At 73.8% G+C, this 56,591-nt stretch carries 49 protein-coding genes and 1 tRNA gene (1 of these 50 cut by a window edge); 36 read left to right on the forward strand and 14 right to left on the reverse strand.

What is annotated here, in order from left to right; translation table 11 throughout:
- Positions 1–45: 45 nt before the first annotated feature.
- The gene (locus ACFC1T_RS00915) at positions 46–693 is read right to left on the reverse strand and encodes a TetR family transcriptional regulator (RefSeq protein ID WP_188307623.1); all 648 of its coding nucleotides are present in this window, start codon (positions 691–693) and stop codon (positions 46–48) included.
- 424 nt (positions 694–1,117) lie between these two features.
- Here ACFC1T_RS00915 and ACFC1T_RS00920 point away from each other — a divergent pair, with 424 nt between their 5' ends.
- Positions 1,118–3,517: a PQQ-binding-like beta-propeller repeat protein gene (locus ACFC1T_RS00920; RefSeq protein ID WP_375881873.1), complete on the forward strand. Its 2,400-nt coding sequence runs from the start codon at positions 1,118–1,120 to the stop codon at positions 3,515–3,517.
- Between the two features lie 42 nt (positions 3,518–3,559).
- Here the strand turns inward: ACFC1T_RS00920 and galE are convergent, their stop codons facing one another.
- On the reverse strand, positions 3,560–4,546 hold the full coding sequence (gene galE / locus ACFC1T_RS00925; RefSeq protein ID WP_375881875.1) for a UDP-glucose 4-epimerase GalE: 987 nt from the start codon (positions 4,544–4,546) through the stop codon (positions 3,560–3,562).
- 219 nt (positions 4,547–4,765) lie between these two features.
- Between galE and ACFC1T_RS00930 the strand changes: the two genes are divergently transcribed.
- Positions 4,766–5,863: a S1C family serine protease gene (locus ACFC1T_RS00930; RefSeq protein ID WP_375882342.1), complete on the forward strand. Its 1,098-nt coding sequence runs from the start codon at positions 4,766–4,768 to the stop codon at positions 5,861–5,863.
- A gap of 153 nt (positions 5,864–6,016) precedes the next feature.
- Here ACFC1T_RS00930 and ACFC1T_RS00935 read toward each other — a convergent pair whose 3' ends face one another.
- Complete coding sequence (locus ACFC1T_RS00935; RefSeq protein WP_375882344.1) at positions 6,017–7,186, reverse strand: sensor histidine kinase; 1,170 nt, start codon at positions 7,184–7,186, stop codon at positions 6,017–6,019.
- Positions 7,187–7,522: 336 nt separating this feature from the next.
- On the opposite strand from ACFC1T_RS00935, the gene ACFC1T_RS00940 reads away from it, so the two are divergent.
- The 11 genes from ACFC1T_RS00940 to htpX all read left to right on the forward strand — a co-directional run bounded on the left by ACFC1T_RS00940 (position 7,523) and on the right by htpX (position 18,551).
- On the forward strand, positions 7,523–7,939 hold the full coding sequence (locus ACFC1T_RS00940; RefSeq protein ID WP_375881878.1) for an NADH-quinone oxidoreductase subunit A: 417 nt from the start codon (positions 7,523–7,525) through the stop codon (positions 7,937–7,939).
- Positions 7,930–8,565: an NADH-quinone oxidoreductase subunit B gene (locus tag ACFC1T_RS00945; protein WP_375881881.1), complete on the forward strand. Its 636-nt coding sequence runs from the start codon at positions 7,930–7,932 to the stop codon at positions 8,563–8,565. The genes ACFC1T_RS00940 and ACFC1T_RS00945 overlap by 10 nt, the downstream gene beginning before the upstream one ends.
- Entirely contained in the window at positions 8,562–9,668 is a 1,107-nt protein-coding gene (locus ACFC1T_RS00950) for an NADH-quinone oxidoreductase subunit C (protein WP_375881884.1), read from the forward strand. The genes ACFC1T_RS00945 and ACFC1T_RS00950 overlap by 4 nt, the downstream gene beginning before the upstream one ends.
- Positions 9,665–10,624 (forward strand): NADH-quinone oxidoreductase subunit NuoH, encoded by a 960-nt coding sequence (gene nuoH / locus ACFC1T_RS00955; protein WP_375881885.1) that lies wholly within the window; start codon positions 9,665–9,667, stop codon positions 10,622–10,624. The genes ACFC1T_RS00950 and nuoH overlap by 4 nt, the downstream gene beginning before the upstream one ends.
- Positions 10,621–11,226, forward strand: a complete 606-nt coding sequence (locus ACFC1T_RS00960) for a NuoI/complex I 23 kDa subunit family protein (protein ID WP_375881887.1) — start codon at positions 10,621–10,623, stop codon at positions 11,224–11,226. The genes nuoH and ACFC1T_RS00960 overlap by 4 nt, the downstream gene beginning before the upstream one ends.
- On the forward strand, positions 11,223–11,927 hold the full coding sequence (locus ACFC1T_RS00965; protein WP_375881889.1) for an NADH-quinone oxidoreductase subunit J: 705 nt from the start codon (positions 11,223–11,225) through the stop codon (positions 11,925–11,927). Before ACFC1T_RS00960 ends, ACFC1T_RS00965 begins: the two co-directional genes overlap by 4 nt.
- Entirely contained in the window at positions 11,927–12,304 is a 378-nt protein-coding gene (gene nuoK, locus ACFC1T_RS00970; protein WP_350503678.1) for an NADH-quinone oxidoreductase subunit NuoK, read from the forward strand. Before ACFC1T_RS00965 ends, nuoK begins: the two co-directional genes overlap by 1 nt.
- Entirely contained in the window at positions 12,301–14,343 is a 2,043-nt protein-coding gene (locus ACFC1T_RS00975; protein ID WP_375881892.1) for an NADH-quinone oxidoreductase subunit L, read from the forward strand. The genes nuoK and ACFC1T_RS00975 overlap by 4 nt, the downstream gene beginning before the upstream one ends.
- A gap of 65 nt (positions 14,344–14,408) precedes the next feature.
- Complete coding sequence (locus ACFC1T_RS00980; protein ID WP_375881894.1) at positions 14,409–15,965, forward strand: NuoM family protein; 1,557 nt, start codon at positions 14,409–14,411, stop codon at positions 15,963–15,965.
- 56 nt (positions 15,966–16,021) lie between these two features.
- Entirely contained in the window at positions 16,022–17,569 is a 1,548-nt protein-coding gene (locus ACFC1T_RS00985; protein WP_375881896.1) for an NADH-quinone oxidoreductase subunit N, read from the forward strand.
- A 118-nt stretch (positions 17,570–17,687) separates the two neighbouring features.
- Positions 17,688–18,551 (forward strand): zinc metalloprotease HtpX, encoded by an 864-nt coding sequence (gene htpX / locus ACFC1T_RS00990; RefSeq protein ID WP_375881899.1) that lies wholly within the window; start codon positions 17,688–17,690, stop codon positions 18,549–18,551.
- 51 nt (positions 18,552–18,602) lie between these two features.
- Here htpX and ACFC1T_RS00995 read toward each other — a convergent pair whose 3' ends face one another.
- A complete protein-coding gene (locus tag ACFC1T_RS00995) occupies positions 18,603–20,057 on the reverse strand; it encodes a PLP-dependent aminotransferase family protein (RefSeq protein WP_375881901.1) in 1,455 nt (484 codons plus the stop codon).
- On the opposite strand from ACFC1T_RS00995, the gene ACFC1T_RS01000 reads away from it, so the two are divergent.
- The 3 genes from ACFC1T_RS01000 to ACFC1T_RS01010 all read left to right on the forward strand — a co-directional run bounded on the left by ACFC1T_RS01000 (position 20,056) and on the right by ACFC1T_RS01010 (position 22,519).
- The gene (locus tag ACFC1T_RS01000; RefSeq protein WP_375881903.1) at positions 20,056–20,973 is read left to right on the forward strand and encodes a DMT family transporter; all 918 of its coding nucleotides are present in this window, start codon (positions 20,056–20,058) and stop codon (positions 20,971–20,973) included. The genes ACFC1T_RS00995 and ACFC1T_RS01000 overlap by 2 nt on opposite strands.
- Before the next feature lie 160 nt (positions 20,974–21,133).
- Positions 21,134–21,559, forward strand: a complete 426-nt coding sequence (locus ACFC1T_RS01005) for a BlaI/MecI/CopY family transcriptional regulator (RefSeq protein WP_375881905.1) — start codon at positions 21,134–21,136, stop codon at positions 21,557–21,559.
- A 3-nt stretch (positions 21,560–21,562) separates the two neighbouring features.
- Complete coding sequence (locus tag ACFC1T_RS01010) at positions 21,563–22,519, forward strand: M48 family metalloprotease (RefSeq protein ID WP_375881907.1); 957 nt, start codon at positions 21,563–21,565, stop codon at positions 22,517–22,519.
- Positions 22,520–22,544: 25 nt separating this feature from the next.
- Here ACFC1T_RS01010 and ACFC1T_RS01015 read toward each other — a convergent pair whose 3' ends face one another.
- Positions 22,545–23,543, reverse strand: a complete 999-nt coding sequence (locus ACFC1T_RS01015; protein ID WP_375881910.1) for an NADP-dependent oxidoreductase — start codon at positions 23,541–23,543, stop codon at positions 22,545–22,547.
- A 134-nt stretch (positions 23,544–23,677) separates the two neighbouring features.
- On the opposite strand from ACFC1T_RS01015, the gene ACFC1T_RS01020 reads away from it, so the two are divergent.
- A complete protein-coding gene (locus tag ACFC1T_RS01020) occupies positions 23,678–24,580 on the forward strand; it encodes a LysR family transcriptional regulator (protein ID WP_375881912.1) in 903 nt (300 codons plus the stop codon).
- Between the two features lie 57 nt (positions 24,581–24,637).
- Here ACFC1T_RS01020 and mug read toward each other — a convergent pair whose 3' ends face one another.
- From mug to ACFC1T_RS01055, 7 genes are all read right to left on the reverse strand, one after another.
- On the reverse strand, positions 24,638–25,180 hold the full coding sequence (mug, locus tag ACFC1T_RS01025) for a G/U mismatch-specific DNA glycosylase (protein WP_375881914.1): 543 nt from the start codon (positions 25,178–25,180) through the stop codon (positions 24,638–24,640).
- A gap of 17 nt (positions 25,181–25,197) precedes the next feature.
- Positions 25,198–26,211 (reverse strand): phosphatase PAP2 family protein, encoded by a 1,014-nt coding sequence (locus ACFC1T_RS01030; protein WP_375881916.1) that lies wholly within the window; start codon positions 26,209–26,211, stop codon positions 25,198–25,200.
- 148 nt (positions 26,212–26,359) lie between these two features.
- Complete coding sequence (locus ACFC1T_RS01035) at positions 26,360–27,439, reverse strand: aminopeptidase P family protein (protein WP_375882347.1); 1,080 nt, start codon at positions 27,437–27,439, stop codon at positions 26,360–26,362.
- A gap of 141 nt (positions 27,440–27,580) precedes the next feature.
- Entirely contained in the window at positions 27,581–28,927 is a 1,347-nt protein-coding gene (locus ACFC1T_RS01040) for a dipeptidase (protein WP_375881919.1), read from the reverse strand.
- A gap of 9 nt (positions 28,928–28,936) precedes the next feature.
- Positions 28,937–29,374, reverse strand: coding sequence for a hypothetical protein (locus tag ACFC1T_RS01045; RefSeq protein WP_375881922.1), 438 nt, complete (start codon positions 29,372–29,374; stop codon positions 28,937–28,939).
- Complete coding sequence (locus ACFC1T_RS01050) at positions 29,371–30,942, reverse strand: APC family permease (RefSeq protein WP_375881925.1); 1,572 nt, start codon at positions 30,940–30,942, stop codon at positions 29,371–29,373. Before ACFC1T_RS01050 ends, ACFC1T_RS01045 begins: the two co-directional genes overlap by 4 nt.
- Before the next feature lie 157 nt (positions 30,943–31,099).
- Positions 31,100–32,419, reverse strand: coding sequence for an MFS transporter (locus ACFC1T_RS01055; RefSeq protein WP_375881927.1), 1,320 nt, complete (start codon positions 32,417–32,419; stop codon positions 31,100–31,102).
- A 140-nt stretch (positions 32,420–32,559) separates the two neighbouring features.
- Between ACFC1T_RS01055 and ACFC1T_RS01060 the strand changes: the two genes are divergently transcribed.
- From ACFC1T_RS01060 to ACFC1T_RS01110, 11 genes are all read left to right on the forward strand, one after another.
- Positions 32,560–33,219 carry an ArsR/SmtB family transcription factor gene (locus tag ACFC1T_RS01060; protein WP_375881929.1) on the forward strand — a complete coding sequence of 220 codons (660 nt, stop codon included), beginning with the start codon at positions 32,560–32,562 and terminating at the stop codon, positions 33,217–33,219.
- A 42-nt stretch (positions 33,220–33,261) separates the two neighbouring features.
- Positions 33,262–33,765 (forward strand): hypothetical protein, encoded by a 504-nt coding sequence (locus ACFC1T_RS01065; protein WP_375881932.1) that lies wholly within the window; start codon positions 33,262–33,264, stop codon positions 33,763–33,765.
- Between the two features lie 115 nt (positions 33,766–33,880).
- Positions 33,881–34,561 (forward strand): hypothetical protein, encoded by a 681-nt coding sequence (locus ACFC1T_RS01070; protein ID WP_375881935.1) that lies wholly within the window; start codon positions 33,881–33,883, stop codon positions 34,559–34,561.
- Between the two features lie 263 nt (positions 34,562–34,824).
- Positions 34,825–36,099: an MFS transporter gene (locus ACFC1T_RS01075; protein WP_375881938.1), complete on the forward strand. Its 1,275-nt coding sequence runs from the start codon at positions 34,825–34,827 to the stop codon at positions 36,097–36,099.
- Positions 36,096–37,367 carry an ATP-grasp domain-containing protein gene (locus tag ACFC1T_RS01080; protein ID WP_375881940.1) on the forward strand — a complete coding sequence of 424 codons (1,272 nt, stop codon included), beginning with the start codon at positions 36,096–36,098 and terminating at the stop codon, positions 37,365–37,367. The genes ACFC1T_RS01075 and ACFC1T_RS01080 overlap by 4 nt, the downstream gene beginning before the upstream one ends.
- Positions 37,364–38,584 (forward strand): lysine N(6)-hydroxylase/L-ornithine N(5)-oxygenase family protein, encoded by a 1,221-nt coding sequence (locus ACFC1T_RS01085; RefSeq protein ID WP_375881942.1) that lies wholly within the window; start codon positions 37,364–37,366, stop codon positions 38,582–38,584. Before ACFC1T_RS01080 ends, ACFC1T_RS01085 begins: the two co-directional genes overlap by 4 nt.
- Entirely contained in the window at positions 38,581–38,982 is a 402-nt protein-coding gene (locus ACFC1T_RS01090) for a cupin domain-containing protein (RefSeq protein ID WP_375881944.1), read from the forward strand. The genes ACFC1T_RS01085 and ACFC1T_RS01090 overlap by 4 nt, the downstream gene beginning before the upstream one ends.
- Positions 38,979–40,133 carry an FAD-dependent oxidoreductase gene (locus ACFC1T_RS01095; RefSeq protein WP_375881946.1) on the forward strand — a complete coding sequence of 385 codons (1,155 nt, stop codon included), beginning with the start codon at positions 38,979–38,981 and terminating at the stop codon, positions 40,131–40,133. The genes ACFC1T_RS01090 and ACFC1T_RS01095 overlap by 4 nt, the downstream gene beginning before the upstream one ends.
- 26 nt (positions 40,134–40,159) lie before the next feature.
- A complete protein-coding gene (locus ACFC1T_RS01100) occupies positions 40,160–41,773 on the forward strand; it encodes a class I tRNA ligase family protein (protein ID WP_375881948.1) in 1,614 nt (537 codons plus the stop codon).
- 27 nt (positions 41,774–41,800) lie between these two features.
- Positions 41,801–43,018 carry an acetyl-CoA carboxylase biotin carboxylase subunit family protein gene (locus ACFC1T_RS01105; protein WP_375881950.1) on the forward strand — a complete coding sequence of 406 codons (1,218 nt, stop codon included), beginning with the start codon at positions 41,801–41,803 and terminating at the stop codon, positions 43,016–43,018.
- 98 nt (positions 43,019–43,116) lie between these two features.
- Positions 43,117–44,178 carry a threonine aldolase family protein gene (locus tag ACFC1T_RS01110; RefSeq protein WP_375881952.1) on the forward strand — a complete coding sequence of 354 codons (1,062 nt, stop codon included), beginning with the start codon at positions 43,117–43,119 and terminating at the stop codon, positions 44,176–44,178.
- A 113-nt stretch (positions 44,179–44,291) separates the two neighbouring features.
- Here the strand turns inward: ACFC1T_RS01110 and ACFC1T_RS01115 are convergent, their stop codons facing one another.
- Positions 44,292–44,780, reverse strand: a complete 489-nt coding sequence (locus tag ACFC1T_RS01115) for a YajQ family cyclic di-GMP-binding protein (RefSeq protein ID WP_375881954.1) — start codon at positions 44,778–44,780, stop codon at positions 44,292–44,294.
- Between the two features lie 218 nt (positions 44,781–44,998).
- Between ACFC1T_RS01115 and ACFC1T_RS01120 the strand changes: the two genes are divergently transcribed.
- The 8 genes from ACFC1T_RS01120 to ACFC1T_RS01155 all read left to right on the forward strand — a co-directional run bounded on the left by ACFC1T_RS01120 (position 44,999) and on the right by ACFC1T_RS01155 (position 55,786).
- Positions 44,999–45,079: transfer RNA gene (locus tag ACFC1T_RS01120), tRNA-Tyr, on the forward strand.
- A 384-nt stretch (positions 45,080–45,463) separates the two neighbouring features.
- Positions 45,464–47,293, forward strand: coding sequence for an APC family permease (locus tag ACFC1T_RS01125; protein ID WP_375881957.1), 1,830 nt, complete (start codon positions 45,464–45,466; stop codon positions 47,291–47,293).
- Between the two features lie 389 nt (positions 47,294–47,682).
- Entirely contained in the window at positions 47,683–47,772 is a 90-nt protein-coding gene (gene kdpF / locus ACFC1T_RS01130; protein WP_045693083.1) for a K(+)-transporting ATPase subunit F, read from the forward strand.
- A 1-nt stretch (position 47,773) separates the two neighbouring features.
- Entirely contained in the window at positions 47,774–49,435 is a 1,662-nt protein-coding gene (gene kdpA, locus ACFC1T_RS01135) for a potassium-transporting ATPase subunit KdpA (RefSeq protein ID WP_375881959.1), read from the forward strand.
- Positions 49,435–51,552 carry a potassium-transporting ATPase subunit KdpB gene (kdpB, locus tag ACFC1T_RS01140; RefSeq protein WP_375881961.1) on the forward strand — a complete coding sequence of 706 codons (2,118 nt, stop codon included), beginning with the start codon at positions 49,435–49,437 and terminating at the stop codon, positions 51,550–51,552. Before kdpA ends, kdpB begins: the two co-directional genes overlap by 1 nt.
- Positions 51,553–51,573: 21 nt before the next feature.
- Entirely contained in the window at positions 51,574–52,203 is a 630-nt protein-coding gene (kdpC, locus tag ACFC1T_RS01145) for a K(+)-transporting ATPase subunit C (RefSeq protein ID WP_375881963.1), read from the forward strand.
- Positions 52,204–52,419: 216 nt separating this feature from the next.
- Complete coding sequence (locus ACFC1T_RS01150) at positions 52,420–55,098, forward strand: ATP-binding protein (RefSeq protein WP_375881965.1); 2,679 nt, start codon at positions 52,420–52,422, stop codon at positions 55,096–55,098.
- Positions 55,091–55,786, forward strand: a complete 696-nt coding sequence (locus ACFC1T_RS01155; RefSeq protein WP_375881967.1) for a response regulator — start codon at positions 55,091–55,093, stop codon at positions 55,784–55,786. The genes ACFC1T_RS01150 and ACFC1T_RS01155 overlap by 8 nt, the downstream gene beginning before the upstream one ends.
- A 301-nt stretch (positions 55,787–56,087) precedes the next feature.
- On the opposite strand, the gene ACFC1T_RS01160 is transcribed toward ACFC1T_RS01155, so the two are convergent.
- Positions 56,088–56,591, reverse strand: the final stretch of a protein-coding gene (locus tag ACFC1T_RS01160) for a hydrolase (protein WP_375881970.1). Its footprint extends 765 nt past the window's final position; the window shows 504 of its 1,269 coding nt (coding positions 766–1,269); its start codon lies off the right edge, out of view — the gene reads right to left on this strand; the stop codon is at positions 56,088–56,090.

A 56,591-nucleotide genomic window follows, 5' to 3' on the forward strand; every position in this document is an offset into this window, starting at 1 on the left:
AGGCCGGGGCTGCGCGCGGAGCGGATGGTGGGTCGGAGGAGGGTCCTACTTGGGCGCCTTCTTGCCGGTGACGCCCAGGTACACCAGGGGAGCGAGGTTGGGCTTGAGGTCCTTGACCTTGACGCCCCAGGAGGTGAAGGCCTTCTGGTGCTCGGCCGCCGAGGCGAGCAGCGAGACCAGGGCCCCGGCGACGGCGTTCGGGTCGAGTGACTTGTCGGCCTGACCCTTCGCCTGGAGTTCCTTGACGGCCTCCGCGAGCGGCTTGGCGACCGAGTTGAGGACGGTCATGCGGATCTTGAAGAACCGCTTGTCCCCTTCTGCGGCACCGAGCGTGACCACTCGGAGAATGGCGTCGTTCTTGCGCCAGAAGGCGAGGAATCCGTCGACCAGTTCTTCCGAAGTGGTCGGTCCGGACTTCCCTGCCCAGGACTTTCCGGCCACCAGCTCTTTGAGGGTGTCGGAGTCCTTGGCCATTTCCTCGGCGATTTCGAGGACTGCGCCCTCGACATCCGGGAAGTACTGGTAGAAGGTCGCGGGGGAGGTACCCGCCATACGGGCGACGTCGATGACCTTGACGTCCCGATAGGGCGACGTGCTGAGCATCTCGCGGAGGCAGTCGAGCAGCTTCTGCCGCGTCTCCTGTCCGCGTCGCCCGGCGACGCGACCGTCGACGGTGCGAACTTGTCCTGTCATGCCGTCAGCTTACCGTGGCACGATCTTGGCGCGATTCGGTGATGCGACTATTACTCCGCACGGGGGTCGCTATAGCGGCCTGAACCACTTCGGACGGATATTCACCGGGGTCCGAAGGCGCTCTTGAAGCCCCCCCGTGTGCTTTTGACCCCATAGCGTGACGGCGAGTCCGCTGAGGGGTGGTCGGGTGACAGAGCGTGACCGGTGAGGGGGGTCGGAACGTGGACGGTCCGGGCCCCGGGGCGCAAGCCAGGGCCGGATCGGGCGTCAGGATCCGGCCGTTCCGTCACCGCTGACCAGCGGACTGTCCGTCCGGGGCGGTGGCCGTCTCCCGGTGGGGGAGGTTGGAGTTGCGCGGGGCGGCATTGGAGAATCGGGTCCGGCACCACGCGGCGGGTGCGGACGACGGGGAGGTGGCTGCGGAGTGGACCAGCTGACGGCGCACGATCCGAGGAGGATCGGGCCCTTCGAGGTGCTGGGGCGGCTCGGCGCGGGTGGGATGGGGCTGGTCTACCTGGCGCGCTCCGCCTCCGGGCGCCGGGTGGCCATCAAGACCGTCCGGGGGGAGCTGGCCGAGGACGAGCTGTTCCGGGTCCGCTTCGCCCGGGAGATCGCGGCGGCCAAGACGGTCGGCGGTTTCTACACCGCGGCCGTGGTGGACGCCGACGCGGACGCCCGGGTGCCCTGGCTGGCCACCGCGTACATCCCGGCGCCCTCCCTGGAGGACCTGGTCGAGGAGTGCGGCCCGCTGCCGGTCGACGCCACCCGCTGGCTGGTCGCGGGCATCGCCGAGGCGCTGCAGTCCATCCACGCGGCCGGACTGATCCACCGCGACCTCAAGCCCTCCAACGTGCTGGTGGTCGAGGACGGCCCGAAGGTGATCGACTTCGGCATCGCGGCCGGGGTCTCCAGCACCCGGCTGACCATGACCAACGTCGCGGTCGGCACCCCCGCCTACATGTCCCCGGAGCAGGCCCGGGACAGCCGGACCGTCCGGGGCGCCAGCGACGTCTTCTCGCTCGGCTCGCTGATGGTCTTCTGCGCCACCGGGCACCCCCCGTTCCGCGGCTCCAACCCGGTCGAGACGGTGTTCCAGCTGCTGCGGGAGGAGCCGGACCTCACCGGGATGGCGCCCGAGCTGATGGACCTGGTCCGGGCCTGCATGCAGCAGGCGCCCGAGCGCCGGCCCACCCCCGCGCAGATCCAGGCCGAGCTGGCCCCGCACCTGTTCTCCCGGGACGACGCCGCCGGGGAGGTCGGCGACTGGCTGCCGCCCCACGCGCTGGAGCTGATCGAGCGCAAGCGCGGCCGCCGCCCGAGCGCCCAGCCCCGCTCGTACCCCGGCCCGGCCGAGCCGCCGCGGCCGCCGCACACCCAGGGCCCGCCGCAGCAGCCGCACGTGCCGCCGCCGCACCCCGGCCCGGACGACCCGCGCACCTACCCCGGGGCCGGGCACGCCCCGCCGACCGGGCCGGTGCACGCCGGGCCGCGCCCCGGGGGCCAGGACGACGGGATCCCGACCGCGAAGATCCCCTCCAAGAACAAGCACCGCGCGCCCACCGGCGGCATGGCCGTCGAGGTGCAGCTGTCCGGCGCCTCGGTGCGGATAGGCCCGGGGCCGCGGGCCGAGCACGAGCAGCCCGGTCCGAGCACCGCCCCGGCCACCACCGACTGGGTCCGCCGGGCGGCGCCGACCCCGCCGCCCGTTCCGACCCCGCCGCCCGCCGCGGCGGCCCGCTGGCGCCCCTGGCGGTTCCGGATGTCCAACGACGTCTGGGGCACCCCGGTGGTCGCCGACGGCACGCTCTTCGTCTCCAGCTTCGAGGTGCACGCGCTGGACATCGGCTCCGGCGAGCGCCGCTACAAGACCCGGGACGTCGCCTGGGCGCTCGCGGTGGACGCCGGCCGGGTGCACGCCGCGGACGGCCCGCACCTGTACACCGTGGACGTCGCGGACGGCACCGAGCGCTGGCGCACCTCGCTGGACGGCTGGGTCTACTCGCTCTCCGCCGCCGACGGCGTGCTCTGCTGCGGGGTGCGCGGCGGCGGCGTCCAGCTGCGCGCGGCCGCCACCGGCGCCGAGCTGTGGCGCGCCGACGACGCCCAGCAGGACTACGAGAACCCGCAGTCCGGCCCGGTCCTGGTGGGCGGCGCCGCCTACTACTTCGGCGCCGGACGGCTGCGCTGCGTGGATCCGCGCGGGGCCGGCCTGCGCTGGTCCTTCCAGGTCGGCGAGGACGTGCCCGCGCACCCGGTCGAGCGCGGCGGCGTGCTGTACGTGACGGCGGGCACCCGGGTGTACGCGCTGGACGCGGCCAGCGGCGCCGAGCGCTGGCGCTTCGACGCCCCGGTGGTGCTGTTCACCCCGCCGGCGCTGGACGGCGACGCGGTCTACGTGGCCGACTACCTGGGCACCGTCTACGCGCTGGACGCGGCCACCGGCCTGGACCGCTGGCGCGGGGTCACCGGCAGCCGCCAGGGCGCCGAGCCGGTGGTGGTCGGGGACGGCATGGTGCTGGTCGGCAGCGGCGAGGTGCTGTACGCCTTCGAGGCGGCGACCGGCCGGGAGCGCTGGCGCTACACCACGCGCGGCGAGATCGTCGGCTCCCCGGCGGTGGCCGACGGCCTGGTGCACCTGGGCAGCCGGGACCACTCGCTGCACACCCTGGACCTGGCGACCGGTCAGCTGCGCTGGGAGCTCGGCACCAAGGGCGAGCTCACCGGCTCCCCGGTGGCGGTCGGCGGGCGGGTCTTCGTCGGCTCCAAGGACCGCTGCGTGTACGCGCTGGACGCCTACTACGGCACGGCGGTGCCCGCCCGCTGAGCGGGGCGGACACCGCCGTCCGGTGGTCCGGTCACCGACCGGTCAGGCCTTGCGGGCCCCGGGGTGGCGGCTGCACCAGCCCTCCCACGCGGAGGAGACCATGGCCTCGACGTCGTGGCCGGCGCTCCAGCCCAGCTCGCGGTGGATCAGGTCGGCGGCGGCCACCACCCGGGCCGGGTCGCCGGGGCGGCGCGGGGTCACGTCGGCGGTGGTGTCGTAGCCGGTCACCTTGCCGATGACCTCGATCATCTCCTTGACGCTGACGCCCTCGCCGCGGCCGATGTTCAGCACCAGCGCGGTCTCGCCGGCCGGGTCGGCGGCCAGCCGCTTGGCGGCCGCGACGTGGGCCGAGGCGATGTCGGAGACGTGGATGAAGTCGCGGACGCAGCTGCCGTCCGGGGTCGCGTAGTCGTCGCCGAAGACCCGCGGGGCCTCGCCGGCGGTCAGCCGCTCGAAGACCATCGGGATCAGGTTGAACACCCCGGTGTCGGAGAGCTCGGGCGAGGCGGCGCCGGCCACGTTGAAGTAGCGCAGGGCCACGGTGGACATCCCGTGGGCCTTGCCCGCGGCGGCGACCAGCCACTCGCCGGCCAGCTTGGTCTCGCCGTACGGGCTCATCGGGGCGCACGGGGTCGACTCGGTGACCAGGTCGACGTCCGGCATGCCGTAGACGGCGGCGGAGGAGGAGAACAGGAAGCGCTTGACGCCGCCCTCGGCCGCGGCCTCCAGGACCGTCTGCAGGCCGATCATGTTCTCCCGGTAGTACAGGAACGGCTGCTCGACCGACTCGCCGACCTGCTTCTTGGCGGCGAAGTGCAGGATGCCCTCGATGCCGTGCTCGCGGATCGCGGTGTCCAGGACGGCGCGGTCCAGGGTGGAGCCCTCGATCAGCGGGACGCCGGCCGGCACCCGGGAGGCGTCGCCGGTGCTCAGGTCGTCCAGGACGGCGACGCGCTCACCGGCGTCGAGCAGCTGGCGGACGACGTGTCCGCCGATGTATCCGGCACCGCCGGTGATCAACCAAGTCATGCGGCAATCCTAGGCGTTCGGTTTCGGTCGCCGGTGTTCGGGCGAGTCGGGACGGCAAAACGGACAAATCGGTGAAATGCTGACAAAGATTTCCGTGCTCTCATGCCCGCGCCCGCGCGGTGACGAATCGGAGGCAGCCAGGTGAGCCGAAAGAAGGAACACAACCGACCGCTGCCGGCCGGCCCCCGGCCGACCGGTCCCAAGGCGGCGCACCGGCGGCTGCTCGCGTCCGGCGGGGTCGCGGCGGTCACGGCGCTCGCCCTGGCGCTGGCCGGGTGCAGCAGCTCGTCCTCCTCCTCGGCCTCTTCCTCCTCGGCCTCGGCCTCCTCCCCCGGCGCGAGCAAGCAGGCCTCCGCCGCGCCCGCCGCCCAGCCGGGCGGCGCCAACCAGCTGCAGGACGCGTACCAGAAGGTGATCGCCGACGTGCTGCCCTCGGTGGTCCAGATCACCACCGGCGACAGCCTCGGCTCCGGGATCGTCTACGACGACAAGGGCGACATCGTCACCAACGCCCACGTGGTCGGCTCGGCGACCACCTTCACCGTGACGCTGGCCAACTCCACCAAGTCGCTGGACGCCACCCTGGTCGCCAGCTACCCGGACTCCGACCTCGCGGTGATCAAGCTCAGCAGCCCGCCCGGCGGCCTCAAGCCGGCCTCCTTCGGCGATTCGAGCAAGGTCCAGCTCGGCCAGATCACCCTGGCCATGGGCAGCCCGCTCGGGCTCTCCAGCAGCGTCACCCAGGGGATCGTCTCGGCCACCGGGCGGACCGTCTCCGAGCCCCGCGGCGGCGGCTCGCCGGGCGCCACCATCGGCAACATGGTGCAGACCTCGGCCGCGATCAACCCGGGCAACAGCGGCGGCGCGCTGGTCAACCTGGACAGCCAGGTGATCGGCATCAACACCCTCGCCGCGACCGAGCCGCAGACCAACGGCGCGGCGGCCCCCGGCATCGGCTTCGCCATCCCGGCGTCCACCATCACCAACATCACCGACCAGCTGATCAAGCAGGGCAAGGTCACCAACTCCGGGCGGGCCGCGCTCGGCGTCACCGCCCGGACCAGCTTCAACCAGCAGTTCCAGCCGGCCGGCGCGGTCATCGTGGCGGTCAGCCAGGGCGGCCCGGCCGCCTCGGCGGGGCTCCAGGCCGGCGACGTCATCACCAAGCTCGGCGACACCCCGGTCGACTCGCTGAACGCGCTCACCACCGCGCTCGCCTCGCTCACCCCGGGCAACAAGGTCACCGTCGGCTACACCAGGGACGGCAACGCCGCGACCGCCGACGTCACCCTCGGCACGCTGGAGAGCAGCTCCTAGCGCACCCGCCCCCCGACCCCGGTACGCCGGCCGGCCCGTCCACCGCGCAAGGGTTCCGCGGGGCGGCCGCCGCACCGGACCGGCGCCGGGACCCGTCCACTGCCTCGACGGGTCCCGGCGCCCCTTCGCGTTCCCGGGCGTCCGGGACGCCTCCTAGCGGCGGGCGGTGCGGGTGCGCCAGGGCAGCTCGACGGTGACGGTGGTCGGGCCGCCCTCCGGGCTCTCCACCAGGAACACCCCGTCCACCGCCCGGATCCGCTCGGCCAGCCCGGCCAGGCCGCTGCCCGGGTAGGGGGCCGCCCCGCCCCGGCCGTCGTCCTGGACCAGCACCATCAGCTGGTCGTCCGAGCGCCAGACGTCGACCGAGGCGCTGGTGGCGCCGGCGTGCTTGGAGACGTTGGTCAGCAGCTCGCTGACGGTGAAGTACGCGATGCCCTCGACCGCCGAGTCCGGGCGCTCGGGCTCGCCGTCCGGCCCGGCCAGGTCGACGTTCACCTTCACCCCGCCCGGGACGGTGCAGCGGGCCGACACCGCGGACAGCGCCGCGTCCAGGCCGCGGTCGGTGAGCACCGCCGGGTGGATGCCGCGGGCCAGGTCGCGCAGCTCCTGGAGGGCCAGCTTCACCTCGCCGTGCGCGTTGTCGACCATCCGGGCGGCGACCGCCATGTCCTCCTGGGTCTCCACCTCCCGCAGCCGCTCCTTGGCCATGCCGAGGTCCATCGCCAGCGCGACCAGCCGGGCCTGGGCGCCGTCGTGCAGGTCCCGCTCGATCCGGCGCAGGTCGGCGGCGGCGGTCTCGACCACGGTGCCGCGGTCGTCCTCCAGCTCGCGCACCCGCTCGGCCAGCGCGCCGGGGAAGAGCAGCGACTCGATCAGGATCCGGTCGACCGCGGCCATCGCGCGCACGATGAAGGGCAGCACCGGCCACAGCGTGATCACCGAGACCAGGGTCAGGGTGAAGCTCAGGATGCCCCAGGGCAGCATCAGCACGTTGTAGAGCGCCGAGCGCCAGTTCAACAGGTCGGTGAGGTGGGCGATGGTGTAGCCGACCAGGCCCGGGCGGCGCTGCTTCACCGGCTGCGGGTCGTCGATCGCGGAGCCGTACGCCGAGCGGGCCCGGCTGCGGCCCAGGGCGCCCAGGGCACGGGACCCGGCCAGGCCGGCGGCCAGCACCGGCAGGCCGATCACCGTCACCGACAGGCCCAGGCCGACCGACAGCGCGGTCACCGAGAGCACGAAGCCGGCGATGCCCAGCGGGAAGTTGAGCATCAGGTGTCCGACCTGGCGCCACATCCGCGCGCCGTACAGCGGCGGGCGCTCCATCCGAGCGTCCTGCTCCTTGATGGCGTCCACGGCGCGGTTCAGCGACTTCATCGGATCATCCGTCCCCTCGTTCGAGCTGGCGGCCCCCAGCATCCCGAACGGGGGAGGGGATGTGCCATGGGGGTGATACATCTTCCGGGGCGGGGGTTATCCCCACCCCGGAGGGCCTCCGGGCGTTCACCGGGTTGTCCACGGGACGTCTTGCGGAGCGGGCAGGTTTCGGGGGGAGTGGAGCCCTCCCCTTAGACTCACGCATTGGCCATGGTTAAGACCGTGTGAGGAAAAGTCGTAGAACTGTCTTGAGGGCGGGTTCGCGGCCGAGGTGGAGGCGAAGGCATGGAGGGGCAGCAGGTGGCTGCCGTCGCGGCCGACCCGTCGGTCGGCGGCGGCTACTTCGACGCGTACGCCGCGATGGGCCTGCTGGCCGTCATCGGGGTGCTCTTCGTGACCGTGGCGTTCACCGCCAACCGGCTGCTCCGGCCGGTGGTGTACTCGCCCGAGAAGCTCCTCGCCTACGAGTGCGGGGTGGACCCGGTGGGCGAGGACTGGGCGCACACCCAGATCCGCTACTACGTGTACGCCTTCCTCTACGTGATCTTCGCGGTCGACGCGATCTACCTGTTCCCGTGGGCGACCGTCTTCGCCACCGCCGGGTACGGCGCCGGAACGCTGATCGAGATGTTCCTCTTCATCGGCTTCCTCGCGGTCGGACTGCTCTACGCCTGGAAGAAGGGCGTTCTGGAATGGACGTGACGCACACCCACTCGCACGGTGGCCAGGGCGGTCCCGTCCCGCTCGGACTGCCCGACCCGGCCGCCCCCGGCGCCGTCGGGCGCCGCAGCATCGGCCCGCTGGCCCGGCTCGCGCCGGACCCGGTCAAGGTCGTGCTCAACTGGGGCCGCCGCTACAGCCTCTGGTGCTTCAACTTCGGCCTGGCCTGCTGTGCGATCGAGTTCATCGCCGCGTCCATGGCCAAGCACGACTTCATCCGGATGGGTGTGATCCCGTTCGCGCCCGGCCCCCGGCAGGCGGACCTGATGATCGTCTCCGGGACGGTCACCGACAAGATGGCGCCCGCCGTCAAGCGGCTCTACGAGCAGATGCCCGAGCCGAAGTACGTCATCTCCTTCGGGGCCTGCTCCAACTCCGGCGGCCCGTACTGGGACTCCTACTCCGTCACCAAGGGCGTGGACCAGATCATCCCGGTCGACGTCTACGTGCCCGGCTGCCCGCCGCGGCCGGAGGCGCTGCTCCAGGGCATCCTCAAGCTCCAGGAGAAGATCGCCGCCGAGTCCCTGCCCGACCGCTACACCGCGCCCGCGGCGGCACTGCGCCGGCCCCTGGTGGCGGGGCCCCCGAACGATGGAGGAGTGTCGTGAGCGAGCGCGGCGAGCGACCTGTCGAGACGCTCACGGCGGAGCAGTACGCGGCGTCGGTCGGGGAGTGGGCGACCGGCGCCGAGGCGTACGGCCTGATCACCGTCGACGTGCCGGCCGAGCGCTGGATCGAGGCGCTCACCACCGCCCGCGACGTGCTGGGCCTGGGCTTCTTCGACTGGCTGAGTGCCGTCGACGAGCTCGCCGAGGGCTTCTCCGTGGTCGCCCACCTGGCCGCCGTCGAGGCGCCGGGCGTGCGGCACCTCGCGCTGCGCACCCGGGTGCCGCGGGACGGCGCCGCACTGCCGAGCGCCGTCGCGGTGTACGCCGGGGCCGCCTGGCACGAGCGCGAGACCCACGAGATGTTCGGCATCGACTTCCCCGGGCACCCCCACCTGGCCACCCTGCTGCTGCCGGACGGCTTCGAGGGGCACCCGCTGCGCAAGGAGTTCGTGCTCGCGGCCCGGGTCGCCAAGGACTGGCCGGGCGCCAAGGAGCCGGGCGAGTCGGACCACGGCGCGGGACCGGCCCGGCGCAAGATGCAGCCGGCCGGCGTGCCGGACCCGAACGAGTGGGGGCCGCTCAAGGGCACCCTGCCGCCGGTGGCCGAGCGGCCCGCGCGCGGTGCGCGGGCGGCCGGCGCGGCGGCGCGTACGCCTCGGGTGGGCGCGGCTGGGGCTGCGGCCGGCGCGGGCGTACCTGCCGCCGAGGGCGCTCCGGCGGTGCGGGCGGACCGGCCGCGGCGGACCAGGTCGGTCTCCGAGGGCTCGGCGAGCCAGGCGGGCGGCGAGGAGGCGGCGGCTCCGGAGGCCTCGGCTGCTCCCGGCGTGCCCGCTGCCGAAGGCGCTCCGCCGGTGCGGACCGACCGGCCGCGGCGGACCCGGTCGGTGTCCGCCGGCTCGGTCAGCCAGGCGGCCGAGCCGACGGCCGAGCCGACGGCCGAGCCCCAGGCCCCGGCCCGGCCCCGGTCCTCCGACGCGCCCTGGCACCACCCGGTGCCCGCCCACGAGGAGAAGCCCTCGGGCGGGCCCGGCGAGCAGGAGCCCGGCGGGGCGAAGGACGAGAACTCGGCCGGAGCGGCCGACCAGGACGGAGACGGCGCGTGAACCTGCTCGACACGGTGCTCCGCTGCGTCGCCACCCTGGTCGTCTTCCTGGTCTTCCCACTGCTCATCGGCCAGACCGAGCACAAGGTGATGGCGCACATGCAGGGCCGGCTCGGCCCGATGTACGCGGGCGGCTTCCACGGCTGGGCCCAGCTCGTCGCGGACGGGGTGAAGTTCGCCCAGAAGGAGGACATCGTCCCGGCCGACGCGGACCGCCGGGTCTTCCAGCTGGCGCCCGCCGTCTCGCTGCTGCCGTACCTCTTCGTGCTGCTGGCGATCCCGGTCGGCCCGAACGGCTTCGTCGGGCAGGCGATCGACGCCGGGCTGTTCTTCGTGCTGGCCGTGATGGGCGTCGGCGTGATCGGCAAGCTGATGGCCGGCTGGGCCTCGGCGAACAAGTTCTCGCTGCTCGGCGGCCTGCGCACGGCCGCCCAGCTGATGTCCTACGAGCTGCCGATGGTGCTCGCGGCGGCCTCGGTGGCGATGGCCGCCGGCACCCTGTCGCTGCCCGGGATCCTGGACGCCTGGCAGTGGTACTGGCTGCCCTGGCAGATCATCGGCGCCTTCGTGTTCTTCACGGCCGGTCTGGCCGAGCTCCAGCGGCCGCCGTTCGACATGCCGGTCGCCGACTCGGAGATCATCTTCGGCGCGTACACCGAGTACACCGGGCTGCGTTTCGCGCTGTTCCTGCTGTCCGAGTACGTGGGCATCCTGGTGGTGTCGGCGCTGACGGCGGTGCTGTTCCTCGGCGGGTGGCACGGGCCGATGGCGGACCAGCTCGGCTGGCTCTGGATGCTCCTCAAGACCTTCGCGCTGGCCTTCGTGGTCATCTGGCTGCGGGTCACCTACCCGCGTCTGCGCGAGGACCAGCTGATGCGCTTCGCCTGGATCGTGCTGATCCCGCTCGCGCTCGTCCAGCTGGCCCTCACCGGCATCATCAAGGTGGCGATCGCATGAGTTTCCCCGGTGCCGGCCTCGCCAAGGGCCTGGCCGTGACGCTGCGGACGATGACGAGGAAGACCGTCACCGCGCAGTACCCCGAGGTCCAACCGGTGCTGCCGCCGCGTTCGCGCGGCGTCATCGCGCTGCTGGAGGAGAACTGCACGGTGTGCATGCTCTGCGCGCGCGAGTGCCCGGACTGGTGCATCTACATCGACTCCCACAAGGAGACGCTGCCGGCCGCCGAGCCGAACGCCCGGGCCCGCACCCGCAACGTGCTGGACCGCTTCGCCATCGACTTCTCGCTCTGCATGTACTGCGGGATCTGCATCGAGGTGTGCCCCTTCGACGCGCTGTTCTGGTCGCCGGAGTTCGAGTACGCGGAGACCGACATCCACGAGCTGACCCACGAGCGGGAGAAGCTCCGCGAGTGGATGTGGACCGTCCCGGCGCCGCCGGCGCTGGACCCGGCGGCCGAGGAGCCCAAGGAGATCGCCACCGCGCGCAAGGCGGCGGACAAGCTGGCCGCCGCGGCCGTCGCGGCGATCGAGGCCGCCGCTGAGGCCGCTGAGGTCATCGACGCTGCCGAGGCCACCGAGGAGAAGGGTGACGACGCGTGAACGCCGCTGCCACGCTCCTCGCGGCGACCGGTTCCCTGGAGCCGGCCGCCCGTTCGTTCCTGTCCCCGACCGGGCAGGAGGTCGTCTTCCTGCTGGTCGGCATCGCGGTGCTCGGCTCGGCGGTGGTCTCGGTGACCACCAAGCAGCTGGTGCACGCCGCGCTCTGGCTGGTGGTCGCGCTCGGCGGGCTGGCGGTGGAGTTCCTGCTGCTCACGGCCGAGTTCATCGCCTGGGTGCAGGTGCTGATCTACCTGGGCTCGGTGGTCGTCCTGGTGCTGTTCGGGCTGATGCTCACCAGGGCGCCGATCGGGCGCTCGCCGGACGCCGACTCCGAGAACCGCTGGGTCGCCCTGGTGGTGGCGCTGGCCGCGGCCGGGACGCTGGTGACCCTGGTGGTCGACGCCTTCCGGACCTCCTGGATCGACCTCGGCGCGGGCGGCGGTTCGGCCGCCGTGACCGGCGCCAGCCTGTTCCGCAACTGGGTGCTGCCCTTCGAGGCGCTGTCCGTGCTGCTGCTGGCGGCGCTGGTCGGCGCGATCGTGCTGTCGCGCGGGTCCGGGCGCCGGGTGCCGGCGCCGCGGGCGGGCAAGCTGCGGGCCGGACGGCCGGTCGGCTCGAACGGGACCGTGGCCGCGACCACCCCCAAGCCCGAGCCCTCGGCACCCGCGTCGTCCTCGTCGTCCGCGTCGGAGGAGAGCTGATGCACCTCGCCTACCCCGTCGTCCTCGCCGCGCTGCTGTTCAGTGTCGGCGTGTACGGCGTGCTCGCCCGGCGCAACGCCGTCCTGGTGCTGATGTCCGTCGAGCTGATGCTCAACGCCGTCAACCTCGACCTGGTCGCCTTCGACGCCTGGCTGCGCGACTCGCTGCACGCCGGGCAGGCGCTCACCCTGTTCACCATCACCGTCGCCGCCGCCGAGATCGGGCTGGGGCTCGCCATCGTCCTGCTGCTGTTCCGGGCCCGGGGCACGGCGGACATCGACCGGGCCACCGCGCTCGGCGACCCGGCCGAGCCGCACACCCCGGCCGAGGACGAGCCGGTCGCAGCCGAGGCACTGAAGGGCCGGGCCACCGCATGAACCTCGCCCTGCCCGTCCTCGTCCCCGCGCTGCCCGCGCTCGGCGCCGCCGCGACCCTGGCCGTCGGCAAGAAGGCGCCCGGGCTGGCCCGGCCGCTGGCGATCGTCCCGGTCGCCGTCTCGGCCGTGCTCGCCTTGGTGGTCGCCCTCCAGCTCGGCACCGGCCGGACCCTGGACGCCGCCACCCGGCTCACCCCGACCGGCGGCCCGGACATCGCGCTCTCCGTCCACCTGGACGGCTTCACCTCGCTGATCTCGGTGCTGGTCGGCCTGGTCGCCACCTGCGTCCAGGTCTACTCGACCGCGTACCTCAAGGAGGACCGGCGCTACCCCTCGTACGCGGCGCTGGTCTCGCTGTTCACCGCGGCGATGTTCCTGGTGGTCTACTCGGGCGACCTCGTCGTGCTGCTGGTCGGCTGGGAGGTCATGGGCGTCTGCTCGTACTTCCTGATCGGCCACCACTGGGAGAGCGCCGACGCCCGGTCGGCCTCGCTCAAGGCCTTCCTGGTCACCAAGCTCGGTGACGTGCCGTTCCTGTTCGGGATCTTCCTGCTCGCCGCGGACGCCGGCAGCTTCCGGATCACCGACGTGCTGTCGGCCGCGACCGAGGGCCGGCTCGGCCACCCGACGCTGGTCGCGCTGCTGCTGCTCGCCGGTGTGGCCGGCAAGAGCGCCCAGTTCCCGCTGCACACCTGGCTCCCGGACGCGATGGCCGGTCCGACGCCGGTCTCCGCCCTGATCCACGCCGCCACCATGGTCGCGGCCGGCATCTACCTGGTGGCCCGGCTGCTGCCGGTGTTCCTCCAGTCGGGGGCGGCCCTGGTGGTGCTCGCGGTGATGGCCGCCGTGACGATGATCGGCTCGGCGCTCTGCGCGCTCGCCCAGGACGACCTCAAACGGGTCCTCGCCTACTCCACCGTCGGCCAGCTGGGCTACATGGCCGGCGCGCTGGCCAGCGGGGACCGCGAGGCCTCGGTGTTCCACCTGGTCAGCCACGGTGCGTTCAAGGCGCTGCTGTTCCTGGCCGCCGGCGTGGTGATCCACGCCGCGCACACCAACTCGATCTCGGCGATGTCCCGGATCCCGGGCCTGCGCAGGACCGTCCCGGACGCCCACTGGACGATGGGCATCGCGCTGTTCGCGCTGGCCGGGCTGCCGCCGTTCTCCGGCTTCTTCAGCAAGGAGGCGGTGCTCACCGCCGCCGAGCACGCCGCCAACGGCGAGGCGCTGACCAACGGCCTCGGCCCGGCCTCGGCGGTGCCGCAGGCGGCCGGCTGGATCGTGCTGATCTCGGCCGCGCTCACCGCGCTGCTCACCGGCGCCTACGCGGCCAGGCTGTTCCTGGTCACCTTCCACAGCCCGGCCGGCGCGGCCGCACCGGCTCGGGCGGCCCAGGCCGCCCCGGCCGCCCCCGAGGCCGACGCGCCGTACTCGCCCGAGCCGGACGAGGCCGACCCGGCCACCGCCGAGCCGCCCGCGATGCGCTGGCCGCTGTGGGTGCTGGCCGTCCCGACCATCGGCTTCGGCGTCGCCGGGCTGCGCTCGGACTGGCTGCCCGCGCTGCTGGACGGCGGCTCGCTGCGACCCACCGGCGTCACCGCCGTCACCGGTACCGGGCTCGCCGTGGTCGGCGTGCTCGCCGCGTACGGCGCCTGGCGCTCGGCCACCGCACGGCTGACCACCGGCCGACCGGCCCCGGCCGCCGCCGGGAGGGTGCCCGAGCAGGCCGGAGCCCCGGCCGCCGAGGTGGTCGTCGCCGACCCCGGGCGCACCCTGCTCGGCCCGCTGTTCGGCCCGGCCCGGCACGGCTTCGGCGTCGACCGGCTCTACCACCTGCTGTTCGTCCGGCCGGTGGTCGCGGCGGCCCGGCTGGTCCGCTTCCTCGACCGCGAGGTCGTCGAGGGCTACGTGCAGGGCAGCGGGATCGGCGCCAACCTGCTGGGCCGGGCCGTCCGGCTCGCGCAGACCGGCAACGCCCAGACCTACCTCAGCGCCCTGCTGGCCGGGGTCGTCCTGCTGGCCGTCCTGGTGGCGGTGTAGCCGGTGCTGTCGTTCCCCACCCCCGTCCCCTCCGTCCCGTCCGCCGCCGAAGCTGGGAGCCCCCGATGAACGCGGTCCTCATCGCCCTCCTGGTGCTGCCACTGCTCGGCGCCGCGCTCACCCTGGCGCCGGTGTTCGGCCCGGACCGGGCCGTCGCCGGCCGCCGGGCGCTGCGGCTGAACTCCGTCCTCACCGGCGCGGTGCTGCTGCTCTCCGTCGTCCTCGCGGCCGGCTTCGACCACGACGCGCCGGCCCGGATGCAGGCCACCACCGACCTGGACTGGATCCCGGCCCTGCACGTGCGCTTCCACCTCGGCGTGGACGGCGTCTCGCTGCCGCTGGTCGTGCTGACCGCGCTGCTCACCTTCCTCTGCGCGCTGTACTCGGAGAAGCGGCTGCCGGAGGGGGACGGCGTCCCCTCGCCGCAGGCCTTCGTCGGGCTGTTCCTGCTCCTGGAGGTCGGCATGCTCGCCACCTTCGCGGTGCTGGACCTGATCCTCTTCTTCCTGTCCTTCGAGATCGTGCTGATCCCGATGTACTTCCTGATCGCCCGCTGGGGCAGCGGCGCGAGGACCCCGGCGGCCAACCGGTTCATCCTCTACACGCTGCTCGGCTCGGCCGTGATGCTGCTCGGCTTCCTGCTGATCGGCAGCAAGGCCGGCACCTTCGACATGCAGGCGCTGGCCGCCGGGCACGGCAACGGCCTGAGCCACACCACCCAGGTGGTCGCCGCGCTGGCGATCATGGTCGGGTTGGCGGTCAAGGCCCCCGCCTGGCCGCTGCACAGCTGGCTCCCCGACGCCCACACCGCCGCCCCGACGGTCGGCTCGGTGCTGCTCGCCGGCGTGCTGCTCAAGATGGGCACCTACGGACTGGTCCGGGTGCTCCTCCCGGTCGTGCCGGACGGCACCGCGACGCTCGCCCCCTACCTGGGCGCCTTCGCCGCCGTCGGCATCGTCTACGGCTCGCTGGCCTGCCTCGCGCTGGCCCGCCCCGGCGCCAAGGGCGACCTCAAGCGCCTGATCGCGTACTCCTCCGTCGGCCACATGGGCTTCGTGCTGCTCGGCATCGCCTCCCTCACCCCGGTCGGCGTCAACGGCGCGCTGTTCGCCAACATCGCCCACGGACTGATCACCGGCCTGCTGTTCTTCCTGGTCGGGGCGGTCAAGGACCGCTACGGCACGGCGGACCTGGACACCCTCGCCGGGGCCACCGGCGCCGCCCTGTACGGCCGGGCACCCCGGATCGGCGCGCTGCTCGCCTTCGCCGCCGTCGCCAGCCTCGGCCTGCCCGGCCTGGCCGGCTTCTGGGGCGAGCTGCTCGCCATGTTCGGCGCCTTCGACCCGGCCGCCGGGCTGTCCCGCCCGGCCTTCGTCACCTACATGGTCCTGGCCGGCCTCGGCACCCTGCTCACCGCCGGCTACCTGCTGATCGTGGTCAAGCGCGTCTGCATGGGCGACCCCGAGCAGCCCGCGCCGGTGCCCGAGGTGCCCGACCTGCGGCCGTACGAGGCCGTCAGCTGGACACCGCTGGCCGCGCTCACCCTGGTGGCCGGACTCTGGCCCGCCCTCCTGCTCGGGCTCTCCGACCCGGCCGTCAAGCACCTCCTCGGGGGTGGCTGACCGTGCTCGCAGCCCACACCGCCGCACTCGGACCTCACTCCACGGGGCAGCACACTGTGACCTCCCTCGCCGTAGCCAACCCGGGCAGCCTGATCCAGTCCGTGGACTGGGTGGCGATCGCGCCCCCGCTGATCGCCGCCGTGGCCGCCCTCGCGGTGCTGGTCACCGACCTCTTCCTGCCCGAACGGCACAAGCGCTGGCTCGGCCGCCTGGCCGCGGCCGGACTCGCCCTCGCCCTGCTCGCCCTCCTCCCCCTCACCGGGGGATCACCCCGGGCCACCTTCTGCCTCCGGAACGTAGCAGGGGCCACTGACACCACCGGGTGCTCCTACGTCGCCGACCACTTCGCGCTGGTCTTCCAGCTGCTGGCGCTCGGCGGCGCGCTGATCGCGGCGCTGCTGTCGATGCACACCGTCGAGGACCAGAAGCTGCCCCGCGGCGAGTACTGGTTCCTGCTGCTCTCCAGCGCCACCGGCGCCGCCCTGCTGCCCGCCTCCCGCGACCTCGCCACCATGGTGATCGCCCTGGAGGTCGCCTCGCTGCCCGCCTTCGCCCTGGTCGCGCTGCGCCGGGACGGGCGGGGCGCGGAGGCCGCGTTCAAGTTCTTCGTCTCCTCCGTCACCGCGACCGCCGTGATGCTGCTCGGCATCGGCTTCGTCTACGCGGCCAGTGGCAGCCTGCACCTCGGGCCCGTCGCCCAGGGGCTGGAGCACGCGCCCGCCCAGCTCAAGGCGCTGGCCGAGGCGGGGGCGGTGCTGACCCTGGTCGGCTTCGCCTTCAAGGTCGCCGCCGTCCCCTTCCACTTCTGGGTGCCCGACACCTACACCGGCGCCCCGCTGCCGGTGGCCGGCTACCTCTCGGTGGTCGGCAAGGCGGCCGGCCTCTCCGGGCTGGCGCTCGCCACCACCGTCGCGTTCCGCCCGTACGCCCACACCTGGGGCCTGGTGCTCGCGGTGCTGGCCGCCGTCACCATGACCGTCGGCAACGTCGGCGCGCTGCGGCAGCGCTTCGACACCCGGTACAGCGCGGTGCGGCTGCTGGCCTGGTCCTCGGTCGGTCAGGCCGGGTACCTGCTGGTGCCGCTCGCGGCGGCCGGCTACGCGCCCACCGGGGCCGATCCGCTGGGCGCGACCGCCGCGTACGCGCTGATCTACGGCGTGGTGAACCTCGGCGCCTTCGGGGTGGTCGCCGCCGTCGGCCGCCGGGCCGGGACGAGCGTGGACGACTTCCGCGGCCTGTTCGCCCGCAACCGCTGGACGGCGCTGGCGCTGGCCTTCTTCCTGCTCTGCCTGGCCGGGCTGCCGCCCGGTGTGATCGGCCTGTTCGGCAAGGTCGTGGTGTTCCGCGCGGCCGTGGACGCCGGGCTGGGGTGGCTGGCCGTGGTGATGGCCGTCAACGTGGTCGTCGCCCTGTACTACTACCTGCTGTGGACGGCCCGGCTGTTCGCCCCGGCCGACGCGTCCGCCGTCGCGGCCGAGGACGGTGCCGAGCGGCGGCTGCCGGTCGGCCTGACCGCCACGCTGGGGCTCACCGCCTCCGCGGCGGTGGTGCTCTCGGTCGCCCCGCAGTTGGTCCTCCAGGTGGCCGGCGGCTCGCTGTTCTGAGCCGCCGACCGGGTGTCGCGTCGGTCACAAGGGAACAAGGTCCCGGGGCCCGCCCGTTGAGCGGGCAAGAGGGACGAGGCAGAAAGGGCTTCCCCACCGCACCACTGGAGGGCCTGACGTGCACAGCCGGCACAACGGACTGAGGACCGCCGTCCTGCTCGGTGGCCTCTCGGCACTGATCCTGGTGATCGGCGGTTTCTTCGGCCGGACCGGCTTCGTGATCGCCCTGCTGGTCGCCCTCGGGACCAACGCCTACGCCTACTGGAACAGCGACAAGCTCGCGCTGCGGGCCATGCGGGCCCGGCCGGTCAGCGAGTTCGAGGCACCCGGGCTGTACCGGATCGTGCGCGAGCTCTCCACCTCGGCCCGGCAGCCGATGCCCCGGCTCTACATCTCCCCGACGCCGGCCCCGAACGCCTTCGCCACCGGCCGCAACCCGCGCAACGCGGCGGTCTGCTGCACCGAGGGCATCCTGCAGATCCTGGACGAGCGCGAACTGCGCGGAGTGCTCGGACACGAGCTCAGCCACGTCTACAACCGGGACATCCTGATCTCCTCGGTCGCCGGGGCGCTGGCCTCGGTGGTGATGTTCCTGGTGAACTTCGCCTGGCTGATCCCGTTCGGCCGCAGCGAGGACGACGACGGCCCAGGGCTGTTCGGGATGCTCGCCATCATGATCCTCGGGCCGATCGCCGCCGGGCTGATCCAGATGGCCGTCAGCCGCTCCCGCGAGTACCAGGCAGACGCCGACGGTGCCCGGATCACCGGCGACCCGCTCGCCCTCGCCAGTGCGCTGCGCAAGCTCGACGCCGGTACCCGCCAGCTGCCGCTCCCGCCGGAGCCCCAGCTGCAGACGGCGAGCCACATGATGATCGCCAGCCCGTTCCGGCCGGGCGAGGCCGGTGCGCGGCTGTTCTCCACCCATCCGCCGATGGCGGAGCGGATCGCGCGGCTGGAGCGGATGGCCGGGTACCGGGCGTAGCGGCCGCCGCGCGGGGCCGGGGCCGGGGTCGGGTCCGGGGTCGGGCCGCGGTCAGCCGGTCGACTCCTGGTAGGCCGTCCGCAGTCGGTGGATGCCCTCGGCGACCTGGGCGGGGCCGTCGGCGGCGGCGTAGCTCAGCCGTAGGTGCGGGGCCGGGGGTTCGGCGGCGTGGTACGGCCGGCCGGGGGTGACCTGGACGCCCCGGCGCCGGGCGGCGGCGACCAGGGCGTCGTCGTCGGTGCCGTCCGGCAGCCGCAGCCACAGGTGGTAGCCCCCGGGCCGGTGGGCGCCGAGCACACCGGGCAGTTCCCGGTGCAGGGCGGCCACGGCGGCGGTGCGGCGGTCGCGCAGTTCGGCTCCGAGGGTGCGCAGGTGACGGGCCCAGCCGGGGTCGGAGACCAGCTCCAGGGTCGCCTCCTGGAGCGGCCGGGGCACGAAGAAGCTGTCCACCACCTGGGTGGCCCGCAGCCGGGCGAGCGCCGGGCCGCGCGCGGTGAGGGCGCCGACCCGCAGGTTGGGGGAGGCGGCCTTGGTGAGGGAGCGCAGGTGCACCACCACCCCGTCCCGGTCGTCGGCGGCCAGCGGGCGCGGCAGCGCCGGGGCGTCCGCGTGGACCAGCAGCCGGGCGAAGTCGTCCTCGACCACGAACGCCCCGGCGGCCCGGGCGATCCGCAGCACCTCCGCCCGGCGCGCGGGCGAGAGCACCGCGCCGGTGGGGTTCTGGAACAGCGGCTGGCAGACGAACACCCGGGCCCGGGTGGCCTCGAAGGCGTCGGCCAGCAGATCGGTGCGGACGCCGTCGGCGTCGACCGGGACGGGCACCGGCCGCAGCCCGGCCGCGCGCACCACCGCGAGGATGCCCGAGTAGGTCGGCGACTCGACCAGCACCGGCGAGCCGGGCGCGGCCAGCGAGCGCATCGCCACGGTCAGGCCGCCCTGCCCGCCGGAGGTGATCAGGACGTCCCCGGCGCTGATCGGTCCGGCGTGGCCGCCGATGTCGCGGGCGAACCAGCCGCGCAGTTCGGTGAGGCCGTCGGTGGGCGGGCGGTCCCAGGCGCCCGGGCGGCGGCCGGCCCGGGCGAGGGCGGCGGCGAGCAGCCGCTCGGGCAGCAGCGAGGAGTGGGGGTAGCCGCCGTTGAGGTCGATGACGCCGGGCGGCGGCACCTGGAGGGTGGCGAACACCGGTGCGGCCAGCAGGTCGCGCGGGCCGGAGTCGGCGCTGAGCGCGACCTCCTGCCAGGACAGGTCGCCGGGCCGGGCGGCCGGGGCCGCCGGGGAGTCGGGGGCCGCGGCGAAGGCCGCGGCCCGGAATACCCCGGCACCCGGCCGGGAGACCACGAGCCCCTCGGCGACCAGCACCGCGATGGCGCGGGAGACCGTCACCGGGCTGACCTGGTGGCGCTCCATCAGGGCCCGGCTGGACGGCAGCTTTCGCCCTTCCGGGTAGCGCTCGACCTCCCGCCGGAGGCTTTCGGCGAGTTCGGCCACGCTGCTACGCTCATTCATGACGGCACAAGATAGCGCTACCCGGCCCGCGGCGATAGCACCCGGGGCGGGCGCCCCCGGCACCGCCTCCGGCACGGCCCTCGCCGCCCTCGGGGTGGCCTCCTTCTCGCTCACCTTCCCGGCCACCGTGTGGTCCCTCGACGGCTTCGGCCCGTGGACCTCGACCGGACTGCGCGGCGCCCTGGCCGGGCTGCTCGCCGGGCTCTACCTGCTGGCCTCCGGCGCCCCGCTGCCGACGGCCCGGCAGTGGCCCGGCCTGCTGGTGGTCTCGGCCGGCTGCGTCATCGGCTTCCCGCTGCTCACCACGCTCGCCCTGCGGACCTCCTCGACCGCCCACTCGGCGGTGGTCATCGGCCTGCTGCCGCTGGCCACGGCGGTGGCCTCGGCGCTGCGCACCGGCCGCCGGCCGTCCCGGGCGTTCTGGGCGGCGGCGCTGGCCGGGGCGGCGGCCGTGCTCGGCTTCACCCTGCTGCAGAGCCACGGCCGGCCGACCGTCGCCGACCTCTACCTGTTCGCCGGGGTGCTGGTCTGCGCGGCCGGGTACGCGGAGGGCGGGCGGCTCTCCCGGGACCTCCCGGGCGCCCGGGTGATCGCCTGGGCGGTGGTGGCCGCGGCGCCGGTGATGCTGCTGACCGCCGCCTACGGGCTGTCCGCCGAGCCCGTCCGGCTCGGCGCGAAGGCGCTGGTCGGACTGGCGTACATCGCGGCGGTCTCCCAGCTCGGCGGGTTCGTGTGCTGGTACCGGGGGATGGCGGCGATCGGGGTGCCGCGGGCCAGCCAGCTGCAGCTCGCCCAGCCGCTGCTGACGCTGGTCTGGTCGGTGCTGCTGCTCGGGGAGGAGCTGCCGGTGGCCGCGCCGGTGACGGCCGTGGTGGTGCTGGGCTGCATCGCGGTCACCCAGCGGGCCCGGGCGTAGGGCCTGTCCCCGGGGCCCCTGCCGGCTCCTCGCCCCGGGCCGTTCGGTGGTGCGGGCCCGAACCCTCGCGTTGGGCCGTCCGGAGGAGGCGTCGGCTCGTTAGGATGGCCCCGCGCCCCGCGTCGGTCCGGGGAGCGGCATCCGGAGGGAGTGGGCCGTCATGGCAGACGAGAGGCACGCCCCGGCGTCCGGGGACGCGCCGACCCGACGGCGTGGTCAGGGCGAGCTGGAGGCGCAGGTGCTGGCGGTGCTCCAGCGGGCCCCCGGCCCGGCCACCGCGGGGTGGGTCCAGGAACGCATCGACGGCGACCTGGCGTACACCACGGTGATGACCATCCTGTCCCGGCTGCACGCCAAGAACGCCGTCTCCCGGAGCCGCTCCGGCCGCTCCTACCTGTGGCAGGCCTCCGCCGACGCCGCCGGGCTGGCCGCGCTGCGGATGCGCCGGATGCTCGACGGCGAGGCGGACCGGGACGCCGTCCTCGCCAGCTTCGTCACCGCGCTGCTGCCGCACGACGAGGAACTGCTGCGGGCGCTGTTGGACGCCGCGTCCGCGGAGCCCGCAGCGGCCGACCGTGAGAGCTGACCCGTGGGCTTCTTCGTCTTCCTCCCGCTGATCCTGCCGCTGACCGCGGTGCCGATCGCCCGGCTGACCGAGCAGCACCTGCACCCGCGCGGTGCCGCCCGGCTGATGACCGTGATCAGTGCCGTGATGGCGGTGTGCAGCGTGCTCTGCCTCGGGTTGATCGGCGTGGTGGGCACCGCGCAGATCCCCGGCAACCCGCTGCCGGACAGCTGGTCCGACCCGGAGGTGCGGCACGCGCTGCCGTACCACGAGACGGTCGGCACCGCCGCGATGTGGCTGCTGGTGCTGGTCGGCTTCGCCTGTTCCCGGACGGTCGTGCGGCACCTGCGGGTCCGCTCCCGGGCCCGGCGGGCGCTGGCCGGACTGCCGGAGGCGCCGGCCGAGGCCGGTGACCTCGCGGTGCTGCCGGACCGCAGCCCGTACGCCTACGCGCTGCCCGGCTCGCCCGGGCGGGTGGTGGTCTCCACCGGGATGCTGGCCGGGCTGGCCGAGGACGAGCGGGAGGCACTGCTCGCGCACGAGCGGGCGCACCTGCGCCACCGCCACCACCGCTACCTGCTGACCACCCAGCTCGCCGCCTGCGTCAACCCCTTCCTGCGGCCGTTGCAGGCGGCGGTGGCGTTCAGCGCCGAGCGCTGGGCGGACGAGGAGTCGGCCCAGGCGGTGGGCGACCGGCGGATCACGGCCCGGGCGGTGGCCCGGGCGGCCCTGGTCTCGCACGCCGCCCCGGTGCCCGGCTTCGCGGCCTTCGCCGCCCCGGCCCCGGCGCCCGGCCCGGTGCCGCGCCGGGTGGCCGCGCTGCTCGGCCCGGTGCCGACGGCCCGCAACTGGCCGCCGGCCAAGACCCCGGCGGGCCTGGCGGCGATGGTGGCCGCGGTCGGCACGGCGGCCTCGGCGCTGTGCGCGCTCAACGCGGCGGTGGCGCTGCTGGTGGTGCTGAAGGCCGTCACCCCGCTCTAGCCGCCGCCCTGCCTGGGCCCCGGGGTCAGATCCGGACGATCATCTTGCCGGTGTTGGCGCCGCGCAGCACGCCCAGGAAGGCGTCCACCACGTGGTCGAAGCCGTCCACGACGGTCTCGTCCGGGACGAGGGCGCCGGAGCGCAGGTGCGGGACGGCGAAGTCGTACAGCTCGGGGCGGGCGTCCAGGTGGTCGCGGACCAGGAAGCCCTCCAGACGCAGGCTCCTGCCGACCACGTCGTAGAGGTTGCGCGGCGCGGGCGGCGGGTCCAGCGGGTTGTTGTACTGGGCGACGGCGCCGCACCAGGCGATCCGGCCGTGGTCGCGCATCGCGCTGATCGCGCCCTCCAGGTGCGTGCCGCCGACGTTGTCCAGGTAGACGTGCAGTCCGTCCGGGGCGGCCTCGCGCAGCCGGTCGGCGATCGGGCCGTCGTGGTGGTCGAAGGCGGCGTCGAAGCCGAGCTGCTCGGTGAGGTGGGCGACCTTGGCGGCCGAACCGGCGCTGCCGATGATCCGGCCGGCGCCGAGCAGTCGGGCGATCCGGCCGGCGGCGGTGCCGACGCCGCCGGCCGCGGCCGAGACGAACAGGGTCTCGCCGGGCTGGAGCCGGGCGATCCTGGTCAGGCCGACCCAGGCGGACAGTCCGGTGCCGCCGAGGATCGAGAGGTGGGCAGTGAGCGGGACACCCGCGAAGTGGGGCAGCAGGCCGGCCCGGTCGCCGGTCACCACCGAGTGGGTGCGCCAGGCCTGCCGGTGGGAGACCAGGGCGCCGACCGGCAGCGCGTCGGCCCGGGACTCCACCACCCGGCCGAGGGTGCGGCCCTCCAGCGGGGCGTGCAGCTGCCAGCCGCCCTCGTCCATCTCCTCGCGCATGTACGGGTCGACGGACTGGTAGAGGTTCTCGACCAGGGCCTCGCCGGCGGCGAGCGCCGGGACGGTCACCTCGACGAAGGCGAAGTTCTCGGCGCTCGGCGCGCCCGAGGGGCGGGAGACCAGGTGGACGGCGCGGGCGGTGGGACGGGACATCGGCGGTGCTCCGTACGGGGGAGGTCGGCGGGGACGTTGATCACCGTAGGAAGCGGGGGCGCGGCCGGGCAGGGGCCGGCGGCGATGGACCGGCGCCTTCCATGAGCGGATTCGATGGGAGGTAGGTTCGCCGCATGACCGAACTCGCCCCGCACGAGCTGCGCGTCCTGGTCGCCGTCGACGAGGAGCGGAGCTTCACGGCGGCCGCCGCGCGCCTGGAGACCACCCAGTCCGCCGTCTCGCACGCCGTGCGCGCCTGCGAGCGGAAGCTCGGCGCGGTGCTCTTCGACCGCGGGCGCCACGGCGCGCGCCCCACCGAGGCCGGCGCGCGGGCGGTCGGCTACGCCCGCCGGATCCTGCGGCTGCTGGCGGTGATGGGCCCCGAGGTGCGGGGCGCGGGTGCCGGCCCGGCGGGGCCGCTGACCGGCACGCTGCGGATCGCGGCCTTCCGCAGTGCCGCCGCCAACCTGCTGCCGCCCGTCCTGGCCCGGCTCGCCGCCGAGCACCCGGGGCTCACCCCGCGGGTGCGGATCGTCCGGGAGCTCGGCCGGGGCACCGCCGGGGAGGTCGCGGACGGGCGCGCCGACCTCGGGCTGGCCACCCTGGACGCGGGTGGTCCGCCGTCCGTGCCCGGGCTGGTCGCGGTGCGACTGTACCGGGAGTCGTACGCCCTCGCCCACCCGCAGGGCCACCCGGAGCCCCGCCGGCTGCCGCTGGTGGACTGGGCGGAGAACTGCGGCTCGTACACCAGGGACTGGTGGCGGCGGCAGGACTGGCTGCCGCCCGCGACCGTCGACGCGGAGGACGACACGGTGGCGCTCTCGCTGGTCGCCCAGGGCCTCGGCATGGCGGTGATGCCCCGGACGGCCCTGCTCGGCGCGCCGCCCGGGCTGGCCGTCACCGACCTCGGCCCGCGGCCGCCCAGCCGCTTCGTCGGGTACGTCACCACCCCCGAGCTGGCCGGGACGGCGGCCGTTCGGGCGCTGATCCGTGAACTGCGCGAGTTGCCGCTGCCCGCCGGGCTGACGGCGGCCTGACCGGTCGCCCCGGCCGGTCGGCCCAGGCGGCTCGGGCGGTCGGCCCGGTCGGCTCGATCAGTCGTCGAGGCTCTCCCGGAGGGCGCGGAACTCGGCCGCCAGCGCGTCCAGGGTGTAGTGGGCGTTGAGGCCGCTGGGGTTGGGCAGCACCCACACCTCGGTGTCGCCGATGCCCTCCGGCTGGCGTCCGATCGCGGCCCGGCGCTGCCCGAAGGCCGTCCGGTAGGCGCCGATGCCGAGCACCGCGAGGACGCGCGGCCGCAGCCGCAGCACCCGCTCGCGCAGCGCCGCGCCGCCCGCGCGCAGTTCCTCGGCGGTGAGCTCGTCCGCCTTGGCGGTGGTGCGCGGGGCGACGTTGGTGATGCCGAGGCCGAGGGCGGGCAGTTCGTCCTGCTCGTCCGGGCGGTACTGGCGCCCGGTGAAGCCGGAGCGGTGCAGGGCGGGCCAGAAGCGGTTGCCCGGCCGGGCGAAGTGGTGCCCGGTGGCCCCGGACCACAGGCCCGGGTTGATGCCGCAGAACAGCACCCGCAGCCCGGGCCCGGTGACGTCCGGGATGGTGGTGTCCTGGGCGGCCCGCAGCTGCTCGGGGGTCGGCTTCATCGGTGTCGGGGTTCCCCTCACGGATTGGGAGTGCACCCGGCCGATTCTGCCCTGGCCGCCGTCCGCGCGGTGCGGCGGTCGCGCAGCCACCGCAGGCCGAACACCACCACGGCGGCGTACGTCCAGCCGGCCAGGATGTCGATGATGAAGTGCTCGGCGCCGTAGACCAGGGTGAACGCCATGGCGAGCGGATAGGCGACCAGCAGGGCGCGCAGCCAGGGCCGGGCGGTGGGCCAGAACAGGAACAGCAGCATCGCCGGGTAGGCGGAGTGCAGCGAGGGCATCGCGGCGACGTCGTTGGCGAACTGGCTGCCGTTCTCCAGCAGCGAGTCGGCCTGCGGCAGGCCCGTGTTCGAGATGGTCTCCCAGACCACCCGGTGCAGTTCGGGCATGTTGCCCTGCTGGCCGACCAGCCACGGCGGGTCGGCGGGGTAGAGCAGGTAGGTGGCGAAGCCGGCGAAGGTCAGCGTGAAGTAGCAGGCGAGGAGCTGACGGAAGCGCTGGTGGGAGCGCCGCCACAGGACGGCGAGCAGGACGAACACGACGAGGAAGTGCGAGAGGTAGACGGTCGTCGCCGCGTAGTCGTACCAGTGCGGCGAGCCGGGGGTGTAGAGCGCGTGCTGGAGCCGTACGGTCCAGGTCTCCCCGAAGCCGAGCACCTCGTCGAAGCGCAGCTGGGGCAGCCAGTGCGGGGCCCAGGGGGTGTGGGCGCCGTAGCCGCGCAGCAGCGAGTAGGCCCAGACCACGGCCATCACCGGGACCCAGTCGCGCAGCACCAGCAGGAAGCCGCGGGGGCCGTGTCCGCTGTGGACGGCGGCGGTGAGCAGGGCGCCGATCAGCCAGAGGAAGACCACGTCGTTGGCGAAGGCCATGCCCTGGGTGGCCAGGAACCAGACGAAGGCGGTGAGGTAGGCCGGCCAGGCCAGCAGTCGCAGTCTGGCCAGGCCTCCCCGGCGGTTGCGTTCGGTCACGGGACGCAGACGTCCGGCCCGCACCGGGGTCGGCGGGGCCGGGCTCAGCAGCTTCGTCATGTTCAGCGAAACTAGCAACGCAAGCTTGGAGGACTCTGGGCGAACGATGACCGGCTCGTAAGAAAATCGCACGGTTGGGTCAAATCTTGGCGGACGAAGGTCCCGTGACGGGGACGAACGGTCCGGCGGAGCGGCCTCGCCGCCCCGGTCAGGCGACGGCACCGAGCTCATGCGGGGTGTTGTTGAAGCGTCGTCCGCCGTTGGCCGTCACCGTGACGATGTCCTCGATCCGCACCCCGAACCGGCCGGGCAGGTAGACGCCGGGCTCGATCGAGAAGCACATGCCGGGCACCAGCGGCCGCTCCTCGCCCTCGACCAGGTACGGCGGTTCGTGGGTGGTGATCCCGATGCCGTGGCCGGTGCGGTGGATGAAGTGTTCGCCGTACCCGCCGTCGGTGATCACCCGTCGGGCGATCCGGTCGATCTCCTGGCAGCTCACTCCGGGCCGGACCGCCTCGAAGGCGGTCTGCTGGGCGAGCCGGACCAGGTCGTGCACCTGCCGCACCTCGTCCGGGACGTCCGGACCGACGTGCACGGTGCGGGTGGTGTCGGAGCCGTAGCCGTCCTTGAGGCCGCCGAAGTCCAGCACCACGGTGTCCCCGGTGCGGATGATCCGGTCCCCGGCCTCGTGGTGCGGGTTGGCGCCGTTGGGGCCGGAGCCGACCACCGTGAAGTCGACCTGGCTGTGGCCGTACTGGATCAGCAGCGCGCCGAGGTCGGCGGCGACGTCGGTCTCCCGGCGGCCGGCGAAGCCGACCTCCAGGATGCCCCGGTAGGCGGCGTCCGCCGCGCCGCCGGCCGCGGCCAGGCGCTCCAGCTCCTCGGTGTCCTTGACCGCGCGCAGCATCGGCAGCGCCTCGGTGAGCGAGGTGAAACCGCTGCCGGGCAGGGCGGACTGGAGGCCGAGCAGGTGCATCGCCCAGGCGTTGTCGGAGATCCCGTAGCGCCCGGCCGGTTCGAACAGCGGGCGGGCGGTGGCGTACGGGTCCTCGCCGTCGGACCAGTCGAGCAGCTCGACGGCCGGGGCGCCGAGCGCCTTCTCGGCGTCCGGGCGCTCCAGCCTGGGGACGATCAGCGCGGGGCGGCGGCCGGGGGCGAGGACGAGGGCGGTGAGCCGCTCGGTGACGGCGGTGGGCCGGTAGCCGCACAGGTAGCTCAGGTCGGGGCCGGGGGCGACCACCAGGCCGGCCAGCCCGGCGGCCGTCGCCTCGGCGGTGGCCCGGGCCATCCGGGCGGCGTGGTCCTCGGTGGTGAACGGACGGGGCACGGTTGCTCCTCCTCGGGGTCCTTCGGCGTCGGGTCGTCCGTTGGCGGGTCGTTCGACGTCGGCTCCTTCGATGGTGGCCGACTTCCCGCAACTGCGCCATGGTCAGCGGCTGTTGGCGAAGTGCCGGAGGAACAGCGCCTCGACGTGGGCCATCCGCCGGATCTCCTCCGGGTCGACGCTCTCGTTCGGCGCGTGGATCAGGCAGCGCGGCTCCTCGACGCCCATCAGCACGAGCTCCGCCGCCGGGAAGGTGGTGGCCAGGACGTTGCAGAGCGGGATCGAGCCGCCCTGGCCGAGGAAGGACAGCGGCTTGCCGTAGACCTCCTGCGCGGCCTTGTCGAGCGCGGCGTACGCGGGCCCGCCGGTGTCGGCCCGGAACGGCGCGCCGGCGCTCTCCCGTTCCGCCGTGACCCGGACGCCCCAGGGTGCGGCCGCCTCCAGGTGGGCGACCAGCGCGTCCTGGGCGGCGTGGGCGTCGGTGCCGGGCGGCACCCGCAGGCTCACCCGGGCCCGGGCGGTGGCCGGGACGGCGGCCGCGGAGCCGACCACGGGCGGGCAGTCGATGCCGAGGACGGTGACGGCGGGGCGGGCCCAGAGCCGGTCGGCGACGGTGCCGGAGCCGGTCAGCCGGACGCCGTCCAGCACCCCGGCGTCGGTCCGGAAGGCGCCCTCGTCGTAGCCGACGCCGCTCCAGCTGCCGGTGCAGTCCAGGCCCTCGATCCGGGTGCCGCCGTCGGCGTCGCGCAGCGAGTCCAGCATCCGGACCAGCGCGGCCAGGGCGTCCGGGGCGGGGCCGCCGAACATGCCGGAGTGGACGTCGCCGGTGAGCGCCTCGACGCCGACCACCACGGTCACCACCCCGCGCAGCGAGGTGGTGGCGGTGGGCACGCCGACGGCGGCGTTGCCGGTGTCGCAGATCAGCAGGGCGTCCGCGTGCAACTCCCCGGCGTGCGGGGGCACGTACTGCTCCAGGCCGCCGGTGCCCTGCTCCTCGGAGCCCTCGACCACCAGCTTGAGGCCGACCGGGACGTCCTCGCCGAGCGCCCGCAGCGCGGTGAGGTGCATGACGATGTTGCCCTTGCAGTCGGCGGCGCCGCGCCCGTACCAGCGGCCGTCGCGCTCGGTGAGCCGGAACGGCGAGGAGGTCCAGGCGGCTTCGTCCAGCGGGGGCTGGACGTCGTAGTGGCTGTACAGCAGCACGGTCGGGGCGCCGGGCGGGGGCGGGCGGTGGCCGACCACGGCGTGGCTGCCGTCCGGGGTCTCCTCCAGGTGGACGTCGCGCAGGCCGGCCCCGGTGAAGGCGTCGGCGACCCACTCGGCGGCCTCCCGGCACTTCTCCGGCGGGTACTGCCGGGGGTCGGCGACGGACGGGATGGCCACCAGCTCGGCCAGGTCGGCCCACGCGCGGGGCATCAACCCGTCGATCCGCCGGGCGAGTTCGTCGGTCATCTGGGGCTCCTACTTGCGCACGGTGTCGCGCAGGTCGAGGTCGTCGATCTTGTCCTGGATGGCGGCGAGCCGGTCCGGGCAGTAGACCGAGAGCACGATCGCCTCGGCCTTGACCACCTCGCGGTCGGAGAGCACCGGGCGCTGGCCCGGCCCGCCCGCGCCGTTGGACATCCCGTACGTCCACTGCGCCTGGTTGAGCGCGTTCGCCGGGTCGGCGCAGACCGCGCCGCCGTCCTCGCCGAGGGTGTGGGTGATCTGGTCCCGGGTGGGCACCGGGTAGCCGGCCGAGCCCAGCCGCGTGGCGAGCTCCCCGGCCTTCTCGTTCGCCAGATTCGTGGCGTGCAGCTGGGTGAACGACAGCAGGCCGGTGACCAGCATCGCGACCAGCAGCACGATCGAGCCGAGGTAGATCCAGCGGTGGCGGGAGGCCATCAGGCCGGTGGTCATGACGTCGTACCCCCTTCGGTCCGGCGCAGCTCCTGCGCCTCCTGGGCGGCCAGCTCGGCCGCCGCCTCGGGCGAGCGCCAACTCGGCCTGCGCAGCCGCAGGAAGAGGAGGGGGATGACCAGCCCGAGGAGCAGCAGGCCGCCGCCGACGATCCCGATGTACGACCAGACGCTGCCGCTGCCGAACTGCGAGGACGGCACGAAGCCGATGCCCATCGCGGCGGCCGACGCGAGCAGGCCGATCACGCAGATCGGCACCAGGGCCGGGGCCCGGTAGCCGCGCGGGTGGTCCGGCTGGGTGCGGCGCAGCCGGATCGCGGCGCTGAACATCAGCAGGTAGACGATCAGGTACACCTGGGTGGTGATCACCGAGAAGATCCAGTAGGCGCTGGAGACGTTCGGGATCAGTGCGTAGAGCAGGGCGATGGCGGTGGTGACCACGCCCTGGGAGACCAGCAGGTTCTGCTGGACGCCCTCGCGGTTGAGCTTCTGCAGGAACGGCGGCAGGTAGCCCTCCTGACGGGAGATCAGCAGCAGGCCCTTGGAGGGCCCGGCCAGCCAGGTCAGCATGCCGCCGAGCGAGGCGGCGATCAGGGCCACCGCGATGACCGGGGTGAGCCAGCCGATGTCGAAGTACTGGAAGAAGGCGTCGAAGGCCTGCATCACCCCGGCGGTGAGGCTCAGTTCGCTGGACGGCACCACCCAACTGATCGCCAGCGCCGGCAGGATGAAGATCGCCAGCACCATCGCGGAGGCGGTGAACATCGACCGCGGGAACTCCCTGGCCGGGTCGCGCAGCGAGGAGACGTGCACCGCGTTCATCTCCATGCCGGAGTAGCTGAGGAAGTTGTTGACGATCAGCACCAGGCTGGCCAGCCCGGTCCACTGCGGGAACAGGTGCGAGGTGTCCATCGGGGCGGCGGAGGAGTTGCCCTCGCCGAGGAAGACGAAGCCGAGCACCACCAGCAGGGTGCCGGGGATCAGGGTGCCGATCACCAGGCCCATCGAGGAGAGTCCGGCGACCGCCTTCGTCCCGCGCGAGGAGACCCAGACGCCGGTCCAGTACAGCACCATGATCACGACCGCGGTGTACGGGCCGTTGCTGGCCAGCCGGGGGTTCACCACGTAGGCGATGGTCGAGGCCACGTAGGCCAGCAGCGACGGGTAGTAGAAGATCGTCATCGCGAACTGGCACCAGACGGCCAGGAAGCCCAGCGGCTTCGACAGGCCCTCCGAGACCCAGCGGTAGACGCCGCCCTCCCAGCCGGAGGCCAGCTCGGCGGAGACCAGCGCGGTCGGCAGCAGGAACACCACCGCGGGGACGAGGTAGAGGAAGACGCAGGCCAGCCCGTACACCGCCATGGTCGGGGCGGAGCGCAGGCTGGCGACCGAGCTGGTGGTCATCAGGGCGAGGGTGATCCAGGACATCCGCGGCGCGGCGGCCAGTCGGCCGGCCACCGAGCCGCCGCGCTCCCGGGTGGCGGGGCCGGCCTCACCCCCGGGGCCGGTCGTACCCCCGGGGCCGGCCTCGCCGCCGGGGCCGGGCGGGGGTGCGTCCGTGGCACTCATCGGTCCTCCTCCGGTACGGCCCCGGTCGGCTGCGCGGGGGAGCGGGGCGCCGGGGAGGGAGCCCCGGCGGCGGGCCGTACCCGGCCAGTTCACCCGGTTGCCGCGCCCGCCGCATGCGGCGGGCGGCCGTGCGGGTGACCGGCGTTCAGCCCTGGGCTCACACCGGCGCGGCGGCGGGCCAGGTGGCGCGGCGCAGGGTGCGGCTCGCGGTGGCGGGCAGCAGGGCGGCGGCGAGCAGAGCGGCGATCGCGGCGAGCGTGACGGCGGGGGAGAAGCGGTCCAGCAGCAGGCCGGCGGCGAAGGAGCCGGCCGGCATCCCGGCGGTGAGCAGGGTCATGGTCGCGGCGATCACCCGGCCGCGGAGCCGGTCCGGCACCTGACGGAAGACCAGCAGGTCGAGCATCACCCGCAGGGCCGGGACGCCCGCGCCGACCAGGAACAGCGCGGCGAACACGGTGACCGCCCCGCCGGGCAGCAGCGGTGCCAGCGGGACGGGCACGGCGGTCCAGGCCACCACGAGCAGCAGCACCCCGGGGCCGGCCAGCCGGTGCAGCCGGGAGACCAGGGTCGCCCCGGCCAGCGCGCCGACCGCCTCGCCGGCCAGCGCCAGGCCGATCCCGCCGCTGCTGGTGCCGTGTTCGCGCAGCAGCACCATGACGGGCAGCAGCAGCGCCGCCCCGGTCAGGTTGATCACCAGCAGGACGGCCAGTGCGGGGCGCAGCAGCGGGGAGGCGGCGAGGAGGCGGAAGCCGGCCAGCGCGCCGCCCTCGTCCTCCTGCTCCTCCTGCTCGTCCTGCGCGTTACGGCCCGCGCGGCCCGGCTGCCCGGCCGCGGCCGCCGGTCCGGCCGGGAAGCGCACCAGCAGTGCGGTGATCAGCGCGACCAGCGAGGCGAACGCGGCGCCGAGGAAGGGCACCGAGCGGCCGAGTCCGAACAGGAACCCGGCCAGGGGCGGGCCGGCCAGCGCGGCGCCGCTCATCCGGGCCTCGTCCTGGGCGAGCGCCTGCGACAACTGCTCCGGCGCGACCACCGAGCGCAGGGCCAGCAGCCGGACCGGGCCGCTGTAGGCGATGGTCGCGCCCACCAGCGCGGCGACCACCAGCAGGTGGGCCAGGGTCAGCCGGTCGAGTGCCAGGGCCACCGGGACGCTGGCCAGGGCCAGCAGCCGGACGGCGTCGGAGGCGACCAGGACCCGGCGGCGGTCCCACCGGTCGGCGACCGAGCCGCCGTGCACGCCGAGCAGCAGGGTGGCGGTCATCTGGACGGCGCCGAAGGCTCCGGCGGCGGTGGACGAGCCGGTGAGGGCGAGCACCAGCAGGGGGAAGGCGGTCTCGCCGATCATCAGGCCGAGGGTCGCGCAGGAGGTGCCGGCCCACAGGGCCTGGAACCGCAGGTTGCGCCGCAGCGGGACGGGCGGCGGCGGGTCCGCCGGTCCGACCGCCGTCCGCTCGGCCGTCGCCGTGGTGTGCTCCGTCATGGACCGACCCCCATCGTTCGCGTTCTCCGACACCGTTCACGCTCACGTGAATGATGGCGTGAGCGTGAGTGATTGCGCAAGGGTGAGCGCTCACCGAGCGGTGATTGCGGCCGGAGCGGCCGATCTGCGAGGGTGGGCCCGTGGCCGAGCACGAACAGGAACCCGCCGACGGGGACGAGCAGCAGCAGCCCACCACCTGGGTCAAGGAGCGCCAGGTGGGCGACGTCGCGGTGCTCAAGGCACTGGCCGACCCGCTGCGCCTCGCCATCCTCGGCGCGTTGAAGACCGCCGAGGACCGTCCGCTGACCGCCAAGGAGCTCGCCGCCGAGCTCGGCGAGCCGCAGACCAAGCTCTACCGGCACATCAAGCAGTTGGAGAAGGCCGGGCTGGTCCTGGTGGCGGGCACCCGGCTGGTCTCCGGCATCGTGGAGAGCCGCTACCGGGTCGCCCAGGACTCCATCCGGCTCGCCCCGGAGATGTTCACCGCCGACTCCCCGGCCCGCTCCGAGGCGTACGACGCCATGCTGGCCGCGATCGACCGGGTCCGCGGCGAGTTCCGCGCCCATGTGGCCGACGGGCGGCTGGATTTCAGCCGCCCGCAGGACGGTTCGGGCCCGTCGGCCGGACTGTTCGCGCACTTCACCCTCCGGCTCGACCCGGACCGGCTGGCCCGGCTCCGCGCCCAACTGGCCGACATCTTCGACGGCTTGTCCGAAGAAGGTCCGAGTACGGCCGACGACGCCGTGGACGTGACCCTCTTCACCCTGCTCTACGGTCTCCGCGCGGGCACGGAACGATAAATTCCGGGCCGACTGTCGGTGCGGTGGGACAGCATGTCGGGCATGTCGTATGAACTCCAAGCGCTGATCGGCATGTTGGAGCTGCTGACGGTGGCGGCGGCGGAGGTGCCGGCGGCCCGGGTGGTGCCGCTGGCCCAGGGGCTGGCGCTCATCCCGGTCACCCCCGCCGTGCTGTCCGCGCTCCAGGGCGACGTCGCGGTGTCCAGGTCCGTCGGCGGGGCGGGATCCGGTGGGGCGGGATTCGGCGGGTACTCCGACGGGTTCGAACTCCGGCTCGCCGCCTGGTCCAAGGCCGGTCCGATCGTCCGCGTCGAGGCCGAGTACTTCGGTGGCGGCGGCACCCAGCGCGCCGTCGGCTGGTTCGACGGCCGGGTCGCCCTGGGCCCGCTCGCCAGTGGCGAGTTCGAGCCCGCGCCGGCCGAGGGCACCCCGATCTCGCGCGCCCTGCGGTGGCTCGGCGGGTCCGTCGAACCGGGGCGGGCGGACGAGTTCGACTCGGTCGGGCTGGGGGCGCACCGCAGCACCGCGGAATGGGCGCAGGGCTGAGCCGTCGTCCGGCGCGCCGCCGTTCGGCGTACCTGCGGTGGCCGGGCCCGGGCGGCGACCGCACGGTGTGAGTCAGGCGATCTCGCCTGACTCGCACTGAGAGGAAGCAGTACCCATGCGTTCCACCCGGATGGCCGCCACCCTGACCGCAGCCCTCGCGCTGACCATGGTCGCCACGGCGTCCGCCACCGCCGCCGGCCAGGCAGCCTCGGCCCCCCGCACCACCGTTTCCGCTCCCGTCGTCCCGACGGCCCCGACCGCGCCGGACGCCCCCACCGCGCCGGACACTCCCACGGTGCCGACGGCGCCCACCGCGCCGGACACCCCCACCGTGCCGGACACCCCGACCGCGCCGACGGCGCCCACCGCACCGGACACCCCGACCGCGCCGACGGTGCCCACCCTGCCGGACACCCCCACCGTGCCCGGAGCCCCGGCGGTCCCCGCCCTGCCCGCCCTGCCGACCCTGCCTGCCGTCCCGGCCGCGCCGGACCCGAGCGCGGCCCTCGGGGCGCTCGGCGACGTCGTCAAGCTGGTCACCGGCCTGCTCTCGACGGTGACCTCGGCCGTCCCCGACGTCGGAGGTGTCGTCCAGCAGCTCCTCGCCGCGTTGCAGGGCCTGCTCGGCCAACTCCCGAGCGTGCCGGCGCTGCCCACCGTCCCGGGCACCGCCGCGAGCCCGTCCCGGCAGCTCCCCGGTTCCGCACCCGCGGGCCTCCAGGAGCAGCTCGACGCGCTGCGCGCCCAGGCGCAGGCGCTGACCGCTGCCACCCGCTCCCACCCCGCCACCGACTGACCGTCATCGGTCGGCCGTGACCGGCCGACCCCTGTCGGCCGCCGCGCGAGGCCCCGCTCCCCGGTCCGGGAGCGGGGCCTTGTCGTCGTCCCGACGTCTGCCAACAGATCTTCCTGTCGAAGCGTCAGATGAGAACAGATCTTCATGTCGACGCAGAAAATGGATCTAGCTTTTCCGTTTTCGACGGGCTACGGTCGTGCTCATGCCGGGCTTCGAACAGCCCGGCCGGGGTGGCGATTTCCGAGGTTCACGGGGGAACTTCCATGGCGTCCGGCCGTACGGTGGGTTACTTCGCGCTGCGCTCGATCGGCTGGCTGGTGGACAACCTCCTGGTCTTCGGGATCCCCCTGCTCTGCTACCGGGTGACCGGCGGGCTCACCTGGTCGGGTGTGGCCGTGGTGCTGACCTGGACGCCCCGGCTGCTCTCGCTGGCCGGTGCGGGCTACCTGGTGGACCGGTTGTCGATCCGCCAGATCTTCCTGGTCAGCGACGCGGGACGGCTCGCCCTGGCGGCCGTCTGCTGCCTGCTGATCCTGCTCCGGCCGAGCACCGCGGTGCCCGTGGTGCTGGTCTTCGGCATGCTGTCCGGCGCGTTCTTCGAGCAGACCTTCGTGGCCGGCGAGAAGGCCGGGCGGCTGCTCACCCCGCCGGAGCGGGCGGCCCGCACCCAGTCGGTGCTGACCGGCCTGGAACAGGCCGCCATCATCGCCGGGCCCGCGCTCGGCGGACTGCTGCTGCTCTTCCCGCCGGTGGTGTTCGTCGCCACCGCGGGAGCCGGCTACGCGGCCAGCCTGCTGCTCGCCCTCGCCCTGCCCGCCGGCAGGGCCGACCCGGACGCGGCGCCGTCCCCGCTGGCCGGCCTGCGCCGGACCGTACGGGATCCGGTGCTGCGCAGCGTGGTGCTGCTGACCATGGGGCTGAACTACCTGCTCAGCCTGCTGATCGGCAGTGCCCCGGCCCTGGTCGCCACCCGGTACGGCGTCTCGGAGAGCGCGCTCGGCTTCGTCTACTCGGCGGCCGGCGTCGCCTCGATCGCGGTGGTCGGCATCGCCCCCTGGCTGATCGGCCGGCTCGGACTGTGGCGCTACGGCATCGGCCTGGCCGTCGCCTCCGCGCTGGTCTGCCTGGGGCTGTCCGTGGCCCCGGACCTGGCGCTGTTCGGCGTCGCCCTCGGGGTGTTCCTGGCCCTGGACTCGCTGTTCAGCGTCTACCTGCGCACCACCAGGGCCGAGCGGGTGCCGACCGGGGAGTACGGCAGCGCGGTCGCCGCCTTCGGCCTGCTGCTGGTGGCGCCGATGCCGGTCGCCGGGGCGACCCTCGCCCTGGCCGGCTCCTCGGTCGACCCGGCCACCCTGCTGCGGGTGGCCGCGGTCGGGGCGCTGGTCCTGGCCCTCGCGCTGCTGCCCGGGCTGGCCCGGGCCGGCCGCCCGGCCCCCGCCGACCCCCACCACCCTCACGACCCCCACCCTCACGACCCCCACCACCACGACGCCGGAACGGCGACCGTGGCCCACGAACGGGAAGACATAGCACGATGACCAAGCATTCGGACCGGCGCATCCTCGTGATCGAAGCCCTCTCGGGGGGTGTGCTGCTGGTCGAGGCCGCCCTGGACCTGGGGATCGGCGTCGTGGTCGCCAGCGCGGACACCGAGGACCGGGTGATGCCCGCGCACCTGCGCGACCGCATCGACGCACTGGTGACCGTCGAGACCAACGACCTGCCCGCCCTGCTCGCCGCGGTCCGCGAACTGCACGAGCGCCTCCCGCTGTCCGCGGTCTTCCCCGGCTGCGACGTCTACGTCCCCAACGCCGCGCACCTCGCCGCCGAACTGGGCCTGACCGGCCTGGACGTGCGGACGGTGGAGCAGGTCCGGGACAAGACCCGGATGCGCGAGGCGGTCGAGGCCGCCGGGCTGCGCAGCCCGCGCTTCCTGGAGGTGAGCTCCGACCAGCACCTCGCGAAGGCCGCAGAGCTCACCGGCTTCCCCTGCGTGGTCAAGCCGGTGGACCAGTCCGGCAGCCTCCACGTGTCGGTGGTCCACGACCTGGACCAGCTGACCGACGCGTACCGCCGGCTCAGCACCGACGACTTCGTCGACCTCGGCCGCCCGATGATCGAGCGGGCCCTGGTCGAGGAGTACCTGGACGGGCCGGAGTACAGCGTCGAGGGCTACGTCCTCGACGGCACCACCACCGTCGTCGCGGTGACCGAGAAGCTCCTCGCGCCGGAGCCGTACTTCGCCGAGATCGGCCACCAGCTGCCCGCCGCCCTCTCGGCCGAGGCCTCGGCCGCGATCGAGGAGTACGTCCAGGGCGTCGTCCGGGCGGTCAACCTGAGCGTCGGGCCGTTCCACTGCGAACTGCGGCTCACCGCCCAGGGCCCGGCCCTGGTCGAGATCGGCGCCCGGATGGGCGGCGACCGGATCGCCGAACTGGCCCAGCTCGCCACCGGCGTCAGCCTGCCCAGGGTCTGGCTGGCCGGGCTGCTCGGCCTCGACCCGCAGGAGACCGGCGCCTTCGGCGAGCCGGTCGCGGCGGTCGCCGGCATCCACTTCTTCACCGCCCCCGGCGAGACCCGCTTCGACCGGGCCACCGGCCTGGACACCGCGGCCGCCCTGCCGGGCGTGCGCGAGGTCCGGCTCGACCTCGCCCCGGGCGACCCGATCCACCCGCACCTGGACGACTTCCGCTGCCGGCTCGGCCAGGCGGTCTTCACCGCCGACTCCCCGGCCGCCGCCACCGCGCTGCGCGGCGCGGTCGACGCCGCCGTCCGGATCAACCCCCAAGCGGAGGACGAACGGTGAGCGAGCTCCTCGACTACCTGGCGGTCGGCGCCGGCCCGGCCAACCTCAGCCTGGCCGCCCAGGCCGAAGCCCACCCGGGCACCACCGGACTGCACCTGGACCGCCGCGAACGGCCCGCCTGGCACCCGGGGCTGCTGCTCCCCGACGCCACCCTGCAGAACTCGCCGTTCAAGGACCTGGTCACCCCGGTCGACCCGACCAGCCGGTTCTCCTTCCTGGCCTTCCTCGCCGCCAAGGGCCGGTTCTACCAGTTCCTGACCGCCCGCTTCCCGGCCGTCCACCGCGCGGAGTTCAACCAGTACCTCGGCTGGGTGGCCGACCAGCTCGGCGACACCGTCCGCTACGACCACGACGTGACGGAGGTCCGCTTCCACGGCGACCACTTCGAGACCGAGACCTCCCGGGGCACCTTCCGCTCCCGGCACCTCGTCCTCGGCGCGGGCCCGCAGCCGTACCTCCCGCCGGTGCTGGAGGGCGCCACCGGGCCGGCCGTGTTCCACTCCAGCGAGTTCGTCCAGCACGCCGAGGCACTGGCCGGCCGCCGGGTCGCCGTGGTCGGCGGCGGGCAGAGCGGCGCCGAGATCGTCCGCCACCTGCTGGTCGGCCAGGCCCGCCCGGAGCGGGTCACCTGGGTCAGCCGGCGGCCCGGCTTCCTGCCGCTGGACGAGTCGGCCTTCACCAACGACCTGTACCTGCCGGAGGCCGCCCAGGACTTCTTCGGACGGCCCAAGGAACAGCGGGCCGCCCTGCTGGCCGAGCAGAAGTACGCCAGCGACGGCGTCAACGAGGGCCTGCTGGCCGAGCTGTACCGGATCGTCTACCTGACCAGCCACGTCGAGGGGCGCCCGGAGCTGATCCGGCTGCTGCCCGGGCACGAGGTCGCCGGGCTCGCCGAGCGGGCCGACGGGCTGCGCCTGGAGCTCAAGTCCGACGGGGCCGAGACCGCGGTGGACTGCGACGCGGTCGTGCTGGCGACCGGCTACGTCCAGCAACTGCCGCAGTGCCTGGGAGCCTTGACCGGGCGGCTGCGGCTGGAGGACGGCCTCCCGGTCGTCCGGGAGGACTACTCGGTGGAGTGGGACGGGCCGGACGGCCACCGGATCTACCTGCAGAACGGCGCCCGGCACGCGTTCGGCATCACCGATCCCAACCTCGGCCTGCTCGCCTGGCGCAGCCGGGCGATCCTCGACAGCATCCGTACGAACGGGGGTTCATGACGATGCATCAGCTGAACGAGACGGCCGGCCCGGACGCCGTGGCCGAGGGGCGGTCCGTCGAGGTCCGCTACCTCGCGCCCGACGTCGACGAGACCGGCACCTCCAGCCTGGAGGCCGACCTGGACGCGGCCGAGGTCCTCGCGGCCGTCGGCCGGCTGCCCGTCAACCTGGCGGTGTTCACCGTGCCCCCGCACTCGGCCACCATGGCCGACTGCCACGCCTCGCAGGAACTGTGGCTGGTCCAGCGCGGCCACGGGGTGATCACCTGCGGCGGCCGCGAGCACCCGGCCCGCCCGGGCGGGCTGTACGCGCTCCCGGGCGGCGAGGAGCACCGGCTGCACACCGCCGACGAGGAGATGACGGTGCTCTCGATCTGGTGGCGGGAGGCCGGCGCGTGAGCGGGCACGGGACGTACGATCTCGCGGTGATCGGCACCGGCATCGTCGGCGCCACCGCCGTCGGCCTGGCCGCGCTGCGCCATCCGGACGCCTCGGTGGTCGCGGTCTGCGCGGGCGCCGTGCACGACGGCTCGACCGTGCGCTCGCTCGCGGTGGACATCCCGGCCGGGCGGACCGGGGAGCAGCGGGCCCTGGCCCGGCGCAGCCTCGAACTCCGGGCCGAACTGGCCGCGCTCGCACCGGCGTTGAACGCCGAGGTGCGGCGCGCGTACTGGGTGGTGCCGGCCGGTGGCGCGGCCGGGGTCGACGGCCAGCTGGTCGGCGACGCGCTGGCGCCCTGCCGGTCCGAGCAGGAGGCGCAGCTGCGGGCCGTGTTCGGCGGACCGGTCGGCGGGGCGGGCACCGAGCTGCGGCGCTCCGCCGAGGCGACGTTCTCCGAACCCGCCGAGGCCGTCGAGCAGTTGCTCCGGCCCCTCACCGCCGGGGGCCCCGTCGCCGGATCCCTCACTGCCGGATCCCTCGCTGCCCGACCCCTCACTGCCGGATCCCGGGCCGACGGCCCGCGGCGGGACCTGGTCGAGGGCTTCGCGGTGCGCGCCGTCGAGCCCTGTGCGGAGGGCTACCGGCTGATCGCCGAGGACGGCGGCGAGCTGACCGCCCGCCGGGTGCTGGCCGCCCCCGGCGCCGCCGCCCTGGCCGGCCCGTTCGCCGCGACGGCGAAGCGGCTCGGCGCCCGGACCAAGAAGGTCGTCGCCTACCGGCTGCGCGGCGGAGAGCCCGGCGGGCACCGCCCGCTGCTGGTGCTGGACGAGCCGGACGCCTTCCTGCTGCCCGTCGGCGAGGGCCGGGACTGGTACTACAGCATCACCAGCACCGACTGGGACTGCCCGCCCGAGCGCACCCGGCTGGCGCCGAACCCCGCCGACCGGGCCCTGGCCGAGGCCGTCCTCGCCGAGCAACTCCCGGACTTCCGGCCCGAGTTCATCGGCTGCCGGACCGGCGCCGACCTCTACCTCCCGGACTTCGCCCCGCTGATCACCCCGCTGGACGGCCTCGACGGCGTCGTCCTGGCGACCGGTGGCGCGGGCTCCGGCTTCCGGCTCGCCCCGGCCATGGCCGAGGGCGCACTCGCCCTGCTGGGCCTCGACTGACCTCCCGACAGCCCGTGAGGACCACGATGCGCACCAACGCCACCCCCCGCCACTACCTGCTCGTCCCCCCGGAGCCCACGCCCAACGGGCACCTGCACCTGGGCCACATCGCCGGCCCCTTCCTGCGGGTGGACGCGCTCGCCCGCTTCCTGCGGATGCGCGGCGACCGTCCGGCGATCATGACCGGCACCGACGCCTACGAGCCCTGGGTCGCCATGAAGGCCCGGGTCGACGGCGTCGACCCCGGCGAGGTCGTCGCCCACTACCACGAGGTCATGCAGGCCGACCTCGCCGCGCTGCGGATCGGCATGGACGAGTTCGTCAACCCCGCCGAGGAGCCCTGGCACGGCCTGTTCCAGCGCGAGATCGACGGGAGCGTCGCCCGGCTGGACGCCCGCGGCGCGGTGAGCACGCTGATCGAGAAGGTCCCGTACGAGCCGACCGCCGGCCGCTTCGTGGTCGGCCCGCTGCTGCTCGGCCGCTGCCCGGACTGCGGCACCGAGGTGGCCAGCTACTTCTGCGAGGGCTGCGGCGCGCACTTCCGTCCGGAGGAGGTGGTCGAGCCGCGCCCGCGGCTGGCCACGGACGCCGACTGGCAGTGGCGGCAGATCGCCACCCGCTTCCTGCGCACCGCCGGACTGGCCGAACTGGAGCCCGAGTTCGACCGCCTGGACCTCGCCGAGCGGTACCGCTCGACCGTCCGGGCGCTGCTCGGCCGGGGCGGCGCCACCATCCGGCTGAGCGTCCCCGAGACCTGGGGGATGACGCTGGCCGGCGGCGAGGACGGCGTCCCGTCCAGCCTGTTCTCGTACACCGGCGGCTTCATGTTCGCCCGGCTGCTCGGCGAGATCCACCGGCAGCGGATCGGGGCCGAGGTCAACTCCTTCTCGCCCGACTCCGACGTGGTCACCGTGACCAGCCTCGGCTGCGACAACGTGGTGTCCGCGCTGGTCTGCATCAACGCCGTCGCCCTGGTGCACGGGGACACCCGGCCGTACGACCGGGTGCTGATCAACGAGTTCTACCAGCTGGCCGGGGAGAAGTTCTCCACCAGCCGCCGGCACGCGATCACCGCCTCGGGCGTCGCGAAGGTCCGCGGGCTGACCCCGGACGCCGTCCGCTACCACCTCGCCCTGGTCAACCCGGAGACCTCACAGACCAGTTTCGAGCCCAAGGAGTTCCTGGACGCCGTCAACCACCGGCTGGCCGGCGTCCTGGAGGACCGGATCGCCGCCGCCTGGGAGCGGCTGCCGGCCGAGCCGGCGGCGCTCCCCGCGCCGGTGCTGGCCGCGCTCGACGCGCACCTGGACCGGCTGGAGCGGGCCCTGGACGGCCCGACCGTGCGGATGGCCGAGGCCGGCGCGGTGCTGGACTCCTGGATCGACCGGATCGACGCCCTCCCCGACGCCGACCGCACCCCCGACCAGGGCTACTGGTGGCTCAAGGGGCTGGCCCTGCTGGGCTTCCCGATCATGCCGGACTTCGCCGCCGACCTCTGGCGGCGGCTCGGCGGCACCGGCGACCCGGGCTTCGCCGCCTTCCCGGAGCGCCCGGCCCCGGCCACCGTCGCGCACCGGCGGTGGTTCACCCCGGTCACCGCGGCCGACTTCGCCGCCTGCCTGCCGGAAACCCTGAGCTGATCCCCACCACCCCTTCGGAGCCCCCGCGTGCCTGAACACCCGCACTACCTGGTCGTCAACCGCTACGACGACGAGGACGCCGAGTACCGGCGGTACTGCGCCGGCCACCCCTGCGACCTCTCGGTCGTCACCACGCCCGACGGCGTGGCCGCGCTCGGCCCGATCGAGCCCGGGCGCGTGGTCACCGTGCCCGACCTGGAGTTCGCCACCGTCCTGGCGGCCGCACGGGAACTGCGGGAGCGGCACGGCGCCTTCGACGGCGTGGTCGGCCTGTCGGAGTACGACGTGCTGACGGCCGCCCGGGTGCGCGAGGCGGTCGGCGCCCCCGGCCCCTCGGCCGACCTGGTGCGGGCGTTCAAGGACAAGGTGGTGATGAAGGAGCGGGTGGCCGCGGCCGGGCTGGCGGTGCCGCGGTTCGCCGCGCTGGCGGGCGGCGCGTCCGCCGCCGAGCTGGAGCGCGCGGTCGGCTTCCCGATGGTCCTCAAGCCGCGGGCCCGGGCCGGTTCGGCCGGCGTCCGGATCGTCCACGACGCCGCCGCCCTGACGGCGGCGCTCGCGGAGACCGACGCCGAGGAGTACGAGTGCGAGGAGTACGTCTCCTCGGAGATCTACCACGTCGACGGGGTGCTCGCGGCGGGCCGCGAGCACTTCGTCAGCGTCTCCGGCTACGTCAACACCCCGCTGGAGTTCACCGAGGGCCGCCCGCTCGGCTCGGTGTTCCTGGACCCGGGCGCGCTGCGGGACGAGCTCGCCGCCTTCGCGCTCGCCTGCGTCCGGGCGCTCGGCCTGGAGACCGGCTGCTTCCACCTGGAGGTGATTCGCCGGCCGAGCGGCGAACCGGTCTTCCTGGAGGTCGGCATGCGCCCGGGCGGCGCCGAGGTGCCCTTCGTCCACCGGGAGGTGCACGGCATCGACCTGATGGCGGAGACCTTCCGCACGGTGCTCGGCCTCCCGCTGGAGTCGGCCGGCCGCGGCTTCGAGCACGCCAGCGCCGGCTGGGTCGTCATGCCCGAGCCCGCGGTCCGGCCCGCCCGGGTGCTGGACCGCACCCCGATGACGGGCGTGGTGCCGCAGGTGTACGCCGAGGTGCTGCCCGAGCCCGGCGCCGTGTACGACGGCACCGGCGGCTACTTCCACGTCCCCGGCCGCTTCCGGCTGACCGGACCGGACGAGCGGAGCGTACGGGCCGCGGCCCGCCGGATCATGGCCGAGTACCGGCTCGACGTCGAACCGGTCCGACCGTGACCGCCGTGACCCCCGTGACCGCCGTGACCGCCATGACCCCCGTGAGCCCCGTGGCCCCCGTGACCCCCGACCCCGTGCCAGTGGAGGAACAGCACCCGATGACCCCGCAGCGACGACACGACCCCGAGCTCCGCGCCTTCGCCAGCGACAACTACGCCGGCGTCCACCCCGAGGTGCTGGCGGCGATCGCCGTCGCCAACGGCGGCCACCAGGTCAGCTACGGCGAGGACGTCTACACCGAGCACCTCCAGGAGGTGTTCCGCGGCCACTTCGGCCCGTCCGCCGAGGTGTTCCCGGTGTTCAACGGCACCGGCGCCAACGTGGTCGCGCTGCAGGCCATGATGGACCGCCGGGACGCCCTGGTCTGCGCCGAGAGCGCGCACGTCAACGTGGACGAGGGCGGTGCGCCGGAGGTGATGGCCGGCCTCAAGCTGCACACCGTCCCGGCCTGGGACGGCAAGCTCACCCCCGAGCTGATCGACCGCCAGGCCTACGGCTTCGACAACGAGCACCGGGCCCGCCCCGCCGTCGTCTCGATCGCCCAGTCCACCGAGGTCGGCACCTGCTACACGCCCGAGGAGATCCGGGCGATCTGCGACCACGCGCACGGCCTGGGCATGAAGGTCTACCTCGACGGTGCCCGACTGGCCAACGCCGCCGCCACCCTGGGCGTCCCGATGCGGGCCTTCACCACCGACGCCGGCGTGGACGCCTTCTCCCTCGGCGGCACCAAGAACGGCCTGCTGCTCGGCGAGGCGGTCGTGGTGCTGAACCGGGAGGCCGTCCAGGGCATGCGCTACCTGCGCAAGACCTCGATGCAGCTGGCCTCCAAGATGCGCTTCGTCTCCGTCCAGTTCGAGGCCCTCCTGGGCACCGACCTCTGGCTGCGCAGCGCCTCCCACGCCAACGCGATGACCCAGCGGCTGTTCACGGCCGTCCGGGACCTGCCCGGCATCCGGATCGACCGCCCGGTGCAGGCCAACCAGATCTTCGCCGTGCTGCCGCCGGCCGCCACCGAGGCCCTGCAGAAGCGCTTCCGCTTCTACACCTGGGACGTGCAGAGCGGCGAGGTCCGCTGGATGACCTCCTTCGACACCACCGAGGCCGACGTCGACGCCTTCGCCGCCGCGATCGCCGAGGAGCTCGCCGCGGCGCTCTGACCGGCCTGCCGCGCCGACGCGAACGGCCCCGCCCCCGAACCCGGGAGCGGGGCCGTGCCGTCCTGCCGTCCAGCCGTCCGCCCGCGCGCGGGGTACGGGCCGGCCGGGGTCGACTAGCGGTAGTTCACGTACTGGACCGCGAAGTCCAGGTCCTTGCCCTTGAGCAGGGCCTGGACGGCCTGGAGGTCGTCGCGGCTCTTGGAGCTGACGCGCAGCTCGTCGCCCTGGACCTGGGCCTTGACGCCCTTCGGGCCCTCGTCCCGGATGATCTTCGCGACCTTCTTGGCATCCTCCGTGGTGATGCCTTCCTTGATGTCCGCGAAGATCTTGTACTCCTTGCCGGACAGCTGCGGCTCACCGGCGTCCAGCGCCTTCAACGACAGGCCGCGCTTGACGAACTTCGTCTGCAGCACGTCCAGGATGGCGCGCACGCGCTCCTCGCCGTTGGCCTTCATCTCGATCTTCTCGCCGGAGCGGCTGATCTCGCCGCCCACGCCCTTGAAGTCGAAGCGGGTGGCAATCTCACGGGAGGTCTGGTTGATCGCGTTGTCGACCTCCTGCCACTCGACCTTCGAGACGATGTCGAAACTGGAGTCGGCCATGGGTGTTGGTCTCCTTGATGCTCTGGCTTCACTGACACGGCCCGCCCCACCGGGCGCCCGCCGCCCAAGCCTATCCAGCGTCACCCCGGCCCCGCCCGTGACCGCCGCGCGGCGGTCCTCGATCGTCGGGTGATCTACCGAGTGGCGTAGCACCCCCCCGGATCAGGTATGGTTTACCACGTCGAACGGGGCCGAGAAGCCCCGCGAGACACCATCCTGGCTGGTTGCCCGAGCGGCCAAAGGGAGCAGACTGTAAATCTGTCGCGCAAGCTACGCAGGTTCGAACCCTGCACCAGCCACAGGATAGAGAAACGGCCCCCGATCTGCGGAAACGCGGATCGGGGGCCTTTTTCGTGCGGTCCGGGCGGGATCGAACGGCGGGGGCGTCCGGGTGGGGGCGTCGGGGACTTGTTGCACATGGCTTGCAATTACGTTTGGTGGGCAGCAGAGTGGGGGGTCGGGGGTGGGAGTCCTTCGACCGAGCTGATCGTCTTCCCAACCGGCGCCCGCCGGGACCACGGCTCACCCCACCCCCGCCAAGCCCCCCTTCCGCCGTACGGCGGTGGCGTCAAGACCGCGTCAAGGGCGCTGGTGACGGCGTCAGGAACGCGTAGGGGACGGGCGCGCCCCGGGCGCGCGAACCGCAGGATTCGGAGCAACTACCGACTGCGGAGGTCCGTCCGATGTCCAGCGCCATCTCCACCCCGGCCGTCACGGCCGACGAACCGCCGGACACCGGGGCGGGCGACGAGCGGCACCGGCTCAGCGCGCTCGGCGGCCTGGCGGCGCTGTCGCTGGACGCGATGGCCTCGGTGGCCTACGGCCCGGAGTCGATCGTGCTGGTGCTGGCCGCGGCCGGCGCGTACGGGCTGGGCTTCACGGTGCCGGTCACGGTGGCGATCGCCGTCCTGCTCGCGGTGCTGGTCGCCTCCTACCGGCAGGTGATCGCGGCCTTCCCGGACGGCGGCGGTTCGTACGCCGTCGCCAAGGCCCACCTGGGGCGCCGGACGGCGCTGACCGCGGCCGCCTCGCTGGTCATCGACTACATCCTGAACGTTGCGGTCTCGGTGACCGCCGGAGTGGCGGCGCTGACCTCCGCGGTCCCCGGCCTGTACGACGACCGGGTCTGGCTCTGCCTGGGCGTGCTCGCCCTGGTGACCGCCGTCAACCTGCGCGGCATCGCCGAGTCGGCGCGCTGGTTCCTGGTGCCGACCGCCGTCTTCGTGCTCTCCATCCTGGCGATCATCGTGGTCGGCCTGTTCCGGGACGCCCCGGCCAGCACCGCGGCCGCCGCCGGCCACGCCTCGGTGCTCGCCGAGAACGCCACCGCCGTCGGCGCGCTGCTGCTGCTCAAGGCCTTCGCGGCCGGCTGTTCGGCGCTGACCGGCGTCGAGGCGGTGGCCAACGCCGTCCCCTCCTTCCGGACCCCGCGGGTGAAGCGGGCCCAGCACACCGAGGTCGCGCTCGGCGCTCTGCTCGGCGTGATGCTGATCGGCCTGGCCGTGCTGATCGGCCGCTTCCACCTCCAGCCGGTCGACGGCGTCACCGTGCTCGCCCAGCTCGCGGACGCCTCGCTCGGCCACGGCGCCGGCTTCTTCGTCGTCCAGTTCGCCACCGTGGTCCTGCTCGGCCTCGCCGCCAACACCTCCTTCGGCGGCCTGCCGGTGCTGATGGACCTGCTCGCCCGGGACAACCACCTCCCGCACGTCTTCGCGCTGCGCGCCGACCGCCAGGTGTACCGGTACGGCGTGCTGTTCCTGGCCGCGGTGTCGGCCGCGCTGCTGGTCGGCTCCGGCGGCGACGTCAACGACCTGGTGCCGCTGTTCTCGATCGGCGTGTTCGTCGGCTTCACCATCTGCCAGGTCGGCATGGTCCGGCACTGGTACCTGAACCGCCCGGCCGGCTGGCGGTGGAAGGCCGCGCTGAACGGCTTCGGCGCGGTGCTGACCGGTGTCGCGACCCTCGTGGTGACCGGTACCAAGTTCACCGAGGGCGCCTGGGGCATCGTGGTGGCCCTGCCCCTGCTGGTGGTGCTGTTCGAGGCGATCCACCGCAGCTACCGGCGGATCGGCGAGCGGCTGGAACTCGGCCGGGTGCCGGGCGCGGTGACCCGTCAGCGCAGCCTGGTGGTGGTCCCGGTGACGGCCATCACCCGGCTCACCCGGGACGGACTGTCGGCGGCGCTCTCGCTGGGCGACGAGGTGTTCGCGGTGACCGTGGTGCACGACCCGGCGGACGCCGAGGCGCTGCGCCGGGACTGGGAGCTGTGGCAGCCCGGCGTGCCCCTGCTGGAGATCGCGGAGGACCACCGGCGGCTCGGCCAGCCGATCGCCGACTTCGTCAACCAGCTGGGCGAGGAGCACGCGTACGACCGGCTCACCGTGCTGATCCCCGAGGTCGAGCCCGCCCACTGGTGGCAGCGCGCGCTGCAGAACCGGCGCGGCGCCGTGATCGACCGCGCCCTGCGCCGGCACACCGACGCGGTGGTCTGCCGCCTGCGGATGCGGATGTGACCGCGGGGGCGGTAGGGGACTGACGGGTGAACCCATGGGCCCCGGTACGGCTGCGGCCGCACCGGGGCCCGGTGCGTGCCGGGGCCCCGGCAGGCTCACGACGGTCTCGGCCCGATCACGTCGGTCTCGGCCCGGTGAAGCGGACGTCAAGGTCGCGTCAACGCACTGCGTTCACCCGTATGGAGGGCGTCAGGGAGCCCTAACGCGCCTTAGACGGCTGATTTGCTTCCTCTGCCGGTCGTCCGCCGGTGCCGCACGGAAGCCATTCGGCCCGGTCGCGGCATCTTCCGAACCACGCTGGTGGAGCCCATGTCCGATCTCATCTACGTCGGTGTCACGGTCGCCGTGTTCGCCGTCATCGCCCTGATCGCGCGGGGGGTGGAGAAGCTGTGAGTGCCGAGAACATCGCTGGTCTGGTCGTGGCCGTCGCTCTCGTCGGCTACCTCGTCGTGGCGCTGATCTTCCCGGAGAAGTTCTGACATGGGATCCACTCTCGCGGGCTGGCTGCAGGCCCTCGCCCTCGTCGGCGCGCTGGCCCTGTGCTACCGCCCCCTCGGCGACTACATCGCCAAGGTCCTCACCACCTCCAAGCACCTCAGAGTCGAGCGCGGCATCTACAAGGTGATCGGCGTCGACGGTGACGCCGATCAGCGCTGGTCGGTGTACCTGCGCTCGGTGATCGCCTTCTCGGCCGTCTCGGTGCTCTTCCTCTACGGCCTGATCCGGCTCCAGGGCTACCTGCTGCTGAACCTGGGCGTTCCGCAGATGGAGGGCCACCAGGCCTGGAACACCGCCATCTCCTTCGTCGCCAACACCAACTGGCAGTCCTACGCCGGTGAGTCCGCGATGGGCCACCTGGCGCAGATGGCGGGCCTGGCGGTGCAGAACTTCGTCTCCGCGGCCGTCGGCATCGCCGTCGTCGCCGCGCTGATCCGGGGCTTCACCCGGAACCGGACCGACCGGGTCGGCAACTTCTGGGTGGACCTCACCCGGATCAACCTGCGCCTGCTGCTGCCGATCTCGATCGTCTTCGCCCTGGTCCTGGCCGCCACCGGCGTGATCCAGAACTTCCACGGCTTCACCGACGTGACCACCCTCAGCGGCGAGGTGCAGAAGATCCCGGGCGGCCCGGTGGCCTCCCAGGAGGTCATCAAGCTCCTCGGCACCAACGGCGGCGGCTTCTTCAACGCCAACTCGGCGCACCCGTTCGAGAACCCGACCGGTTTCTCCAACCTGGTCGAGATCTTCCTGATCCTGCTGATCCCGTTCGCCCTGCCGCGGACCTTCGGCCGGATGGTGGGGGACAACCGCCAGGGCTACGCGATCCTCGCCGTGATGGGCATCTTCTGGGTCGCCTCGACCGCCCTGCTGACCTGGTCCGAGGCTTCGCACCACGGCACCGCCCTGCAGGCCGCGGGCGCGGCGATGGAGGGCAAGGAGCAGCGCTTCGGCATCGCCGCCAGCACGATCTTCGCCGCCTCCACCACGCTGACCTCGACCGGTGCGGTGAACTCCTTCCACGACTCGTTCACCCCGTTCGGCGGCGGTCTGACGGTCTTCAACATGATGCTGGGCGAGATCGCGCCCGGCGGTGTGGGCTCCGGCCTCTACGGCATGCTGATCCTGGCGGTCGTCGCGGTGTTCGTCGCCGGCCTGATGGTCGGCCGCACCCCCGAGTACCTGGGCAAGAAGCTCGGCGGCCGGGAGATGAAGTTCGCCTCGCTGTACATCCTCACCACCCCGACCCTCGTGCTGGTCGGCACCGGTGTGGCGATGGCCCTGCCGGGCGAGCGGGCCGGAATGCTCAACTCCGGTGCCCACGGCTTCTCCGAGGTGCTGTACGCCTTCACCTCGGCCGCCAACAACAACGGCTCGGCCTTCGGCGGCATCACCGTCAACACCGACTGGTACGACACCGCGCTCGGCCTGGCGATGATCTTCGGCCGGCTGCTGCCGATCGTCTTCGTCCTGGCGCTGGCGGGCTCGCTCGCCCAGCAGCAGCCGGTTCCGGCCACTCCGGGCACCCTGCCCACCCACAAGCCGCTGTTCGTGGGCCTCCTGTCGGGCGTGATCCTGATCGTCGTCGGCCTCACCTACTTCCCGGCCCTGGCCCTCGGGCCGCTCGCGGAAGGTCTCTCCTGATGTCCACCCCTACGCTCAACCCCGCACCGGCCGACGACAAGGCCGAGCCCGCCGCGCCGCACAGAGTGCAGAGCGGCCTCCTCGACCCGAAGCTGATCCTCTCGTCCCTGCCGGACGCGGTGAAGAAGCTCGACCCCCGGGTGATGGTCAAGAACCCGGTGATGTTCGTGGTCGAGGTGGGCTCGGTGGTCACCACCGTCGCCGCGATCGCCAGCCCGTCCGTGTTCGCCTGGTCGATCACCGTCTGGCTCTGGCTCACCACGATCTTCGCCAACCTGGCGGAGGCCGTCGCGGAGGGCCGCGGCAAGGCCCAGGCCGACACCCTGCGCAAGACCAAGACCGAGAGCGTCGCCCGTCGGCTCACCGACTGGCCCGCCACCCAGGCCGAGGAGGAGGTGCCCGGCACCGCGCTCCAGCTCGGTGACCACGTCGTGGTCGAGGCCGGGCAGGTCATCCCCGGCGACGGCGACGTGGTCGAGGGCGTCGCGTCCGTCGACGAGTCGGCGATCACCGGCGAGTCCGCGCCGGTCATCCGCGAGTCCGGCGGCGACCGCTCCGCGGTGACGGGCGGCACCAAGGTGCTGTCCGACCGGATCGTGGTGAAGATCGCCTCGGAGCCCGGCAAGTCCTTCATCGACCGGATGATCGCCCTGGTCGAGGGCGCCGCCCGGCAGAAGACGCCGAACGAGATCGCGCTCAACATCCTGCTGGCCTCGCTGACCATCGTCTTCCTGGTCGCGGTCGTCACCCTCCAGCCGATGGCGACCTACGCGGGCGCCCCGCAGTCGATGATCGTCCTGGTCGCCCTGATCGTGGCGCTCATCCCGACCACCATCGGCGCGCTGCTCTCCGCGATCGGCATCGCGGGCATGGACCGCCTGGTCCAGCGCAACGTGCTGGCGATGTCCGGCCGCGCCGTCGAGGCCGCCGGCGACGTCAACACCCTGCTGCTCGACAAGACCGGCACCATCACCCTGGGCAACCGCCAGGCCGCCGAGTTCCTGCCCGCCCCGGGCGTGTCCACGGACGAACTGGCCGGCGCCGCCCAGCTCTCCTCGCTCGCGGACGAGACCCCCGAGGGCCGCTCGATCGTGGTCCTGGCCAAGACCGAGTACGGCCTGCGGGCCCGCGCCCAGGGCGAGTTGACGCACGCCACGTGGGTCCCGTTCACCGCCCAGACCCGGATGTCGGGCGTGGACCTGGACGAGGCCGACGGCGTCCACCAGGTCCGCAAGGGTGCGGCCGGCTCGGTCTCCAACTGGGTCACCGAGAACGGCGGTTCGGTCGGCGACGAGGTCGCCACCCTGGTCGACGGCATCTCCGCCGCCGGTGGTACCCCGCTGGTGGTGGCCGCCAAGGTCGGCAGCCGTCCCGCCCGCGTCCTGGGGGTCATCCACCTCAAGGACGTGGTCAAGGAGGGCATGCGGGAGCGGTTCGACGAGCTCCGCCGGATGGGCATCAAGACCATCATGATCACGGGCGACAACCCGCTGACCGCCAAGGCGATCGCGGAGGAGGCCGGCGTGGACGACTTCCTCGCCGAGGCCACGCCCGAGGACAAGATGGCCCTGATCAAGAAGGAGCAGGAGGGCGGCAAGCTGGTCGCGATGACCGGCGACGGCACCAACGACGCCCCCGCGCTCGCCCAGGCCGACGTCGGCGTCGCGATGAACACCGGGACCATGGCGGCCAAGGAGGCCGGCAACATGGTCGACCTGGACTCCAACCCGACCAAGCTGATCGAGATCGTGGAGATCGGCAAGCAGCTGCTGATCACCCGCGGTGCGCTGACCACCTTCTCGATCGCCAACGACGTGGCCAAGTACTTCGCGATCATCCCCGCGATGTTCGCCGGGGTGTACCCGGGCCTGAGCCACCTCAACATCATGGGCCTGCACAGCCCGCAGTCCGCGATCACCTCGGCGATCATCTTCAACGCCCTGGTCATCATCGGCCTGATCCCGCTCGCCCTGCGCGGCGTGAAGTACCGTCCGTCCGACGCCAGTTCGCTGCTGCGCCGCAACATCGGGGTCTACGGCTTCGGCGGTCTGGTGGTGCCGTTCGTCGGCATCAAGCTGATCGACCTGATCGTCCAGTTCATCCCCGGCCTCAGCTGACGCAGGGAAGGAGAAAACACCATGTCCAAGCCCCTGCCGACCACCATCCGTACGCACTGGACCGCGCTGCGCGCGCTGCTCGTGCTCACGGTGATCCTGGGAGTCGCCTACCCCCTGTTGGTCACCGGGATCAGCCAGGTCGCGTTCAGCGACAAGGCCAACGGCTCGATCGTGAAGTCCGACGGCAAGCAGGTCGGTTCCAGCCTCCTCGGCCAGAACTACAACCTGCCCAAGAAGAACCCGGACGACCCGAAGGAGGACCCGGTGCCGGACCCGAAGTGGTTCCAGCCCCGGCCCTCCGCCAACAACTACGCCGGTGACAACTCCGGTGCCAGCAACCTCGGTCCGAACAGCGACGACCTGCTCAAGGCCGTCAACGACCGCCGCGCCGCCGTCGCCGCGTTCGACGGCGTCGACCCGGCGAGCGTCCCGGCCGACGCGCTGACCGCCTCCGGCTCCGGCCTCGACCCGCACATCTCGGTGGTCTACGCCAAGGAGCAGGTGAACCGGGTCGCCAAGGAGCGCAAGCTGCCGGTGGAGACGGTCGCCGGGCTGGTCGACAAGTACACCGAGAGCCGCTCGCTCGGCTTCCTCGGCAACGAGGGCGTCAACGTCGTCCTGCTCAACCGGGCGATCAGCGAAGCGAAGTGACCGAGCGGCCCCGACCGAGCGGCCCCGACCGAGCGGACATGACCGCGCAGAAGTGACCGAGCAGAAGTGATCGGACAGTGACACCGCACGACATACCAGGATGACCGGGCCGACCCGGGCGCGGGAGGATGCTCCCCGCGCCCGGGTCGGCCGCGCCGTACCCGCAGACGCGCACCGTCCCCCGCCGCCACCTCCTGATGGAAAGAAGCAGTGCCCATGGCCCGCGACCTCACCCCCGGCTCCGGCATCCGCACCGGTCGGCTGAGGGTGTACCTCGGCTCCGCCCCGGGGGTCGGCAAGACCTACCGGATGCTGGACGAGGCCCGGCGCAGACAGGAGCGCGGGGCCGACGTCGTGATCGGGTACATCGAGTGCCACGGCCGCCGCCACACCGAGGCCATGACCGACGGCCTGGAGGTGCTGCCGCGCGCCCACCGCTCCTACCGCGACGCCGAGTTCGAGGAGATGGACCTCGACGGGGTGCTCGCCCGCCGCCCGTCCGTCGTGCTGGTCGACGAACTGGCCCACACCAACATCCCCGGCGGCCGTCACGCCAAGCGCTGGCAGGACGTCGAGGAACTGCTCGCCGCCGGGATCGACGTCATCACCACCGTCAACATCCAGCACCTGGAATCGCTGAACGACGTCGTCCAGAAGATCACCGGGATCCCGCAGCGCGAGACCGTCCCGGACGAGGTGGTCCGCCGGGCCGACCAGCTCGAACTCGTCGACATGGCGCCCCAGGCGCTGCGCCGGCGGATGGCCCATGGCAACGTCTACAAGGCGGAGAAGGTGGACGCCGCGCTCTCCAACTACTTCCGGGTCGGCAACCTCACCGCCCTGCGCGAGCTCGCCCTGCTCTGGGTGGCCGGCCGGGTGGACGAGGGGCTGCGCGACTACCGGGCCAGCCACAAGATCGACCGGGTCTGGGAGACCCGCGAACGGGTGGTGGTCGCCCTCACCGGCGGCCCGGAGGGCGAGACCCTGGTCAGACGGGCCGCCCGGATCGCCGCCGCCGCGGGCGGCGAGCTGCTGGCCGTGCACGTGTCCCGCAGCGACGGCCTGGCCGGCGCCTCCTCCGGCGCGCTCGCCCAGCAGCGGCAACTGGTCGAGAGCCTCGGCGGCAGCTACCACGTGGTGGTCGGCGACGACGTCCCCACCGCGCTGCTGGCCTTCGCCCGCGCCCACGACGCCACCCAGCTGGTGCTCGGCACCAGCCGCCGCGGCCGGATCAACCGCTTCCTCACCGGCCCGGGCACCGGGCAGACGACCGTGGACGCCTCCGAGGACATCGACGTCCACATGGTCACCCACGAGTTCACCGGCCGCGGCCGGCTGCCCGCGCTGGGCCGGCGCCACTCCCGGCGCCGCACCGTCGTCGGCTACCTGGCCGGCCTGGTGATCCCCTGGCTGCTCACCGCCCTGCTCTCCCAGGCGCACGACACCATCAACCTCACCACCGACGCGCTGATCTTCCAGCTCGGCGTGGTCATCGTCGCCCTGCTCGGCGGCGCGATGTCCGCCCTGCTGGCCGCGTTCATCGCCTCGGTGCTGCTGAACTACTACTTCATCCCGCCGGTCCACAGCCTGACCATCGGCGAGACCAACAACATCGTCGCCCTGGTGGTCTTCGCCGCCATCGCGCTCGCCGTCTCCACCGTGGTCGACCACGCCGGCCGGCTCACCACCCGGGCCGCCCGGGCCACCGCCGAGGCCGAGACCCTCTCCACCCTGGCCGGCAGCGTGCTGCGCGGGGCCGACGCGCTGCCCGCCCTGCTGGAGAAGTCCCGGACGGCCTTCGGCATGCAGACCGTCGTCCTGCTCTCCCGTTCCGACGGCGAGGTGCTCGCCCACAGCGAGGCCGAGCACCCGGACGAGGACGAGGCGCAGCACGAGACCACCGAGGTCCCGGTCGGCGTCGACGCCGTGCTGATCCTCACCGGCCGCCGGCTGCCCGCCGCCGACCAGCGGGTGCTCACCGCCTTCGCCGCCCACGTCGGCGCCGCGCTGGAGCGCGACCGGCTGGCCGTGGTCGCCGCCGAGGTCGAGCCGATCAAGGCCGCCGACCGGATGCGCACCGCACTGCTCGCCGCCGTCAGCCACGACCTGCGCACCCCGCTGGCCGCCGCCCGCGCCTCGGTCGGCTCGCTGCTCAGCCCGGACGTCGAGTTCTCGCCCGAGGACCAGACCGAACTCCTCGAAACCGCCGACGAATCGCTGGTCAAGCTCACCCGGCTGGTCGACAACCTGCTCGACATGAGCCGCCTCCAGGCCGGCGCGCTCACCCTGCACCTCACCGAGACCCACCTGGACGAGGTCCTGCCCCGGGCGCTCGACAGCCTCCCCGACCCGTACGCGCCGGTCCAGCCGCTCGACCTGGACACCGCCCCCGCGGTGCTCGCCGACCCCCCACTGCTGGAGCGGGTGCTCGCCAACGTGATCACCAACGCGCTGCGCTACAACGCCCCCGGCGCGCCCGTCCTGGTCACCGCCAGCCACCACGCCGACCAGGTCGAGATCCGGGTGATCGACCGCGGCCCCGGCATCGCCCCCGAGGACCGCGACCGGGTCTTCCTGCCCTTCCAGCGCCTCGGCGACACCGACAACACCACCGGGGTCGGCCTGGGCCTGGCCCTCTCCCGGGGCCTCGCCGAGGCCATGGGCGGCAGCCTGGAGGTGGAGGACACCCCCGGCGGCGGCACCACCATGCTGCTCACCCTGCCGGCCGTCACCGAGCCCGCCGCCGAACCGGCCGCGGAGGCCGACGCTGAGACTGCCGTCACCGGGCCCGCCGCCGAGCCGGCCGCCGAGGCCGCCGTCACCGAGGCCGCCGTCACCGAGCCCGCCGTCACCGAGCACCGTGCCACCGGGGAGGAGCCACCGCACCATGAGTGAGCACACCATCGAGAACTGCGAGATCCTCGTCGTCGACGACGAACCGGCCCTGCTGCGCACCCTGCGGATCAACCTCAGCGCCCGGCAGTACGCCGTCCGCACGGCCGCCAGTGGCAGCGAGGCGCTCGACCGGGCCGCGCACTCCGCCCCGGACGCCGTCCTGCTCGACCTCGGCCTGCCCGACCTCGACGGCATGGACGTGCTGCGCGGACTGCGCACCCACAGCGCGGCGCCGATCATCGTGCTCTCCGGCCGCTCCGATGCCGCCGACAAGATCGGCGCCCTGGACGCGGGCGCCGACGACTACCTCACCAAGCCGTTCCTGATGGACGAGCTGCTGGCCCGGTTGAGGGCGGTGCTGCGCCGGCCGCTGAGCCCGGCGCCGCCGGGCCGGCCGGTGATCGGCGACCACACCGTCGACCTCGCGGCCACCACGGTGGTCGGGCCGGGCGGACCGGTGCGGCTCACCCCGACCGAGTGGCGGATCCTCAGCCTGCTGCTCGCCAATCCCGGCCGGCTGGTGCCCGGGCGGCAGATCCTGCGCGAGGTGTGGGGGCCGGCCCAGGAGGCGCGCGGCAACTACCTGCGGGTGTACCTGGCCGGGCTGCGGCGGAAGTTGGAGCGCGACCCGGCCCGGCCGCGGCACCTGATCACCGAGCCGGGGATCGGCTACCGGTACGTGCCGTAGCCGCCGGTCCGTGCGATGGGTGCCGGTCCGTGCCGTAGCCGCCGGTACGCGTCGTGGGGCCGGGCCCGAACGGGGCGGCGTCAACGAGCCGTCAAGAGCCGGCCGGTGGGCGACAGGGGAGCGTCAAGGCCGGTCGGGGGCGGTGCTCCGTGGTCGTAGTGTCGGTGCCGGAACGAGCGGTTCCTGCTCCTTGTGGGGGAGGCCGGGACCGCTCCAGCCGCCGGCCAAGGGCGGCCAGCAGTGGGGGAGGGGCGCGCGACTCAGGTCGCGCGCCCCTTGGCTTTCCCGACCCCCCGCGCGCTCAGCAGTCCGTGCCGCCGGACTGCCGGGGCAGCGCCAGCGCCACGGTGTCCGCGAACTCCCGGACGGCGCTGGTCCGGCTGACCACCCGGCCGCTGTGCACCACCAGCCGGCTGTGCCCGCCCGCGAGCGCCCCGGCCAGGCTGTCCCCGCGCACCGCCAGCAGCTCCGCCGGGAACCCGGCGTCCACCCGCACCGGCGGCAGCCCGAGCGCCGCCCGGGCCTGGTTCGCCACCGCGTCGTACGCCGCGTCCGGGTCCAGCTCCCCGCTCGCCGCGAGCAGGTAGGCCGCCTCCAGCGGGTCGGCCCGGCCGACCGGGTTGGACGGGTCCCGCAGCGCTCCGCTGCCCGCCGCCAACGGCACCCGGGCCGCGGTCAACTCCCGTACCAGGCCGGGCCGGAGGCCGGCGGGGCGGCCCTCCAGGCCGGTGCAGCCGCCGTTCTGCGGCAGCCAGACCACCCGCACCCCGCTGGTCGCCAGCACGGTGGCCCCGCCGCGGGCCAG

Origin of the sequence: Kitasatospora sp. NPDC056076 (assembly GCF_042266305.1) — a bacterium.
GTDB lineage: Bacteria > Actinomycetota > Actinomycetes > Streptomycetales > Streptomycetaceae > Kitasatospora.

Excerpts from the sequence above, each read along its gene's own strand:
- ACFC1T_RS00915 (WP_188307623.1), bottom strand. The coding sequence starts at position 693 with ATGACAGGACAAGTTCGCACCGTCGACGGTCGCGTCGCCGGGCGACGC.
- galE (WP_375881875.1), bottom strand. The coding sequence starts at position 4,546 with ATGACTTGGTTGATCACCGGCGGTGCCGGATACATCGGCGGACACGTC.
- ACFC1T_RS00935 (WP_375882344.1), bottom strand. The coding sequence starts at position 7,186 with ATGGAGCGCCCGCCGCTGTACGGCGCGCGGATGTGGCGCCAGGTCGGA.
- ACFC1T_RS00940 (WP_375881878.1), top strand. The coding sequence starts at position 7,523 with ATGGAGGGGCAGCAGGTGGCTGCCGTCGCGGCCGACCCGTCGGTCGGC.
- ACFC1T_RS00945 (WP_375881881.1), top strand. The coding sequence starts at position 7,930 with ATGGACGTGACGCACACCCACTCGCACGGTGGCCAGGGCGGTCCCGTC.
- ACFC1T_RS00960 (WP_375881887.1), top strand. The coding sequence starts at position 10,621 with ATGAGTTTCCCCGGTGCCGGCCTCGCCAAGGGCCTGGCCGTGACGCTG.
- nuoK (WP_350503678.1), top strand. The coding sequence starts at position 11,927 with ATGCACCTCGCCTACCCCGTCGTCCTCGCCGCGCTGCTGTTCAGTGTC.
- ACFC1T_RS00975 (WP_375881892.1), top strand. The coding sequence starts at position 12,301 with ATGAACCTCGCCCTGCCCGTCCTCGTCCCCGCGCTGCCCGCGCTCGGC.
- ACFC1T_RS00980 (WP_375881894.1), top strand. The coding sequence starts at position 14,409 with ATGAACGCGGTCCTCATCGCCCTCCTGGTGCTGCCACTGCTCGGCGCC.
- ACFC1T_RS01000 (WP_375881903.1), top strand. The coding sequence starts at position 20,056 with ATGACGGCACAAGATAGCGCTACCCGGCCCGCGGCGATAGCACCCGGG.
- ACFC1T_RS00995 (WP_375881901.1), bottom strand. The coding sequence starts at position 20,057 with ATGAATGAGCGTAGCAGCGTGGCCGAACTCGCCGAAAGCCTCCGGCGG.
- ACFC1T_RS01005 (WP_375881905.1), top strand. The coding sequence starts at position 21,134 with ATGGCAGACGAGAGGCACGCCCCGGCGTCCGGGGACGCGCCGACCCGA.
- ACFC1T_RS01015 (WP_375881910.1), bottom strand. The coding sequence starts at position 23,543 with ATGTCCCGTCCCACCGCCCGCGCCGTCCACCTGGTCTCCCGCCCCTCG.
- ACFC1T_RS01020 (WP_375881912.1), top strand. The coding sequence starts at position 23,678 with ATGACCGAACTCGCCCCGCACGAGCTGCGCGTCCTGGTCGCCGTCGAC.
- mug (WP_375881914.1), bottom strand. The coding sequence starts at position 25,180 with ATGAAGCCGACCCCCGAGCAGCTGCGGGCCGCCCAGGACACCACCATC.
- ACFC1T_RS01030 (WP_375881916.1), bottom strand. The coding sequence starts at position 26,211 with ATGACGAAGCTGCTGAGCCCGGCCCCGCCGACCCCGGTGCGGGCCGGA.
- ACFC1T_RS01035 (WP_375882347.1), bottom strand. The coding sequence starts at position 27,439 with ATGGCCCGGGCCACCGCCGAGGCGACGGCCGCCGGGCTGGCCGGCCTG.
- ACFC1T_RS01040 (WP_375881919.1), bottom strand. The coding sequence starts at position 28,927 with ATGACCGACGAACTCGCCCGGCGGATCGACGGGTTGATGCCCCGCGCG.
- ACFC1T_RS01045 (WP_375881922.1), bottom strand. The coding sequence starts at position 29,374 with ATGACCACCGGCCTGATGGCCTCCCGCCACCGCTGGATCTACCTCGGC.
- ACFC1T_RS01050 (WP_375881925.1), bottom strand. The coding sequence starts at position 30,942 with ATGAGTGCCACGGACGCACCCCCGCCCGGCCCCGGCGGCGAGGCCGGC.
- ACFC1T_RS01055 (WP_375881927.1), bottom strand. The coding sequence starts at position 32,419 with ATGACGGAGCACACCACGGCGACGGCCGAGCGGACGGCGGTCGGACCG.
- ACFC1T_RS01065 (WP_375881932.1), top strand. The coding sequence starts at position 33,262 with ATGTCGTATGAACTCCAAGCGCTGATCGGCATGTTGGAGCTGCTGACG.
- ACFC1T_RS01070 (WP_375881935.1), top strand. The coding sequence starts at position 33,881 with ATGCGTTCCACCCGGATGGCCGCCACCCTGACCGCAGCCCTCGCGCTG.
- ACFC1T_RS01075 (WP_375881938.1), top strand. The coding sequence starts at position 34,825 with ATGGCGTCCGGCCGTACGGTGGGTTACTTCGCGCTGCGCTCGATCGGC.
- ACFC1T_RS01080 (WP_375881940.1), top strand. The coding sequence starts at position 36,096 with ATGACCAAGCATTCGGACCGGCGCATCCTCGTGATCGAAGCCCTCTCG.
- ACFC1T_RS01090 (WP_375881944.1), top strand. The coding sequence starts at position 38,581 with ATGACGATGCATCAGCTGAACGAGACGGCCGGCCCGGACGCCGTGGCC.
- ACFC1T_RS01100 (WP_375881948.1), top strand. The coding sequence starts at position 40,160 with ATGCGCACCAACGCCACCCCCCGCCACTACCTGCTCGTCCCCCCGGAG.
- ACFC1T_RS01110 (WP_375881952.1), top strand. The coding sequence starts at position 43,117 with ATGACCCCGCAGCGACGACACGACCCCGAGCTCCGCGCCTTCGCCAGC.
- ACFC1T_RS01115 (WP_375881954.1), bottom strand. The coding sequence starts at position 44,780 with ATGGCCGACTCCAGTTTCGACATCGTCTCGAAGGTCGAGTGGCAGGAG.
- ACFC1T_RS01125 (WP_375881957.1), top strand. The coding sequence starts at position 45,464 with ATGTCCAGCGCCATCTCCACCCCGGCCGTCACGGCCGACGAACCGCCG.
- kdpA (WP_375881959.1), top strand. The coding sequence starts at position 47,774 with ATGGGATCCACTCTCGCGGGCTGGCTGCAGGCCCTCGCCCTCGTCGGC.
- kdpB (WP_375881961.1), top strand. The coding sequence starts at position 49,435 with ATGTCCACCCCTACGCTCAACCCCGCACCGGCCGACGACAAGGCCGAG.
- kdpC (WP_375881963.1), top strand. The coding sequence starts at position 51,574 with ATGTCCAAGCCCCTGCCGACCACCATCCGTACGCACTGGACCGCGCTG.
- ACFC1T_RS01150 (WP_375881965.1), top strand. The coding sequence starts at position 52,420 with ATGGCCCGCGACCTCACCCCCGGCTCCGGCATCCGCACCGGTCGGCTG.
- ACFC1T_RS01155 (WP_375881967.1), top strand. The coding sequence starts at position 55,091 with ATGAGTGAGCACACCATCGAGAACTGCGAGATCCTCGTCGTCGACGAC.